At 69.2% G+C, this 55904-nt stretch carries 54 protein-coding genes (1 of these 54 only partly in view); 34 read left to right on the top strand and 20 right to left on the bottom strand.

From position 1 onward, the window contains the following. A protein-coding gene (locus ABD255_RS03875; RefSeq protein WP_344209783.1) for an SMP-30/gluconolactonase/LRE family protein crosses the window boundary here: on the top strand, window positions 1-670 show its 3' portion. Its footprint begins 254 nt before the window's first position; the window shows 670 of its 924 coding nt (coding positions 255-924); the start codon falls outside the window, past its left edge; its stop codon occupies window positions 668-670. Here ABD255_RS03875 and ABD255_RS03870 read toward each other — a convergent pair. The 3 genes from ABD255_RS03870 to ABD255_RS03860 form a co-directional block, all read right to left on the bottom strand. Beyond that, window positions 661-1149: a DUF427 domain-containing protein gene (locus tag ABD255_RS03870; protein ID WP_344209781.1), complete on the bottom strand. Its 489-nt coding sequence runs from the start codon at window positions 1147-1149 to the stop codon at window positions 661-663. The two genes, ABD255_RS03875 and ABD255_RS03870, sit on opposite strands and share 10 nt — an antisense overlap. Next, complete coding sequence (locus tag ABD255_RS03865; RefSeq protein ID WP_344209779.1) at window positions 1146-2594, bottom strand: Nramp family divalent metal transporter; 1449 nt, start codon at window positions 2592-2594, stop codon at window positions 1146-1148. The genes ABD255_RS03870 and ABD255_RS03865 overlap by 4 nt, the downstream gene beginning before the upstream one ends. A 148-nt stretch (window positions 2595-2742) precedes the next feature. After that, the gene (locus ABD255_RS03860; protein WP_344209777.1) at window positions 2743-4926 is read right to left on the bottom strand and encodes an MMPL family transporter; all 2184 of its coding nucleotides are present in this window, start codon (window positions 4924-4926) and stop codon (window positions 2743-2745) included. A gap of 197 nt (window positions 4927-5123) precedes the next feature. Here ABD255_RS03860 and ABD255_RS03855 point away from each other — a divergent pair, with 197 nt between their 5' ends. The 8 genes from ABD255_RS03855 to ABD255_RS43620 are packed head-to-tail and all read left to right on the top strand — an operon-like array spanning window position 5124 to window position 15168. Beyond that, entirely contained in the window at window positions 5124-6506 is a 1383-nt protein-coding gene (locus tag ABD255_RS03855; RefSeq protein ID WP_344209775.1) for an MFS transporter, read from the top strand. Continuing rightward, a complete protein-coding gene (locus ABD255_RS03850) occupies window positions 6503-8623 on the top strand; it encodes a molybdopterin oxidoreductase family protein (RefSeq protein ID WP_344209773.1) in 2121 nt (706 codons plus the stop codon). The genes ABD255_RS03855 and ABD255_RS03850 overlap by 4 nt, the downstream gene beginning before the upstream one ends. Then, window positions 8620-12567 (top strand): nitrite reductase large subunit NirB, encoded by a 3948-nt coding sequence (gene nirB, locus ABD255_RS03845; RefSeq protein ID WP_344209771.1) that lies wholly within the window; start codon window positions 8620-8622, stop codon window positions 12565-12567. The genes ABD255_RS03850 and nirB overlap by 4 nt, the downstream gene beginning before the upstream one ends. After that, complete coding sequence (gene nirD, locus ABD255_RS03840; protein WP_344209769.1) at window positions 12564-12899, top strand: nitrite reductase small subunit NirD; 336 nt, start codon at window positions 12564-12566, stop codon at window positions 12897-12899. Before nirB ends, nirD begins: the two co-directional genes overlap by 4 nt. Continuing rightward, window positions 12892-14016 (top strand): uroporphyrinogen-III synthase, encoded by a 1125-nt coding sequence (locus ABD255_RS03835; protein ID WP_344209767.1) that lies wholly within the window; start codon window positions 12892-12894, stop codon window positions 14014-14016. The genes nirD and ABD255_RS03835 overlap by 8 nt, the downstream gene beginning before the upstream one ends. Continuing rightward, window positions 14013-14822 (top strand): sirohydrochlorin chelatase, encoded by an 810-nt coding sequence (locus tag ABD255_RS03830; RefSeq protein WP_344209765.1) that lies wholly within the window; start codon window positions 14013-14015, stop codon window positions 14820-14822. The genes ABD255_RS03835 and ABD255_RS03830 overlap by 4 nt, the downstream gene beginning before the upstream one ends. 9 nt (window positions 14823-14831) lie before the next feature. Further along, complete coding sequence (locus tag ABD255_RS03825; RefSeq protein WP_344209763.1) at window positions 14832-15035, top strand: hypothetical protein; 204 nt, start codon at window positions 14832-14834, stop codon at window positions 15033-15035. Further along, on the top strand, window positions 14974-15168 hold the full coding sequence (locus ABD255_RS43620; protein WP_425554376.1) for a DUF6891 domain-containing protein: 195 nt from the start codon (window positions 14974-14976) through the stop codon (window positions 15166-15168). The genes ABD255_RS03825 and ABD255_RS43620 overlap by 62 nt, the downstream gene beginning before the upstream one ends. Here the strand turns inward: ABD255_RS43620 and ABD255_RS03820 are convergent. Beyond that, the gene (locus ABD255_RS03820; protein ID WP_344209761.1) at window positions 15165-15716 is read right to left on the bottom strand and encodes a dihydrofolate reductase family protein; all 552 of its coding nucleotides are present in this window, start codon (window positions 15714-15716) and stop codon (window positions 15165-15167) included. The genes ABD255_RS43620 and ABD255_RS03820 overlap by 4 nt on opposite strands. Before the next feature lie 161 nt (window positions 15717-15877). On the opposite strand from ABD255_RS03820, the gene ABD255_RS03815 reads away from it, so the two are divergent. Next, the gene (locus ABD255_RS03815; RefSeq protein ID WP_344209759.1) at window positions 15878-16270 is read left to right on the top strand and encodes a VOC family protein; all 393 of its coding nucleotides are present in this window, start codon (window positions 15878-15880) and stop codon (window positions 16268-16270) included. Window positions 16271-16305: 35 nt separating this feature from the next. On the opposite strand, the gene ABD255_RS03810 is transcribed toward ABD255_RS03815, so the two are convergent. Then, window positions 16306-16698, bottom strand: coding sequence for a MerR family transcriptional regulator (locus tag ABD255_RS03810; protein WP_344209757.1), 393 nt, complete (start codon window positions 16696-16698; stop codon window positions 16306-16308). A 73-nt stretch (window positions 16699-16771) separates the two neighbouring features. Between ABD255_RS03810 and ABD255_RS03805 the strand changes: the two genes are divergently transcribed. Both ABD255_RS03805 and ABD255_RS03800 read left to right on the top strand, forming a co-directional pair. Next, window positions 16772-17938 (top strand): acyl-CoA dehydrogenase family protein, encoded by a 1167-nt coding sequence (locus ABD255_RS03805; protein WP_344209755.1) that lies wholly within the window; start codon window positions 16772-16774, stop codon window positions 17936-17938. Between the two features lie 12 nt (window positions 17939-17950). Continuing rightward, a complete protein-coding gene (locus ABD255_RS03800; protein WP_344209753.1) occupies window positions 17951-19480 on the top strand; it encodes an acyl-CoA carboxylase subunit beta in 1530 nt (509 codons plus the stop codon). Here ABD255_RS03800 and ABD255_RS03795 read toward each other — a convergent pair. Then, window positions 19477-19632 carry a hypothetical protein gene (locus ABD255_RS03795; RefSeq protein WP_344209751.1) on the bottom strand — a complete coding sequence of 52 codons (156 nt, stop codon included), beginning with the start codon at window positions 19630-19632 and terminating at the stop codon, window positions 19477-19479. The genes ABD255_RS03800 and ABD255_RS03795 overlap by 4 nt on opposite strands. Window positions 19633-19686: 54 nt before the next feature. Between ABD255_RS03795 and ABD255_RS03790 the strand changes: the two genes are divergently transcribed. Then, entirely contained in the window at window positions 19687-20397 is a 711-nt protein-coding gene (locus tag ABD255_RS03790; protein WP_344209749.1) for a maleylpyruvate isomerase N-terminal domain-containing protein, read from the top strand. Window positions 20398-20428: 31 nt separating this feature from the next. Next, window positions 20429-21193, top strand: coding sequence for an HpcH/HpaI aldolase family protein (locus ABD255_RS03785; protein WP_344209747.1), 765 nt, complete (start codon window positions 20429-20431; stop codon window positions 21191-21193). Here the strand turns inward: ABD255_RS03785 and ABD255_RS03780 are convergent. Continuing rightward, the gene (locus ABD255_RS03780) at window positions 21190-22263 is read right to left on the bottom strand and encodes a CobW family GTP-binding protein (protein WP_344209745.1); all 1074 of its coding nucleotides are present in this window, start codon (window positions 22261-22263) and stop codon (window positions 21190-21192) included. The two genes, ABD255_RS03785 and ABD255_RS03780, sit on opposite strands and share 4 nt — an antisense overlap. Before the next feature lie 291 nt (window positions 22264-22554). Between ABD255_RS03780 and ABD255_RS03775 the strand changes: the two genes are divergently transcribed. From ABD255_RS03775 to ABD255_RS03750, 6 genes are read left to right on the top strand one after another with little or no spacing between them, the layout of a single operon-like run. Further along, on the top strand, window positions 22555-23766 hold the full coding sequence (locus tag ABD255_RS03775) for a GNAT family N-acetyltransferase (RefSeq protein WP_344209743.1): 1212 nt from the start codon (window positions 22555-22557) through the stop codon (window positions 23764-23766). Between the two features lie 26 nt (window positions 23767-23792). After that, window positions 23793-24503, top strand: coding sequence for a DUF4129 domain-containing protein (locus ABD255_RS03770; protein WP_344209741.1), 711 nt, complete (start codon window positions 23793-23795; stop codon window positions 24501-24503). After that, the gene (locus ABD255_RS03765; protein ID WP_344209739.1) at window positions 24500-25012 is read left to right on the top strand and encodes a hypothetical protein; all 513 of its coding nucleotides are present in this window, start codon (window positions 24500-24502) and stop codon (window positions 25010-25012) included. Before ABD255_RS03770 ends, ABD255_RS03765 begins: the two co-directional genes overlap by 4 nt. Before the next feature lie 6 nt (window positions 25013-25018). Beyond that, a complete protein-coding gene (locus ABD255_RS03760) occupies window positions 25019-26020 on the top strand; it encodes an AAA family ATPase (RefSeq protein ID WP_344209737.1) in 1002 nt (333 codons plus the stop codon). A gap of 38 nt (window positions 26021-26058) precedes the next feature. Further along, window positions 26059-27318, top strand: coding sequence for a DUF58 domain-containing protein (locus tag ABD255_RS03755; protein WP_344209734.1), 1260 nt, complete (start codon window positions 26059-26061; stop codon window positions 27316-27318). Further along, on the top strand, window positions 27315-27863 hold the full coding sequence (locus ABD255_RS03750) for a hypothetical protein (RefSeq protein WP_344209730.1): 549 nt from the start codon (window positions 27315-27317) through the stop codon (window positions 27861-27863). The genes ABD255_RS03755 and ABD255_RS03750 overlap by 4 nt, the downstream gene beginning before the upstream one ends. On the opposite strand, the gene ABD255_RS03745 is transcribed toward ABD255_RS03750, so the two are convergent. After that, the gene (locus ABD255_RS03745; protein WP_344209728.1) at window positions 27860-28396 is read right to left on the bottom strand and encodes a TetR/AcrR family transcriptional regulator; all 537 of its coding nucleotides are present in this window, start codon (window positions 28394-28396) and stop codon (window positions 27860-27862) included. The genes ABD255_RS03750 and ABD255_RS03745 overlap by 4 nt on opposite strands. Before the next feature lie 84 nt (window positions 28397-28480). Between ABD255_RS03745 and ABD255_RS03740 the strand changes: the two genes are divergently transcribed. Both ABD255_RS03740 and ABD255_RS03735 read left to right on the top strand, forming a co-directional pair. After that, window positions 28481-29902, top strand: coding sequence for a DHA2 family efflux MFS transporter permease subunit (locus ABD255_RS03740; protein ID WP_344209726.1), 1422 nt, complete (start codon window positions 28481-28483; stop codon window positions 29900-29902). 51 nt (window positions 29903-29953) lie between these two features. Then, a complete protein-coding gene (locus ABD255_RS03735) occupies window positions 29954-30331 on the top strand; it encodes an MmcQ/YjbR family DNA-binding protein (RefSeq protein ID WP_344209724.1) in 378 nt (125 codons plus the stop codon). On the opposite strand, the gene ABD255_RS03730 is transcribed toward ABD255_RS03735, so the two are convergent. Both ABD255_RS03730 and ABD255_RS03725 read right to left on the bottom strand, forming a co-directional pair. Next, window positions 30306-31508, bottom strand: a complete 1203-nt coding sequence (locus tag ABD255_RS03730) for a Maf family nucleotide pyrophosphatase (RefSeq protein WP_344209721.1) — start codon at window positions 31506-31508, stop codon at window positions 30306-30308. The genes ABD255_RS03735 and ABD255_RS03730 overlap by 26 nt on opposite strands. 8 nt (window positions 31509-31516) lie before the next feature. Beyond that, window positions 31517-33208, bottom strand: a complete 1692-nt coding sequence (locus tag ABD255_RS03725; RefSeq protein WP_344209719.1) for a DUF885 domain-containing protein — start codon at window positions 33206-33208, stop codon at window positions 31517-31519. A 360-nt stretch (window positions 33209-33568) separates the two neighbouring features. Between ABD255_RS03725 and ABD255_RS03720 the strand changes: the two genes are divergently transcribed. Then, window positions 33569-34555: a neutral zinc metallopeptidase gene (locus ABD255_RS03720; protein WP_344209717.1), complete on the top strand. Its 987-nt coding sequence runs from the start codon at window positions 33569-33571 to the stop codon at window positions 34553-34555. Between the two features lie 19 nt (window positions 34556-34574). Next, on the top strand, window positions 34575-36044 hold the full coding sequence (locus ABD255_RS03715; RefSeq protein ID WP_344209715.1) for a peptidase M16 family protein: 1470 nt from the start codon (window positions 34575-34577) through the stop codon (window positions 36042-36044). Here ABD255_RS03715 and ABD255_RS03710 read toward each other — a convergent pair. The 4 genes from ABD255_RS03710 to ABD255_RS03695 all read right to left on the bottom strand — a co-directional run bounded on the left by ABD255_RS03710 (window position 36041) and on the right by ABD255_RS03695 (window position 38768). Then, window positions 36041-36391, bottom strand: coding sequence for a hypothetical protein (locus ABD255_RS03710; protein WP_344209713.1), 351 nt, complete (start codon window positions 36389-36391; stop codon window positions 36041-36043). The two genes, ABD255_RS03715 and ABD255_RS03710, sit on opposite strands and share 4 nt — an antisense overlap. Before the next feature lie 25 nt (window positions 36392-36416). Next, window positions 36417-36626, bottom strand: coding sequence for an acyl-CoA carboxylase subunit epsilon (locus ABD255_RS03705; protein WP_344209711.1), 210 nt, complete (start codon window positions 36624-36626; stop codon window positions 36417-36419). Window positions 36627-36640: 14 nt separating this feature from the next. Beyond that, window positions 36641-38230: an acyl-CoA carboxylase subunit beta gene (locus tag ABD255_RS03700; RefSeq protein ID WP_344209709.1), complete on the bottom strand. Its 1590-nt coding sequence runs from the start codon at window positions 38228-38230 to the stop codon at window positions 36641-36643. A gap of 64 nt (window positions 38231-38294) precedes the next feature. Next, window positions 38295-38768 carry an SCP2 sterol-binding domain-containing protein gene (locus ABD255_RS03695; RefSeq protein ID WP_344209707.1) on the bottom strand — a complete coding sequence of 158 codons (474 nt, stop codon included), beginning with the start codon at window positions 38766-38768 and terminating at the stop codon, window positions 38295-38297. A gap of 67 nt (window positions 38769-38835) precedes the next feature. Here ABD255_RS03695 and ABD255_RS03690 point away from each other — a divergent pair, with 67 nt between their 5' ends. From ABD255_RS03690 to ABD255_RS03680, 3 genes are all read left to right on the top strand, one after another. Continuing rightward, window positions 38836-39474 carry a TetR/AcrR family transcriptional regulator gene (locus tag ABD255_RS03690; RefSeq protein WP_344209705.1) on the top strand — a complete coding sequence of 213 codons (639 nt, stop codon included), beginning with the start codon at window positions 38836-38838 and terminating at the stop codon, window positions 39472-39474. Window positions 39475-39583: 109 nt separating this feature from the next. Continuing rightward, entirely contained in the window at window positions 39584-42223 is a 2640-nt protein-coding gene (locus tag ABD255_RS03685) for a phosphoenolpyruvate carboxylase (protein WP_344209703.1), read from the top strand. Next, complete coding sequence (locus ABD255_RS03680; RefSeq protein WP_344209701.1) at window positions 42223-43032, top strand: biotin--[acetyl-CoA-carboxylase] ligase; 810 nt, start codon at window positions 42223-42225, stop codon at window positions 43030-43032. The genes ABD255_RS03685 and ABD255_RS03680 overlap by 1 nt, the downstream gene beginning before the upstream one ends. Here ABD255_RS03680 and ABD255_RS43615 read toward each other — a convergent pair. After that, window positions 43022-43129 (bottom strand): MFS transporter small subunit, encoded by a 108-nt coding sequence (locus ABD255_RS43615; RefSeq protein WP_425554374.1) that lies wholly within the window; start codon window positions 43127-43129, stop codon window positions 43022-43024. The genes ABD255_RS03680 and ABD255_RS43615 overlap by 11 nt on opposite strands. After that, window positions 43126-44520: an OFA family MFS transporter gene (locus ABD255_RS03675; RefSeq protein WP_344209699.1), complete on the bottom strand. Its 1395-nt coding sequence runs from the start codon at window positions 44518-44520 to the stop codon at window positions 43126-43128. Before ABD255_RS03675 ends, ABD255_RS43615 begins: the two co-directional genes overlap by 4 nt. Before the next feature lie 139 nt (window positions 44521-44659). Between ABD255_RS03675 and ABD255_RS03670 the strand changes: the two genes are divergently transcribed. Continuing rightward, window positions 44660-45271: a PH domain-containing protein gene (locus tag ABD255_RS03670; RefSeq protein WP_344209697.1), complete on the top strand. Its 612-nt coding sequence runs from the start codon at window positions 44660-44662 to the stop codon at window positions 45269-45271. A 3-nt stretch (window positions 45272-45274) separates the two neighbouring features. On the opposite strand, the gene ABD255_RS03665 is transcribed toward ABD255_RS03670, so the two are convergent. Further along, window positions 45275-45841, bottom strand: a complete 567-nt coding sequence (locus tag ABD255_RS03665) for a GtrA family protein (RefSeq protein ID WP_344209695.1) — start codon at window positions 45839-45841, stop codon at window positions 45275-45277. Window positions 45842-45984: 143 nt separating this feature from the next. On the opposite strand from ABD255_RS03665, the gene ABD255_RS03660 reads away from it, so the two are divergent. The 3 genes from ABD255_RS03660 to ABD255_RS03650 all read left to right on the top strand — a co-directional run bounded on the left by ABD255_RS03660 (window position 45985) and on the right by ABD255_RS03650 (window position 48966). Then, on the top strand, window positions 45985-47157 hold the full coding sequence (locus ABD255_RS03660; RefSeq protein ID WP_344209693.1) for a 5-(carboxyamino)imidazole ribonucleotide synthase: 1173 nt from the start codon (window positions 45985-45987) through the stop codon (window positions 47155-47157). Between the two features lie 10 nt (window positions 47158-47167). Then, entirely contained in the window at window positions 47168-47671 is a 504-nt protein-coding gene (gene purE / locus ABD255_RS03655; RefSeq protein WP_344209691.1) for a 5-(carboxyamino)imidazole ribonucleotide mutase, read from the top strand. A 74-nt stretch (window positions 47672-47745) separates the two neighbouring features. Next, entirely contained in the window at window positions 47746-48966 is a 1221-nt protein-coding gene (locus ABD255_RS03650) for an MFS transporter (RefSeq protein WP_344209689.1), read from the top strand. A 7-nt stretch (window positions 48967-48973) separates the two neighbouring features. Here the strand turns inward: ABD255_RS03650 and ABD255_RS03645 are convergent, their stop codons facing one another. Continuing rightward, window positions 48974-50320 carry a UDP-glucose dehydrogenase family protein gene (locus tag ABD255_RS03645; protein ID WP_344209687.1) on the bottom strand — a complete coding sequence of 449 codons (1347 nt, stop codon included), beginning with the start codon at window positions 50318-50320 and terminating at the stop codon, window positions 48974-48976. A gap of 134 nt (window positions 50321-50454) precedes the next feature. Between ABD255_RS03645 and ABD255_RS03640 the strand changes: the two genes are divergently transcribed. Further along, window positions 50455-51618: an acyl-CoA dehydrogenase family protein gene (locus ABD255_RS03640; RefSeq protein WP_344209685.1), complete on the top strand. Its 1164-nt coding sequence runs from the start codon at window positions 50455-50457 to the stop codon at window positions 51616-51618. A 130-nt stretch (window positions 51619-51748) separates the two neighbouring features. On the opposite strand, the gene ABD255_RS03635 is transcribed toward ABD255_RS03640, so the two are convergent. Together ABD255_RS03635 and ABD255_RS03630 are read right to left on the bottom strand one after the other, a co-directional pair. Further along, complete coding sequence (locus ABD255_RS03635; protein WP_344209683.1) at window positions 51749-54115, bottom strand: hypothetical protein; 2367 nt, start codon at window positions 54113-54115, stop codon at window positions 51749-51751. A 178-nt stretch (window positions 54116-54293) separates the two neighbouring features. Continuing rightward, the gene (locus ABD255_RS03630) at window positions 54294-54773 is read right to left on the bottom strand and encodes a DinB family protein (protein WP_344209681.1); all 480 of its coding nucleotides are present in this window, start codon (window positions 54771-54773) and stop codon (window positions 54294-54296) included. Between the two features lie 147 nt (window positions 54774-54920). Here ABD255_RS03630 and ABD255_RS03625 point away from each other — a divergent pair, with 147 nt between their 5' ends. Further along, window positions 54921-55541 carry a helix-turn-helix domain-containing protein gene (locus ABD255_RS03625; RefSeq protein WP_344209679.1) on the top strand — a complete coding sequence of 207 codons (621 nt, stop codon included), beginning with the start codon at window positions 54921-54923 and terminating at the stop codon, window positions 55539-55541. Between the two features lie 65 nt (window positions 55542-55606). Then, complete coding sequence (locus tag ABD255_RS03620; protein ID WP_344209677.1) at window positions 55607-55879, top strand: ANTAR domain-containing protein; 273 nt, start codon at window positions 55607-55609, stop codon at window positions 55877-55879. The last annotated feature ends 25 nt before the right edge of the window (window positions 55880-55904 follow it).

Here is a 55904-nt window from a genome sequence, read left to right as displayed (position 1 = left end):
CCACACGCTGGACCAGCAGGGCCGCCTGGTCAGTTGCGAGCACGGCAACCGCCGGGTCACCCGGACCGAGCACGACGGGTCCGTCACGGTGCTCGCCGACGGCTACGACGGCGGCCGGCTGAACAGCCCGAACGACGTGGTGGTCCGGCCCGACGGCTCGGTCTGGTTCACCGACCCGGCGTACGGGATCGACAGCGACTACGAGGGTCACAAGGGGGAGATCGAGGTCGGCGGTTGCCACGTCTACCGGATCGGCCCGGACGGCGCGCTGAGCATCGTCGCGGACGACTTCAACCGCCCGAACGGCTTGGCCTTCTCGAACGACGGCAGCCTGCTCTACGTCACCGACACCGAAGAGGCCACCATCCGCGTCTTCACCGTCGACGGCGACAAGTTGACCGGCGGTGACCTGTTCGCCGAGTGCGGCAACGGCGCCTTCGACGGCATCCGCCTCGACTCCGAGGGCCGGGTCTGGGGCGCGGCCGCCGACGGCGTCCACATCTACCACCCCGACGGCACCCTGCTCGGCAAGCTGCTCGTCCCGGAGACCGTCTCCAACCTCTGCTTCGGCGGCGCCAAACGCAACCGCCTCTTCTTCACCGCTACCACCTCCGTGTACTCCCTCTTCACCACGGTGAACGGCGGCCGCCAGCCCTACGATCACCAGTAGGCGGTGCCTGGCTCGCCCTTGAAGGGACCGACCACCCGCTTGGTGATCCAGCCGCCGTAGAAGTCGCCAGGCTGCGGCTGGACCTCCTCGCCGTCGATCGTGCAGCGGTCCATCGCGCCCGGATAGAGCGCCACATGATCAGCCAGTACCGCGTACTGCGCCGTCGGGTCCGGGTAGTACCAGGCCTTGCGGGAGGCGATCCGGGTGCCGCCGAGGACGTCGAGGTAGGTGGCGATGCCCTTCCATTCGCAGTACGAGATGCCGCCGGCCTCGCGCAGGGTGTCCGGGGCGAAGCACGACCGGGGCAGGTAGTACGTCGGCGGGTGGCTCGTCTCGAGGACGCGCCACGACGTCCGGGTCTCGGCGACGACCTGCCCACCGAGCAAGACCAGGAGATGCTCGGTGGACAGGTCGACGGCCGGTGGTCTGGGGTAGTCCCAGACCGACTCCTGGCCAGGGCCGGGAGGGACTCGTCTCACAGCTTCTTGACCTGGTCGATCACGGTGAAGACGGCCAGGAAGCCGAAGGCGAGGAAGGCGAACAGCATCACGGCGGTGCGCAGCCGGCTGATCCGGATCGCCCGCGGCAGGGCGCGGGAGTTCATCCACCACAGCAGGCCGGAGTAGACGAACATCATCGTGCCGGCGGTGCAGGCCGAGATGACCAGCAGCACCAGCGGCTGGGTCAGGCCGGCCAGCAGGACGAGGATGCCGAAGAAGACCAGTCCCCAGACCAGCCAGAAGTACAGCTTGGACTCGGTGATCGTCGAGTCGCGCAGGTAGCGGGCCTTGATCATGTCGGAGGTCAGCCGGGAGGTGTAGTCGACGATGCCGGTCGCGGCCGCGAACAGCGAGAACGCGCCGATCGCCCAGAACAGGTAGCCGAACCAGCCGCCCACCAGGGACTGCAGGTTGACGCCCTCGATCTTGAGGAAGCCGATGTTGTTCTTCACCGTCTCGTCGCCGAACAAGGTGGCGTGCGCCAGCATCGAGGTGAACAGGATCGTCGCCACCGTGATCAGCACGAAGGTCAGCGCCTGCTCGATGTTGGCGAACTTCCACCAGCGCCGCCAGCGGGCCAGGTTCTCCTCGTCGGGTGGGAAGGTGTAGCCGTTGGCGCGCGGGTCGGCCTCCTTCTGGCCGGTGATCGGCGAGGTCAGCCGCGGCACGTGCACGCCCATCCCGAAGCCCTTGTCGCGGATCCAGTTGCTCTGGCAGAGGTTCTGCCCGCCACCGGCGCCGGCGTACGCGATCGCGCCCATCATCAGCGCGAAGCCGAGCGTCTCGACCGGGAACTGCGGGTTGGTGACGGCGTCGCCGAGCGCGCTGTAGGTCTTGCCGCGGATCGCGAAGATCAGCGCCAGGATCACCAGCAGGGCGACGGCGGCGATCTTGACGAAGATCAGCCGCTCCAGCATCACGTAGACGACCGGCGCCAGGGTCAGGATCAGGCCGATCGTGACCAGGATGCCGATCGCGATCCAGCGCGGATCACCCGCGCCGAACAGGTAGGTCAGCATCGAGGCCGAACTCGTCGCCCAGCCCGGCCACAGGTTCGCGAAGTACGTCATGATCGCGAAGAACAGGCCCCAGTGCTTGCCGTAGCGGTTGAACCCGGTCAACGCCGTCTCACCGGTGGCCAGCGTGTACCGCTCGATCTCCATGTTCAGGAACCACTGGATCGCGACGCCGACGACGGCGCCCCAGAGGAACACCAGGCCCACCTGCGACGAGATGTAGGGCCAGAGGATGAACTCGCCCGACGCCAGGCCGACACCGGCCCCGACCATGCCGGGTCCGACGATCTTCCAGGTCTGGGTGGGTGGTTCGGGCAGGTCACGGACCTGCGGCGCCGGCAGGTTCTTGGTCGGCAGGTTGAACCGGTTGCCGTCCCCGGTCCGGCCAGTGGATTTGATCTCCGCCATGGGCTCCTCACTCCGTAGCCCCCTGCTTCGGGACCATAACGAAGACCGGCCGCACAGGCGACCCGACACAGGCAACTAATTTGCCGTGCCGGCCGGTACCGCGGCCGTCCGCTCCGCGTCGTCCCGGCTGACCGTCACGACGACGGGGTCACCCGGGCCCTTGCCGAGATCGGTGCGGCTGCTCGGCCCGGGCCAGTTTGCTCGGCCACCAGACCTTGCGGCCGATGTCGTAGGACAGGGCCGGAACCAGCAGCGAGCGGACGACGGTGGTGTCGAGCAGCACGCCGAAGGCAACCATGAAGGCGATCTGCACCAGGAACAGGATCGGCAGCACCGCCAGCGCGGAGAAGGTGGCCGCCAGCACCACGCCGGCCGAGGTGATCACGCCACCGGTCACCGCGAGCCCGACCAGTACGCCCCTGCGGGTGCCCTGCTCGATCGACTCCTCCCGCACCCGGGTCATCAGGAAGATCGAATAGTCGATGCCCAGAGCAACCAGGAAGACGAAGGCGTAGAGCGGGATCGACGGATCGGCGCCGGGGAAGTCGAAGAGGTGGTTGAACGCCAGCGCGCTGACGCCGACGGTGGCGGCGAACGAGAGCACGTTGCAGAGCACCAGCAGGATCGCGGCGGTGACCGAGCGCAACAGCAGCATCAGCACCACGAAGATGACCGCGAGGATGGCCGGGATGATGACCCGGAGGTCCCGGTTGCTCGCGTCCAGTACGTCGAGGTTGATCGCGGTGTTGCCGCCGACCAGGATGTCCGGGCTGACCGTGTCCAGTTCGGTGCGCAGGTGCTCGACCACCTTGGTCGCCTCGGGTGAGTCCGCCTGGACCTCCAGCGTGGCCTGTACGAGGACCTTGCCCTCGACCACCTTCGGCGGCATGCCCGGCGCCACGGAGGCGGTGGCCGTCCCGACCCCGTCGACCTTCATCGCGGTCTGGACCACCTTGTCGGCCTGATCCACCGGCGTGAGGATCTGGACCGGTGTACCGGCGCCCGCGTCGAAGTGCTTCGCCAACTGCTCCTGGCCGGTGACGGACTCGACCTCGTTGAGGAAGAGTTCGTCCTGGGAGATGCCCTCGGCCTGGAAGGTGGGCAGGAACGCGCCGCAGGCCAGCAGCGCGAGCGCGGAGATCGCCCACACCTTGCGCGGGCTGCGGCCGACCAGGCCGGACACCCGGCCCCACAGCTTCCGGCCGCCCACCTGGTCCTTGGCGTGCAGGTGGTCGAGCCGGGGGACGGCCGGCCAGAAGATCCGCCGGCCGAACGCCAGCAGCACCGCGGGCAGGAACGTCATCGAGGACACCAGCGCGCCGGCGATCCCGATCGCGCCGACCGGGCCGAGGCCCTTGGTGCTGCCCAACTGGGACAGCAGCAGGCAGAGCAGGCCGAGGATGACGGTCGCGGCGCTGGCGGCGATCGGCTCGATCGCGGCCCGCCAGGCGATCCGCATCGCCTGGTACTTGCTCTCGTAGTCGTGCAGTTCCTCCTTGTAGCGGGAGACCAGCAAGAGGGAGTAGTCCGTCGCGGCGCCGACGACCAGGATGAACAAGATGCCCTGGCTCTGGCCGTTCAGTTCGATCACGTTGTTCTCGGCCAGCGGATAGATGACCAGCGCGGCCAGGGCCAGGCCGAACACGGCGGTCAGCAGCACGGCGATGGGCAGGACCGGGCTGCGGTAGACGATCAGCAGGATCACGAACACGACCGCCAGCGCGACGCCCAGCAGGATCCCGTCGATGCCGCCGAAGGCGACCACGAAGTCCGCGAACACCCCGCCCGGACCGGTCACGTACACGTTCAGCCCGGTCGGTGTCAGGGACTGCTTGATCTCGTTGCGCATCTGGTCGGCGACGGCGAACAGCACGGTCTCGCCCTCTGTGACCACGTCGTCGGCCCGGTCGCCGTCCAGTTCGACGGTGAGCAGCAGCGCCTTCTTGTCCTCCGACGGGACCACCGTCCTGGCCGGCGACGCCAGGTAGTCCCCGATCGTCTTGCCGTTGCCGAGGTCGAGCTTCGGCACCTGGGCGAGGAAGGCGTTCGCCTTGGTCAGGTCCTCGGGGGTGATGCCGCTGTCACGCTGGATCAGGACGAAGTACGGCAGTGCCTTGGAGTCGATGAACTTGGCCGACTCGTTCGCGACCAGGGTGGACTCGGCCTGTTTGGGCAGGAAGTTGGCGTTGTCGTTCTCCTGCACCTCGCTGAGCCGGCCGACGGTCGGGCCGCCGAGCGAGCCCAGCACCAGCCAGGCGATCAGCACCGCCGCGATACCCGCCCGCCATGCCCAGCGGCGGTTCTGCCGCCTGCCCACCTGCTGCTGCTCCACCAGGACCCCCTCGTCCGATCGGTTGAGTCCGAACAGTACCCACGCCGGGGGACACCTCGTCGGGCTACTTCTCTCACACCCCGGCGCGAGGTGTGCGGGAGCCGTTTCGACGGCGTAACAACGAGATGACCACTCGGAAACACCCCGGTCATAGCGTCCTGGCCTAATCAGTGAGGTCGATTGATCGGAGACGAACGATGACGCTCGAGGCTCGACCGGAGGTCGTTGCTCCGCGCGACCGGACCGGCGCGGTGGGCACTGTCGAGGCGCCCAGGCGCGGGCGGTGGATCGACGTCTGGGACCCCGAGGACACCGGATTCTGGGCCGAGAAGGGCCGCCGGGTGGCCCGGCGGAACCTGTGGCCGTCGATCTTCGCGGAGTTCCTGGGCTTCTCGGTCTGGCAGCTGTGGAGCATCGTGGTGGTCTCGCTGCCGGCCGCGGGCTTCGCCTACACGATGGACCAGATGTTCTGGCTGGTGGCGCTGCCGAGCCTGGTCGGAGCCACCCTGCGGCTGCCGTACACGTTCGCGGTGCCGAAGTTCGGCGGCCGCAACTGGACGATGGTGTCCGCGCTGCTGCTGCTGATCCCGTCGCTCGGACTGGCGTACTTCGTCAGCCGGCCGGACACCCCGTTCTGGCTGATGGCCCTGGTCGCGGCGACCGCCGGCGCCGGTGGCGGCAACTTCGCCAGCAGCATGACCAACATCTCCTTCTTCTTCCCCGAGCGGGACAAGGGCTTCGCGCTCGGCCTGAACGCGGCCGGCGGCAACCTCGGCGTCGCCGTCGTCCAGTTGCTGGTGCCGATCGTGATCGTGGCCGGCGCCGGGCTGACGCTGAACCGGGCCGGGCTGATGTGGGTCCCGCTGATCATCCTGGCGGCGGTGCTGGCCTGGAAGGTGATGGACAACCTGTCCGCGGCCACCTCCTCGTTCCGCGCCTCGATCGCGGCGGCGAAGCGGCCGCACACCTGGGTCATCTCGTTCCTCTACATCGGCACCTTCGGCTCGTTCATCGGCTTCGGGGCGGCCTTCCCGCTGCTGATCAAGACCACCTTCCCCGAGATCACGGTGGCGCACATCGCCTTCCTCGGCGCCCTGGTCGGCTCGGTCTCCCGGCCGTTCGGCGGCAAGCTGGCCGACCTGGTCGGCGGCGCCTGGGTGACGGTCTGCGCGTTCGTGGTGATGGGACTGGGCATCCTGTCGGCGATCGTCGCGCTGAAGGCGGAGAGCTTCACCGGGTTCCTGCTCAGCTTCCTGGTGCTGTTCGTGGCCAGCGGCGCCGGCAACGGGTCGACGTACCGGATGATTCCGGCGGTGTTCCGGCAGACGACGAGGGATCTGGACGGCAGGACCGACCTGGTCCGGGCCCGTCGCGAGGCCGCGGCCTGCATCGGGATCGCCTCCGCGGTCGGCGCGTACGGCGGGTTCCTGGTCCCCCGCGGGTTCGCGATGTCCACCAGCCAGTACGGCTCGCTCGTACCGGCTCTGTACACCTTCTGCGGGTTCTACGTCGTCTGCCTGGCCGTCACCTACTTCTGCTACCTGCGTCGGGGTGGCCCGCTCAGCCAGGAGCGTGTGTGACCGCTGTAGCCACCCACTGCCCGTACTGCGCGTTGCAGTGCGCCACGACCCTGCACCCGGTCGAGAGGCCGGGTGCGGTCGAGGTGCAGCCGCGGGACTTCCCCACGAACCGTGGCGGCCTCTGCCGCAAGGGCTGGACGGCTCCGGAGGTTCTGACGGTGTCTGACCGGCTCACCCAGCCGCTGGTCCGCAACGCCGCCGGGGACCTGGTCGAGACGACCTGGGAGGCCGCACTGGACTTCGTGGCTGACCGGATCCGCTCGCTGCAGGAGGCGCACGGCAACGACGCGGTCGCCGTGTTCGGCGGCGGCGGACTCACCAACGAGAAGGCCTATGCCCTGGGCAAGTTCGCCCGGGTCACCCTGCGAACCTCGAACGTGGACTACAACGGCCGGTTCTGTATGTCGTCCGCGGCAGCGGCGTCGAACCGCGCCTTCGGTATCGATCGGGGACTGCCGTTCCCGCTGGCGGACCTCGGTGGCGCGGGCGCGATCCTGCTGGTCGGCAGCAATATCGCCGAGACGATGCCACCTGCCGTTGCGCACCTGTCCGGCGCACGGGAGGCAGGTGGTCTGCTCGTCGTCGACCCCCGCCGTACTGCGACCGCCGGGCTGACCGAGGAGGGCGCTGGGGTCCACCTGCAGGCGACTCCCGGGACTGATCTGGCGTTGGTGCTCGCGCTGACGCACGTAGTACTGCAGGAGAACCTTGCTGACACCGCCTACTTGGCGGAGCGGACGGATGACCCGGACGGGTTGTTCCGGTCGACTGCCGGTTGGTGGCCGGAGCGGGCCGAACGCGTTACCGGCGTACCGGCTGCGACGATCCGGCGGGCAGCGCGAGTACTTGCCGCGGCTGCGCCTGTGCACGGCGGCGCGGGCGCGTACATCCTGACGGGGCGAGGCGCTGAGCAACACAGCAAGGGCACGGACACCGTTACGGCCTGCATCAACCTCGCGCTCGCTCTTGGGCTGCCCGGGAAGGTGGGGAGCGGCTACGGCTGCATCACCGGCCAGGGCAACGGCCAAGGCGGCCGCGAACACGGTCAGAAGGCCGACCAGCTTCCCGGCTACCGGAGCATCTCCGACCCCACCGCGCGCAGTTATGTCGCCGGAGTCTGGGGAGTCTCGCCGGACGATCTGCCGGGACCTGGGCGGAGCGCGGTCGAACTGATCAACTCCCTCGGTACTGCGGACGGCCCGCGCGCGTTGCTCGTCCACGGCAGCAACCTGCTGGTCTCGGCACCACGCCTCGCGTCGGTTCGTGAGCGACTGGCGGCGCTGGATCTGCTGGTCGTGGCCGACGTGGTGCCGTCCGAGACCGCGTTGCTGGCCGACGTCGTCTTCCCGGTCACCCAGTGGGCCGAGGAGGAAGGCACGATGACATCTCTCGAAGGCCGCGTACTGCGCCGCCGGGTTGCCGTCGAGCCGCCGGGCGAGGTCCGCAGCGATCTGGCTGTGTTCGCCGGCCTGGCCGAGCGGCTGCGGCCGTCCATCCCGTTCTCGATGGATCCTTCGGCCGTCTACGAGGAGCTGCGAGTCGCCAGCGCCGGTGGCATCGCGGACTACTCAGGGATCAGCTGGGATCGGCTGGACGCCGGCGAGGCGCTGTTCTGGCCGTGCCCGTCAGAGGACCACACGGGCACGCCGCGGTTGTTCGCGGACCGCTTCGGTACTCCGGACGGCCGCGCGCGGGTGGTCGCCGTCGACCACCGGCCGGTCGCGGACGACCTCACTGCCGAGGCGCCGCTCTATCTGGTGACAGGCCGGCTGCTGCAGCACTACCAGAGCGGCGCGCAGACCCGCCGGGTGGCGGAACTGGCTGAGGCCGAGCCAGAGGTGTACGCGGAGATCCATCCGCGGGTGGCGGCGCAGTTGGGTGTCGTGGACGGGCGGCCGGTGCGGCTGCGGACCGCGCGCGGCTCGATGGTGCTCCCCGCGCGGGTGACGTCCGACGTACGGCCGGACACGGTGTTCGTGCCGTTCCACTACGGCGGGGAGGGCGCGGTGAACGAGTTGACCAACGACGCGCTCGACCCGATCTCACGGATGCCGGAGTTCAAGGTCTGCGCGGTTGAGCTGACCTCCGCGGTGTCGCTGATGGAGGTGCCGGCATGAGCGAACGCGTGGTGATCATCGGTGCGGGAATGGCCGGGACGCGGTTGGCCTCGGAGCTCGGCGCGGACTTCGACGTGGTGCTGCTCGGTGACGAGGGGTTCTACCACCGGAGCCGGTTGACGGAGTACGTCGCCGGCCGCGCCGCGGCGCCTGTCGTCGACGAGGCGTTGGCGGCGGGGTCTTCGGGTGCGGTGAGGCTTGCTTCTGGGGTGGCGGTGGATCGGGGTGCTCGGGTCGTCCGGGACAGCTTGGGGCGGAACTGGGATTATGACCACGTGGTCTTCGCGACCGGCGCCGAGCCAGTGGTTCCAGCGGGTCTCGAGGGCTTCCAGACGTTGCGCACGGCATCGGACGCAACCGCGATCGTCGAGGTGGCGTCGCGGGTACGCCGCGCGGTGGTCCTCGGCGGCGGCGTGCTCGGCGTCGAAACAGCATGCGCGTTGCGTGAGCGCGGGGTCGCGGTCACACTCGTTCATGACGGGGAAACCCTGCTGGACAAGACGGTCCGGCCCACTGCCGGCCGCTGGATCACCCGCTCGGTCCGCGAACTCGGCATCGAGGTCCTGCTCAACTCCGAGGTCGGCCGCGCCACCGTCAAGGACGGCACCTTCAAGTCCCTGCAACTGACCGGCGGCCGAGCAGTCTTCGGCGAACTGCTGGTGGTCGCCTGCGGAGTAACTGCTCGCACGGATCTGGCCGCCGCCGCTGGGGTGAGAGTCGCCGACGGAATCGTCGTCGACCACACGTTGACCAGCCCCGACGACCCCCGCGTCCACGCGATCGGCGACTGCGCCCAGCTCGACGGCCGGCTCACCGGCACTGTCGAAGCAGCCTGGGACCAGGCCGCAGCGCTCGCCCAGCACCTCACCACGGCGACCCCCTCCTCCACCGACGCCGGCGCGGCGGCGCCTGAAGTTGTTCGGTTGACGGCCGGCGGGCTGGACGTGCTGGTGCTCGGCGACAGGGACGCCGACGGCGAGGTCGTGCGGCTGGACGACGGGAAGCGGTATGTGCGGGCCGTCCTGAACGAAGGCGTCGTGGTCGCCGCGGTGGCGGTGGGGGCGGCTGAGGTGGCGGCTGAGTTGGTGCTGCTGGCGGATCGGCGCACCCCGGTGCTGGGCGATTCGTTGCTGACGGCACCGGAACGGCCGCAGAAGAAGGCGTTGACCGTCTGCCGGTGCAACGGAGTGACCAGGGCTGCGATCGAGGCAGCGTGGCAGGGCGGTGCCGACAGCGTGGCCGGCATCGCGGCGACAACCAGGGCGACCACCGGTTGCGGCAGCTGTATCGGCGCTGTCGGCAACCTTCTCGACCGGCTCCGGAGCGGCGAGACCGAACCCGTCCCCACCAGGAGGGCAACCATGACAGAGATCGAGAAGGCCCGGCACTTGGTGATCGTGGGTGGCGGCATGGTCGCCCACCGGCTGGTGGAGGCACTGCGCTCCCGCGACACCGAGGTCCAGTGGCGCGTCACCGTGCTCGCTGAGGAGCCGCGGATGCCGTACGACCGGGTCGCGCTGACCAGCTACTTCTCTGGCCGCGACCCGCACGACCTCTCGCTGGGCGACCCGGAGCTGTGGGACGACCCCGCAGTGACGCTGCGCAAGGGCGTCGCGGTCGCCTCCCTCGACGTCGAGGCGAAGACGGTCCGGACCACCCGCGACGAGGTGATCGGGTACGACGAACTGGTGCTCGCCACCGGCTCGAGCGCGTTCGTCCCGCCGGTGAAGAACAGCGACGCGGTCGGCTGCTTCGTCTACCGCACCATCGACGACGTCGCCGCCCTGCGGGTCTACGTCGAGCGGCTGCGGTCCGAGGGCAAGGACGTGAACGGTGTCGTGGTCGGCGGTGGCCTCCTCGGCCTGGAAGCCGCCGGTGCGCTCCGGGCACTGGGCGCGGCGACGAAGGTCGTCGAGTTCGCGCCGCGGCTGATGCCGTTGCAGGTCGACGAGGGCGGCGGCAGCGCGCTGGCCCGGCTGATCCGCGACCTCGACGTCGACGTGCTCACCTCCACCCAGACCACCCGGGTGAAGACCAACTCCCAGGGCGCGGCCAAGGCGATGGCAGTTGCCGACGGCCCCGATCTGCCCGCGGACGTGGTGGTCTTCGCCACCGGCGTGCGGCCCCGGGACGAGCTCGGCCGCGCGGCCGGCCTGGCGGTCGGCGAACGCGGCGGTGTCGTCGTCGACGACAGCTGCCGTACTACGGTGCCCGGCGTCTGGGCGATCGGTGAAGTGGCCTGCATCGAGGGCCGGGTCTGGGGTCTGGTTGCCCCCGGCTACGCGATGGCCGAGATCGTTGCCGACCGCCTCCTGGGTGGTGAGGCGACTTTCCCGGGTGCCGACTCCTCGACCAAGCTGAAGCTGCTCGGCGTCGACGTGGCCAGCTTCGGCGATGCTTTCGGTGCCACCGAGGGCGCACTCGACATCGTGTACGCCGACCCGGTGGCCGGGGTCTACAAGAAGCTCGTGCTGTCGGATGACGCCCGCACCCTGCTCGGCGGAATCCTGGTCGGCGACGCGTCGGCGTACTCGGGACTGCGGCCGATGGTGGGACGCCAGCTCGGCGCGGACCCGGCGTCGTACCTGCTGCCGGAGGGATCGCAGCCGGTACAGCTGGACCTGCCGGACGACGCGCCCGTGTGCTCGTGCAACAACGTCGCGGCCGGGACGATTCGCTGCGCGGTACGGGACGAGGGCTGCGGCGACCTGAAGTCGTTGTGTGGCAAGACCAAGGCCGGGACCAGCTGTGGTTCGTGCCTGCCGATCGTGAAGAACCTGCTCAACGCGGAGCTCGCCGCGGCCGGTGTCGAGGTCAGCAAGGCGCTGTGCGAGCACTTCGCGTTGTCCCGCGCGGAGCTGTTCGACGTCGTCCGGGTGACCGAACTGCGGACCTTCAGCGAGATCGTCGATCGGCACGGCAGCGGTCGTGGCTGCGACATCTGCAAGCCGGTGGTGGCGTCGATCCTGTCCAGCCTCGACCCGGCCGGGCACGTGCTCGACGGCGAGCGCGCGACGCTGCAGGACACCAACGACCACGTGATGGCGAACATCCAGAAGGACGGCACGTACTCCGTGGTGCCGCGGATCCCCGGCGGCGAGGTGACGCCCGAGGGCCTGATCGCGATCGGCCAGGTGGCGAAGGACTTCGGCCTCTACACCAAGATCACCGGCGGTCAGCGGGTCGACCTGTTCGGCGCGCGGATCGAGCAGCTGCCGGCGATCTGGAAGCGGCTGGTGGAGGCCGGGTTCGAGTCCGGGCACGCCTACGGCAAGGCGCTGCGGACGGTGAAGTCGTGCGTCGGCTCCACCTGGTGCCGGTACGGCGTACAGGACTCGGTGGGGATGGCGATCGCGCTGGAGCTGCGCTATCGCGGACTGCGGTCGCCGCACAAGATCAAGCTCGGCGTGTCCGGGTGCGCGCGCGAGTGCGCCGAGGCGCGCGGCAAGGACGTCGGCGTGATCGCGACCGAGAACGGCTGGAACCTGTACGTCGGCGGCAACGGCGGGATGACGCCGCGGCACGCGCAGCTGCTCGCCTCCGACCTGACCGACGAGCAGTTGCTGCAGGCAATCGACCGATTCCTGATGTACTACGTGCGCACCGGCGACCGGCTGCAGCGGACCGCCGTCTGGATCAACGAGATCGAGGGCGGCCTGGACCACGTCCGTGAGGTGGTGATGGACGACAGCCTCGGCATCGCGGCCGACCTGGACGCGGCGATGGCCGCGCACGTCGACTCCTACGTCGACGAGTGGCAGGCCACCTTGCAGGACCCGGACAAGCTGGCCCGGTTCGTGTCGTTCGTGAACGCCCCGGACCAGCCCGACGCCGACCTGCGCTACGTGGTCGAACGCAATCAGCCGCGGCCGGCTACCCCGGCCGAACGCGGACAACTGGAGCCGGTCCTGCTCGCCGGTCCCCGATTGGAGGTACGCCGATGACCCTTCAGACGATGACAGCGGTGGTGGTGTGCGGGTACGACGCCCTGCTGCCGGAGCGAGGTGTCGCCGCCCTGGTCGGGGATCGCCAGATCGCGCTGTTCCGGACGTACGACGGGTCGGTGTTCGCGCTCGGCAACCAGGACCCGGTCAGCGGCGCGAACGTGATGTCGCGCGGCATCGTCGGCAGCCGCGGCGACGTACCTACGGTGGCGTCGCCGATGTTCAAGCAGGTGTACGACCTGCGCACCGGGGTCTGCCTGGACGACCCGGAGTTGGTGATCCCGGCGTACCCGGTCAACGTGGTCGACGGTCAGGTGATCGTCGGTGACTAAGCCCGGTCCGCTGAGCGGCTGCACGATCGCGGTCACCGCCCACCGCCGGGCGGAGGACCTGATCGCGTCGTTCGAGCGCCGGGGCGCGAAGGTCGTGCACGCGCCGACCCTGCAGATCGTGCCGGCCGCCGACGACCAGCCGCTGATCGAGGCCACCCGGCGGGTGATCGCGAACCCGCCGGACGACGTGGTGGTCACCACCGCGGTCGGCTTCCGCGGCTGGATCGAGGCCGCCGACACGGTCGGGCTGGCCGCGGATCTGCTCAGCACGCTGGAGCAGTCGCGGCTGCTCGCGCGCGGTCCGAAGGCGCGCGGCGCGATCCGGGCAGCAGGGTTGGTGGAGCACTGGTCGGCGCGGTCGGAGACGACGGCCGAGGTGGTCGACTGGTTGCGGGACCAGGGCGTCTCGGGGCGCAAGATCGTCGTACAGCTGCACGGGTTGTCGGATCCGGCGTTGCAGGACACGCTGCGGTCGGTCGGCGCGTCCGTACGCGGGCTGGAGGTGTACCGCTGGGGACCGGCGCCTGATCCGGCGGCGGTCGAGCGGATGATCGGCCTGATCTGCTCGGGTGGGGTCGATGCTGTTGTGCACACGTCGGCGCCCGGTGCGCAGGCGCTGCTGGACGCGGCGGCACTGAACGGCCAATACGACGCGCTGGTGTCGGCGTTGCGGACCGGCCGGGTGCTGAACGCCTGCGTCGGGCCGATCACGGCCGCACCCTTTGTGACGTTGGGTTTGGAGCCGCTGGTGCCGGATCGCTTCCGGCTGGGGGCGCTGATCCGGATCGTCACGGATCGGTTGACCGATGACAACGCGCGCTCGATCGAGACGGCCTTCGGTCAGCTGGTGATTCGCGGTGGTGCCGCTGTTCTTGATGGCGTGGTGTTGCCGCTCGGTCCTGGTCCCCGAGCGGTCCTGGCCGCGCTGGTCGCGGCTGGTGGAGATGTGGTCTCGCGGCCGGATCTGCTGGCTGTGTTGCCTGGTGCCGAAGACGTCCATGCCGTGGAGGTGACGGTGAACAGACTCCGTACTGCGGTTGGCCGCCCCGAGTTGGTCCGCACGGTCGTGCGGCGGGGGTATCGGTTGGCGATCGAGCCGGTGGGGTTGCCCTCATGACGGTCGATCTGATCGCGGCGGCACATGGGACGGCGGATCCGCGGGGTATTCGCGAGGTGCACACGCTGGTGCGGCTGATGGCCGCTCAGCGACCGGAGGTTCCTATCTCGCTCGGCTTCGTGGATGTCGACGTACCGGCGTTGCCATCGCTTGTCGACCGGGTGGTTGCTGATAGCAATGAGGCGGTGATCGTGCCGCTGTTGTTGAGTAGCGGCTATCACACAGCGGTGGATATTGCCCGCGAAGCGACCCGTCGGCCTACCCGGATTCACGCTGCCCCTGCCCTCGGTCCTGATCCCGCGCTGGCCGACGTCCTGGCCGACCGCCTCCGCGAGTGCCTGCACCCCACGTCAACCGCTCAGTCCGGCACCTGCTCCGGTCCAGGTGATCTCCTCGGCGTGCGGTGCGGCGCTTTCGATGAGGTTGATCGGGTTGTGCTCGCGGCTGCGGGGTCCTCGGATCAACGGGCCTTGCTCGACTGCTCGGCGACCGCCGCGATGCTTGCCGAGGTGATCGACCGGCCGGTCGAGGTCGGCTATGTCTCCGGCGCGGGCGAACGCCTCGGCCCCGTCCTCGCGCGGACGACCGGCCTCGCCGGCCCCGCGCACCGCAGTACGAGCCGGGTCGTGGTTGCCACGTATCTGCTCGCGCCGGGGTTCTTCGCCGACCGGGTGAAGCGCATCGCCGGGGACCTCCCCGTCAGCGCACCCCTCGGCGCCGACAGCCGGATCGCCGAGCTCGCCCTGCGCAGATTCGACCAAGCCCAGGCGCCGGCGATCGGCGAACTGTCGGCGGTCGCTGTCTAAGCTTCGCGGGTGGGATTCTTCGACAAGTTCAAGCGCGGTGCCGTACCCGCAGCCGACGTACAGCCAGTTCCTGGGAAGGCTCCTGGTGCCGAGGCCGTGGCGGAGTTGCGCGATCAGATCGTGCTCTGGGTGCGGCCCGGGTTCAACGACCGTGACGACGTCCTGCAGTACGCGCGCGAGTCCTGCGAGGACGGTGCAGGGCAGGGTCGCTGAGCAGGATGAAGAGATCGGCCGCCGGATCGAGGCCGCCCTCCGCGCCCAGCACCTGCCGGTCGAGTGGAACGGCTCATCCCAGCAACGAATCTCCGTAGGTCCGCTGACCTGGCAACGCCGCCTGCCGGCTTAATTCTTGGCTGGGCGATAGGTGGCGAGGATGACACCGGTCGTCGTAGTGACCGTGTCGATCAGCTCCAGCGCCGTGTGACCGTTGAAGAGCCGGCGCCCGGTGCCCAGTGTCAACGGGTGAATGAGCAGCTTGTACTCGTGGATCTGCTCGTGGATGGAGCCGATCAGCTCACCGCTGCCGAGGATGACCAGGTTCTGGTCCTGCTTGAGCTCTTCTAGATCCGCCGCCTTGACGACGGTGGAGTTGGCCCAGGGGAGCGGGTCGGTGAGCGTGTTCGAGACAACGTACTTCTGCTGGCGGTTGAGCACCTCGGTATACGGATTGTCCGTCTGCTTCGGCCAAAAGTCAGCGAACCCCTCGTAGGTCCGGCGCCCGAGCAGCAATGCTCCTTGCCCGGTATCACCCATCAGCCGACCCATCGCATCCCGGCTGTACGGCACCGCCCACCCGCCGTACTCGAACCCGTCCCGAGTGTCCTCATCCGGACGCCCCGGCGCCTGCATCACACCATCCAGCGTCAGGTTGCAGACGACAGTGATCTTCCCCATGGTGGCTCCTCACCCTCCCAGCCGGTCCGTTCCCGGCCTCTCACCCCCTACACGAACACCACCCTCCCGGCTCGACACTTCACCGGCAGCCCACCCCACGGCTTATCTCGCTGTCGAACACTGCGAATAGCATGTGGCCTTCGTGACTGGGAGGTTCGGAGATGGCCAGTAAGTTCACCGAGCTTGCGATCGACTGTGCCGATCCCGCGGGTCTCGCCCGGTTCTGGTGCGCGGTCCTCGACTACGAGGTGCAAGACGAACACGACGGAGTTGTCACCATCGGCTCGCCTCTGGTGCCTGAAGGCAAGAATCACCCTGGCCCAGTGCCACCGACGCTGACCTTCGCGCGCGTGCCCGAGCGCAAGACCCTCAAGAACAGACTCCACCTCGACCTCAACCCAACCGACAGGGAACAAGACGAAGAGGTCCGCCGCCTACTCGACCTAGGTGCCAGACACGCCGACGTCGGCCAAGGCGACGAGAACAGCTGGGTCGTACTCGCCGACCCAGAAGGCAACGAGTTCTGCGTCCTCGCGAGCCGAGTCCGCGGCTGAACGGAGGCGCGGCGTGGGGGCGCCGTACGCCGTACTTACTTCCCGCGGAGGGACTTGAGGTCGGACTGGCAGCGGTGTTCCACCTCGGCCAGTTCCTTCAGCGTTTCGTCGATGTCCCGGCGGCGTTGTTCCAGTTCGGCTCGGCGGGTGGTGATCTGGTCGAGGAGATAGACGAGTTGGCCCTCCTCGCCGGGTTCGGCGTCGTACATGTCGACGATGGTGGCGATCTCGTCGAGGGAGAAGCCGAGGCGCTTGCCGCGCAGGATCAACCCCAGCCGCACCCGGTCGCGCGCGTGGTAGACGCGGACGGTGCCGCGGCGTTCGGGCGTGAGCAGCCCGCGGTCCTCGTAGAAGCGGATCGTGCGCAGGGTGACGTCGTACTCGGCGGCCAGTTCGGCGATCGTCCAGGTCCGCGCATCGAGAGTCACCGGAACATTGTGCACACACCCCACTGTGCTTTACGTTTACGTAAGCGTCAATCACGAGCTTGGGAGCGCCAGAATGTCGTACGAGCTGTCCGAAGAGCACCGCGAGTTCCGCCACAGCGTGCGCGACTTCGCCCAGGCCGAGATCGCCCCGCACGCCGCGGAGTGGGACCGCAAGCACTATTTCCCGGTCGAGGTGGTCCAGAAGATGGGCGCGCTCGGCCTGTTCGGGCTGACCGCGCCGGAGGAGTTCGGCGGGTCCGGCGGGGACTTCACCAGCCTGTGCGTGGCGATCGAGGAGATCGCCAAGGTCGACCAGTCGATGGGCATCACGCTCGAGGCGGCGGTCGGGCTCGGGATCAACCCGATCCTCACCTTCGGCACCGACGCGCAGAAGCAGCAGTGGCTGCCCGATCTGGTCGCCGGCCGCCGGCTGGCCGGATTCGGTCTGACCGAGCCGGAGTCCGGCTCCGACGCGGGCGCGACCAAGACCAGGGCCGTGCTCGACGACGGCGAATGGGTGATCGACGGCTCGAAGCAGTTCATCACCAACTCCGGCTCGAGCATCACCTCGCTGGTCACCGTGACCGCCCGCACCGGCGAGAAGCCCGACGGCCGGCCGGAGATCTCCACGATCATCGTCCCGACCGGTACGCCGGGCTTCGTGGCGGAGGCGGCGTACGACAAGCTCGGCTGGCACGCCTCCGACACCCACCCGCTGTCGTTCTCCGGCTGCCGGGTTCCGGAGGAGAACCTGCTCGGCGAGCGCGGCAAGGGGTTCGGGCAGTTCCTCGCCACCCTGGACGACGGCCGGGTCGCCATCGGCGCGGTGGCGCTGGGCTGCATCAAGGCGTGCCTGGAGATGTCGGTGCAGTACGCCGGCGAGCGCAAGACCTTCGGCGTACCGATCGGCCAGAAGCAGGGGGTCGCGTTCCAGATCTCCGACCTGAAGGTGATGGCCGACGCGGCCGAACTGCTCGTCTACCGGGCGGCGGCGCTCAAGGACGCCGGTGCTCCGGTCCAGGAGTTCAAGCAGGCCGCGGCTGTCGCCAAGCTGTACGCGACCGAGTCCGCGGTCACCGCGACCCGGATCGCCACCCAGGTCTTCGGCGGCTACGGCTTCATGGAGGAGTACCCCGTGACGCGGTTCTACCGCGACGCCAAGATCCTCGAGATCGGCGAAGGGACCTCCGAGGTCCAGCGGATGCTCATCGCCCGCGGTCTGGGGCTCCCTGTTGAGTGACAGGATGGCCGCATGAGCCGGGATCACTGGACCGAGGTCAAGGTCGCGCGTGAGGCCACGCTGGCACCGCCCGAGAAGGCGGCGGCCAAGCTCGCCTCGCAGAACAAGTTGTACGTCCGGGACCGGATCGCGCTGCTCGTCGACGAGGGCAGTTTCGTCGAGGACGCCCAACTCGCCAACGCGCTGAACCCCGGCCTGCCCGCGGACGGCGTCGTCACCGGGCGCGCCCTGGTCGACGGCCGTCCGGCGCTGCTGGTCGCGAACGACCCGACGGTCAAGGCCGGGTCGTGGGGTGCCCGGACGGTCGAGAAGATCGTCCGGATCACCGAGGTGGCGCTGCGCGACGAACTGCCGATCTTCTGGCTGATCGACTCGGCCGGCGCCCGGATCACCGACCAGGTCGACCTCTTCCCGGGCCGGCGCGGCGCCGGCCGGATCTTCCACAACCAGGTCGCCCTGTCCGGCAAGGTGCCGCAGATCTGCTGCCTGTTCGGCCCCTCGGCCGCGGGCGGCGCGTACATCCCGGCCTTCTGCGACCTGGTGATCATGGTCGATGGCAACGCCTCGATGTACCTGGGCTCGCCCCGGATGGCCGAGATGGTGGTCGGCGAGAAGGTGACGCTGGAGGAGATGGGCGGCGCCCGGATGCACACCACCGTGTCCGGCTGTGGCGACCTGCTCGCTTCCGACGACGCCGAGGCGATCGACCTGGCCAAGCAGTACTTCTCGTACCTGCCCGGCTCGTGGCAGGCGCAGCCCCCGTCGTACGACGCCTCGCCCGCGGGCCGGGACTTCACCCGGGACCTGGTTCCGGTCGAGGAGAGCGTCGGGTTCGACATCCACGACGTGATCGACGCGCTGCTGGACGCGGACACGTTCTTCGAGGTCAAGCCGACGTACGCGCCGGAACTCGTCACCGGGTTCGGACTGCTGGCCGGCCAGGTGGTCGGCATCGTGGCGAACCAGCCGGCCGTGAAGGGCGGCGTGCTGTTCGTCGACTCGGCGGACAAGGCGGCCAGGTTCATCTGGCTCTGCGACGCGTTCAACGTGCCGCTGGTGTATCTGTGCGACGTACCGGGCTTCATGATCGGCTCGGAGGTCGAGCGGGCCGGGATCATCCGGCACGGCGCGAAGATGATCACCGCGGTGTCGGAGGCGACCGTGCCGACGGTGTCGGTGATCGTCCGGAAGGCCTACGGGGCCGGGCTCTACGCGATGTGCGGGCCGGGGTTCTCGCCGGACGCGTGCGTCGCGTTGCCGACGGCGAAGATCGCGGTGATGGGTCCGGAGGCGGCGATCAACGCCGTCTACTACAACAAGATCCAGGAGATCGCGGACGCCACCGAGCGGGTCGAGTACGTCTCCAAGCTGCGCGAGGAGTACGAGACCGACATCGACATCCTCCGGCTGGCCGCGGACCTCGTCATCGACGCGATCGTCGAGCCGGAGAACCTCCGCGACGACCTGATCTCCCGGCTGGCCGCCGCCCAGACGAAGAACCGCCACTTCAGCACCCGCCGGCACGGAGTACCGCCGGTCTAGGGCCTCCAGGGCTTGAACGTGGCGTACTCGAGCGGGTCGTCGTCCTCGTCCAGCGTCTGGATATCGAGCGGCCCGTACTCCGACGCCAGGTGCTTGTAGTCGGCGGGGAGCGGCAACCCGAGCCACGCCTCGGCGGCATCCTGGTCACTCACCCGCCGCATTCTGCCTTGCTTGAGGTTGTTCTGCGGCGGGTTTAGGTTCGTACCATGAGGGCTCCCGAGCGAGGTGCGCTGCCGTTGGGGTTGGCGGCGACGCTTGGGCGGACGTACGGGCGGTTGACCGAGGTCGTGCAGGGGCTGTCCGATGCCGACTACGACCGGCCGACTCGCTGCGAAGGACTGGCGGTCGGCCCGCTGCTCGTGCACCTCCTGTACGACGCCGAGCGGGCGCTGATGGGGTTCGCCACGCCTTCGGGGGCCGAGGCAGATCGCGATTTCGTCACCTACTGGCAGGACTTTCCGCCCAGGCCGGACGGCGAACCCGTGCCGGATACGAGGTTCCTGCGGACGGTCGCGTCGGCGTATGCCGAGCCGTCGAAGAAGCTGGCTGGGCATTGGCGAGAGCTGTCCGAGGCCGCGGCCAGGGCGGCGGTGGTCGCGCTGGCAGAGAAAGGCCACAAGGTCGAGACCCAGGGCCACGTACTGCGGGCGTCGGACTTCGTCGCGACGCTGGTCGTGGAGGCGACCGTGCATCACCTCGACCTGACCCTGGAGTTGCCGGCCGCCCCCGAACCGGATCCGGAGGCGCTGCAGGTGACTGCCCGCACTCTGGACGGTTTGTTCGGCCCGGAAGCCTGGGATGTGATCGGGTGGGACACGACCACCTACGTGCTGAAGGCGACCGGACGGCTGCCGCTCACCGAAGAGGACCTGGACATGCTGGGCCCCTCGGCGATCAGGCTGCCCCTGCTCGGCTGACTCCTTCGGCTGACTCCCTGAAAGGGAACCGATGACCTCCAAGGACTTCGCCGACCGGCTCCGTGCGCGGCAACCCACCGTCGGGTACTGGGTGACGCTGGACGCGCCGCCGGCGACCGAGCGGATCGCGCTGGCCGGCTACGACTATGTCGTACTGGACGGTCAGCACGGGCTGCTCGACGCCCGCGGCATTCTCGACGGGCTGCTCGCGATCGATGCCGCGGGCAACGGCACGGTCGGCCTGGTGCGGGTCGAGGCGAACAACGCGACGCCGATCGGCCGCGCGCTCGACGCGGGAGCCGCCGGGGTGATCGTGCCGCTGGTGGACACCGCTGAGGACGCACTACGGGCGGTCGAGGCGGCGCGGTACCCACCGGCCGGGATCCGGTCGTACGGGCCGACCCGGGCGGGGCTGCGGATCGGACCGGTTCCGGCCGAGGCTGACGCCGCGACCGTCGTGCTCGCGATGATCGAGACCCGGCAGGGCCTGGAGAACGTCGCGGCGATCTGCGCGGCGCCCGGACTGACCGGCATCTACGTGGGCCCGTCGGATCTCCGGCTCGCGGTCGGCGGCAAGTATCCGAGCGACCCCGACGTGGATGAGACGTTCGACGGGGCGATCGAGCTCATCGCCCGTACGGCGGCCGCGGCCGGCGTCGCCGCCGGGATCCACACCCGCAGCGGCGAGGAGGCGCGCCGGCGACTGAGCGAGGGCTACACCTTCGCCACGGTCTCCTCAGACCTGGACCACCTGCAGGCCGTCGCTGCCTCGCACCTGGCCGTCGTCCGCGGTTAAAGAACCCCGGCGAAGGGATCGTCCAAGGACTGCCAGTCGAGGGTGGCCAGCTCGGACTCGGTGAGCAGGCAGGCGTCGAGCACAGCCTGCAGGCGCGCCGGGTCCAGGCCGACGCCGGTCGCGACCACCGTGCACTCGGCGAGATGCTCCGTGTCGGCCCACTCGCCCAACGTGCCCAGGGATGCGCTGAAGCCGGCTGACTCCCACCGCAGCCGCTGGGTCGGGCGGTTGGCCAGCCACACCACGCCGCGGCTGCGAACGACGCCGTCGACGATGTCCTCGAGCGCGTCGTTCAGCCTTGCCGGGTGCAACGGCCGCGTCGACCGCCACAGCACGGTCGTGACACCGTCGCCGCTGGGCTGCAGCCGATCCTCAGCCGCCAGATCCCCGGCCCACGCCTCCGCCGCCGCGTAGTCGAACAGCCCGAGCTTGGCGACCGGCGCACCCGGTACTCCGCCGGCGTCGGCCGCGACCACGGTAGTGCGCGGGTTCAGATGCAGCAGCAGGTTGTGCAGGCGCTCCGGGGCCATGCTGCGGTGAGCGTTCGCGAGGACGCAGACATCGGCGTACTCGATCTGCCGCGCGGTCAACTCCGCGACGTTCCGCCGGTCAGGCGGCCCGAGCGCCAGCCCACGCTCGTCCAGCAGTTCATCACCGGACAGCTGCTCGACCAGGAGGACCGCGTCGACGACGCACGTCACCGTGTCGACCTCTATCTCGGGCATGGTCGCCACCAGCGTGCTCGCAAGCGGCCGAGCCTCCATCGCGGGCGGCGCAGCCAGTACTACGTGCTGCCAGTGCTCGCGCGCGATCAATGTCTCGAGCAACGGCAGCAACGACTCGATCAGCTGGCAGGCACCGCAGTCGTCGCCGACGCTGAACTCACCGGCATCGATCGGCCCGGACGCGTCGAACACCCGCCAGGTCAGCACACCCCGGCCGGGCAGTTCGTCCTGGTCCACCACGACGGCCACGGTGGTGGCGTCGACCATGGCGTCCAGCACCGGCTCCCGAAGCGTCGTCGAGAGTCCGGTCAGCAGGGTCAACGGGGTCTTCCGAGGGGCGGCCATGGTCCGAGTATATGAAAACGGTTTTCATCAGTCCAGAGGTGGGGGTGCACGAATTTGCTCAGCAGGGCAGCGGATTTCCGCGCGAAACCGGGAAAAACACCGGGTACTTCCATGGTGCCCCCAGGCGGCCGCCACCGCTCGCTGTGGGCGCGCCGCGTCAGCGGTAGGCGAGCTACTCCTTCAAGTTCCAGGTAAAAGATGCCGCAGGCAACAAGTCGACGGCGAGCGGCAGGGCGTTCACCAACGGCACGGACTACCCGATCCGGGACCGCGGTCTGGTAGGGAAGGGGTATGACGATCGGGATCGGGCGGTTCGAGGGTGAGTGGCAGGAGCTTCTGGGGCTGGTGAATCTGGCCTTTGCGGCGCCGTGGAACGAGGCGCAGTTGGAGGCTGAGCGGAAGGTCTGGGAGCCGGAGCGGAGCATCGTCGCCACCGAGGGGAAGGAGTTGGCGGGCCACACGGCTGCCTTCTCGTTCAAGATGGGGGTGCCGGGGAGCCAGGTGCCGGTGGCTGGAGTCACCCTGGTCGGAGTCAGCCCGACCCATCGCCGGCGCGGGATCCTGCGCGAGTTGATGCGCAAACAGCTCACCGAACTGTACGAAGGCGGCGTCGAGCCGGCCGCGGTACTGACGGCCAGTGAGCCGGTGATCTACGGGCGGTTCGGCTACGGCCTGGGCTCCGACAGTCAGCGCGTCACGATCAAGCGGACGTCCCGCGAGCTCCGCAAGGTCGCCGGGGTCGAGGACGTGCGGATCAGGTTCGCCGATCCGGCCGAGTCGCTGGCCCAGTGCACGGCGCTCCACAACGCCGAGGCGCGCACGCGGCCGGGGATGATCGACCTGGACGAGCGCTTCCAGCAGTACGCGATCAGCGACACCGTGGTCACCGACACCACCGGCGCCTCACCGCTGCGTTGTGTCCTGGCCGAGCGGGACGGCGAACTCGTCGGCTACTCGTACTACCGGACCCGGCGCACCGACAGGGGTTTCCTCGACGTCTCCCGGGTTCATTCGCGAGACCTCGCGGCCCATGTGGCGCTCTGGCAGTTCCTGCTCGATCCGGACCTGCTCAGCGAGACGACGTACGAGCATCTGCCGTCGGACGATCCGCTGCTGTCGCTGCTGGTCGACCCGAGAGCTGCCCAGGCGACCACGATTGACGGTGTGTGGGTGCGGCTGGCCGATGTCGGCCGTGCGCTGGCCGCCCGGACCTACGCGACCGACGTCGACGTCGTCCTGGGGATCGAGGACGACTTCCTCGGGTGGAACGCCGGGAACTGGCACCTGACTGGTGGACCCGAGGGAGCCGCCTGCGAGAAGACAGATCGCCAGCCGGACCTCGTGCTCGGAGTACGGGAGTTGGGCGCGGTGTACCTCGGCAAACCGTCCCTCGGTCTGCTTGGAGCCGCCGGCCTCGTCGAGGAGCGTACTCAGGGTGCATTGGCGGCAACCTCCGCCGCTTTCCTCGCAGATCGCCTGCCCTGGCTGGACACGGGTTTCTGAGCTAGTAGCCGGTATACGCTTCCCGAATGCAGCCGAGCCGTCGTAGTGCGCTGGTGGTTGCTGTTGTCGTGATGCTCGGAGTCGCCGCGGTCGCGCTGGTGGTGCTGGCGTCCGCGGGCGGCTCGGTGCGGCCGGTCAGCGAGACCACCCGGACGGCGACGCCGCGCGAGCCACCGATCGTCACCTCGAACGAGTCGGCGACCGCGACGCCGCCGCAGGCTACGCCGTCGCCCAGGGAGCAGAAGCCGATCGAGTTCCCCGAGTGGCTGAAGGTGCTCGGGCAGGCCGTGGTCTACACGCTCACGGCGCTCCTTGCGATCCTCCTGGTCAGAGTCCTCTACCGCATGCTCCGCAAAGTCGAGCTGCCTGAGGCCGAGCCCGATGACACCGACTGGGAGCGGGTAAAGGTCAACCGGCTGGCCGAGGCGGTCGAGTCGGGCATCGCCGCAGTCGACTCCGGTACTGCGTCCGACGGCGTGATCGCCTGCTGGGTGGCTCTCGAAGACGCGGCCGCCTCGGCAGGCGTACCGCGGGAACTGTCGGAGACGCCCGCCGAGTTCACCGTCCGGGTGCTCGGCGTCGGCGGCATCTCCGAACCGGAGCTGCTTCGTCTCGCCCAGCTGTACCGCGAAGCCAGGTACTCGACGCACGGCTCGAGCGAGCAGGCCCGGGCCGAGGCGCGGGCCGCCCTGGTCCGCCTCCGGGATGAGCTGGCCGCGGCGGTGGCAGCCCGATGAACAAGCTCCTCCTGCAGCACCTGGCCGTCGCCGTGGTCGGCAGCCTGTTGCTCACTGTGGGCTTCGGGCTGGCCGGGACCCAGCCGAGGCCGCTGTGGTTCGTGGCCATGGGCCTTGCGCTCGGCTTCGGTTCGCTCGCGGTACGGCGGATCGTCCCGCAGGTGCTCGAGACGTCCTGGCCCAGTCGGCAGGACGAGAAGTTCGCCGCGCGGCGGATGCGCAGCAGCGACAACCGGACCCAGTTCCTGGCCACCTGGGTGCAGGAGGCCGGCCGGGAGCGCCGGGCCGGCGAAGGCTCGATCACGTTCCTGCGGCGGGTCCGCCCGCTGCTGCTGCAGCTGACCCGGGACCGGCTGGTGCACCGGCACGGCATCGACCCGGACCTCGAGCCGGATCGGGCCCGGGAGCTGACCGGTGACCAGCTGTGGAAGCTGCTCACCGACGACGAGACCCAGACGGCGTCGTTCGCGGAGATCGAATCGGCCGTCCAGACCATCGAGAAGTTGTGAGGAACCGTGACTGAACGGGAACTGGGGCCCACGGGCACCGAGCTGAGCCTGGCCGAGGTGTCGGCGCTCAGCCGCAAGGTGCTGGACCGGGTGGGGGAGGCGGTGGTCGGCAAGGGTGAGGCGCTCGAGCTCGTCCTGGCGGGCATCCTCGCTGGTGGCCACGTCCTGCTCGAGGACTATCCAGGGCTGGCCAAGACCCTGGCGGCCCGGTCTTTCGCGCAGGCCCTCGGGCTGGAGTTCCGCCGGGTGCAGTTCACCCCGGACCTGCTGCCCTCCGACGTGACCGGAGCGTTCGTCTACGACCAGCGCGACTCGGAGTTCGTCTTCCGGCCCGGGCCGATCTTCACCGGCCTGCTGCTCGCCGACGAGATCAACCGGACGCCCCCGAAGACCCAGGCCGCGCTGCTGGAGTCGATGCAGGAGCACCAGGTCACGGTCGAGGGCCAGACCTTCCCGCTGCCCGTGCCGTTCCACGTCCTGGCCACGGCGAACCCGGTGGAGTACGAGGGCACCTACCCGCTCCCCGAGGCCCAGCTCGACCGGTTCATGCTGCGGATCGGCTTCGGCTATCCGACGGCCGCCGAGGAGTGGGAGGTCCTGCAGCGCCGGATGGGTCGCCGCACTGAGGACCAAACCGTCGAAGCCGTCACGGATGCAACCGGCCTCCTGGCGGCCCAGCAGGCCATCGAGACCGTCACGGTCGACGACACAGTCGGCCGGTACTGCGTTGAGCTGGCCGCTGCGACCAGGCGCGACTCCCAAGTGCTGGTCGGCGCCTCGCCTCGTGGTTCGCTGGCGCTGCTCCTCACAGCCCGCTCGTACGCGGTGATCCAGGGCCGGGACTACGTAGTACCGGAGGACGTCAAAGCGGTGGCCATTCCGGCCCTGGCGCACCGGATCACCGTGCGGCCCGAGCTGTGGTTGCACGAGATCACCGGCGCGACAGTGGTTCGTACTGTGCTTGGTTCCGTGCCGGCGCCGCCTACCGTCGTGGGCGCCCGGCAGTGACTTGGCAGCCGACCCACGCGCAGGTCAGAGCAGTCTGTGTGGCTGCCGTTCTGCTGCTGGTCGCTGTGCTCTCTCGTCGACCGGACGCAGCCGTTCTCGGCCTGCCACTGGCCTTCGTCGCCGCCTGGGGACGCTACTTCCGGCCTCGCGAGCGGCCTGAGCTGCACTCCGAGCTCGACGCGGACGTGCTGTTCGAGGGCCAGGCGACGACGTACCGGCTGAGGGTGGCCGAGTCGCTGGACCCTGACATCGACCTGGTGGTCATGGCCCTGCCGCGGGCGCCCTGGTTCCGCTACGACCCGCCGCAAGCCGCGATAGCCGAGCCTGCGAGCGAGGGCGACGTGTCGATGGAGGTGGGACTGCGCTCCGAGCGCTGGGGTCTCCGCTCGCTGGAACACCCGCAGGTGATCGCCACTTCAGTACTGGGCACGTACCGCGTGCCTGTGCCGTCCCCAGGAGCTCTGGCGGTTAGCACCTTGCCTCTGCGCGCCGGCTTCGAAGCAGTGGATTCCGTACCGCGTCCCGCGGGGCTGGTGGGGCTCCACCGGTCCAGGCGGCCGGGGGAGGGCACGGAGCTCGCCGGAGTCAGGCCGTTCCGCACCGGCGACCGGTTGCGCCGGATCAACTGGGCGGTGTCGGCGCGGACCCGCGAGCTGCACGTCACCTCGACCTGGTCCGATCGGGACACCGAGGTCGTCATCCTGCTCGACACCGGTGGCGAGGTCGGCATCAGCGAAGGCATCGACGGCCGGTCGAGCAGCCTCGACACCGCCGTCCGGGCAGCTGCCTCGATCGCCGAGCACTACCTGCGGCACGGAGACAGAGTCCGTCTGATCGACACCGGGACGGTAGTAGGCGGCGTCCGGGCAGGGAGTGGGCGCGCACACCTGCGGAGAATCCTCGACGTGCTGGTGCACGCGGATCGCAAGAGTCGCCAGCAGGACGGGCAACAGTTGGCTCGGCGCCACCGGATCCGCGCGGACAGCCTGGTCCTCGTCCTCAGTCCCTTGCTGCGCGAGGGAATCCTCGGCTACATCGTCACGCTGGTGCACTCGGGGTGCACCGTGATCGCGGTCGACACCCTGCCGACGGATGTGGCCGACGTGATCGACACCGAGTTGCACGACGCCAAGGCCTGGCCGCTGGCCTGGCGGATCCGCTTGCTCGAGCGCCGCGCGGAACTCGACCGGCTCGGCGACCTCGGAGTACCGACTGTTCGGTGGCGTGGCGCGGGGACGCTGGACGAAGTACTGCGGGACGCGGCCCGGCTGTCGTCGGCACCGAGGATCCGCTCATGAGCGGGGCGGAGAAGATCACCCTGTGGCTGGCCCAGCTCCGGGCGTCCGGTACGGCGACGTTCGTCGCTCGAGGGGCTCTGGCCGCGGCGGGCGCGGTGGCGCTGGTCGTGCCGGGGCTTCAGTCTTGGGATCAGATGGACCTGGTGCCGATTCTCGGCGCTTTCCTGCTGGTGATCAGCGTGCTGCTGCCCGACTCGGCGGCACCGCTCTGCTTCCTCGTCGTGGTCACCGCAGGGTGGTTGTTCCGGGCTACCGGCGACCTGACCCTGGGGCTCGTCATCACCGGGATCGCTGTACTGGTGGCGCATCTGGCCGCCGCGTTCGCCGGCCAGATCCCGTCGTACGCGCGGGTGAGCCGGTCGGCGCTGCGGAGATGGTTGCTGCCGGCCACGATCGCGTTGCTGCTCGGTCCGATCGTCGCGATCGCCGCGGCCGGAGTGCGCGGCGCCGCCGTACCGGGGTCGCTGCTGGTCACGGTCGCCGCGCTGGCCGCCGCCACCGCGGCGATCTGGTTCGCCGCCGGGCAGTCGCTGGGTGACCGCTAGCCCATGGAGTTCAGCAGTTCCGTCGCCCACTCGCAGGAGACCGGGTTCGGGCCGGTGACCTGCATCGCGGCCATCACCGTGAGCAGCATGCCGGTCGCCATGAACTTGGTGACCTCCTCAGGTGAGGCACCGGTCAGGTCGCCGACCAGTCGGTGGATCCCGCCGAACCGCGACCGAACGGTCTCGCCGATCGCCGGATCCGCGCTCGCGGCGAAGCCGTGGAGCAAGACGACCAGCAGTTCACGCTCGGGCAGCAGTTCGTTGTAGGCGTCGCCCAGGCTGTCCAGCGTCGGCTCGCGCTCCCCGGCGCGACGGAAGGCCTCCTCGACCCGGTCGCAGACCCGATGGGTGGTGGCCAGGAACAACTGCTGCTTCGTCCCGAACAGCCTGATCACGTAGGGCTGCGAGACCCCGGCCAGGCGGGCGATCTCGTCGGTCTTGGTGCCCGCGTAGCCGGAGGCGCCGAACGCCACGACCGCCGCCTGCAGCACTTCCTCGCTGCGCTCGGCCGCGGTCAGCCTGGTCCTCGTCATGGTTGTCCTCTCGTCGTCGGTTGACATGTTATCAGTCAATGCATACCTTCTAGTTATCAGTCGATAACAACAAGGAGACTCGCGATGGCCACGACCGCCCTCGAGCCCGACCAGCCGGCCGCACCGGTCCCGGCCGAACCCACCGTCCGCCGCTCGTTGGGCACCGTGCTGGCCGTCGTTGGCATCCCGGTGTTCATGGTCACGCTGGACAACCTGGTGGTGACGAACGCGCTGCCCGTGATCAAGGCCGAGATCGGCGCCTCCCTGACCGACCTGCAGTGGTTCATCAACGCGTACACACTGTCCTTCGCGGCGCTGCTGCTGACCGCCGCCGCGATCGGCGACCGGCTCGGCCGGCGCCGGATCTTCCTGCTCGGCATCACCCTGTTCACGCTCGCCTCGGCGGCCTGCGCGCTGGCCACCGAGCCATGGATGCTGATCGGCGCCCGTGCGATCCAGGGAGTCGGCGCGGCCGCGGTGATGCCGTTGTCGCTCACCCTGCTGGCGAGCGCAGTACCGGCTCGTCAGCGCAACGCCGCGATCGGCATCTGGGGTGGTATCTCCGGCCTCGGAGTCGCGGTCGGGCCGGTCGTCGGTGGAGCCGTCGTCGACGGCATCAACTGGCAGTGGATCTTCTGGCTGAACGTGCCGATCGGCCTGCTCGCGCTGCCGTTCGCCGCCCGCGTACTGACCGAGTCGCGGGGTGGCAGCAAGCGGCTCGACCCGGTGGGGCTGGTGCTCTCCTCCGCGAGCGTTCTCGCCATCGTCTGGGGCGTCGTGCATGGCGCCGATGACGGCTGGGCCTCCGGCCGGATCCTGACCGCGCTGATCGGCGGCGGCCTGCTGCTCGCCGCCTTCCTTGGCTGGGAGTACCGCTCGCCGGCGCCGATGCTGCCGCTGCGGCTGTTCTCGAACCGCGCCTTCAGTGTTGCCAACGTGGTCGCCTTCACCTTCTCGCTCGGCGTCTTCGGCTCGGTCTTCCTGCTGGCCCAGTTCTTCCAGGTGGTGCAGGGCTACACGCCGCTGCAGTCCGGCATCCGCACGCTGCCGTGGACGATGGCGCCGATGGTGGTCGCCCCGCTGGCCGGCCTGGTCGTCGACCGGATCGGCGCCCGGACGCTGATCGCGACCGGCCAGACCCTGCTCGCCGCCGGGCTCGGCTGGATCGCGCTGATCACCACAGTGGACGTCGCCTACGGCTCGTACGTCGCGCCGTTCGTCCTGGCCGGGATCGGCATGGGTCTCACCTTCGCGCCGTTGGCGAGCATCGTGATGGCGAGCTTCTCTGACGCCGACCGCGGTGTCGCCTCCGGCACGAACAACACGATCCGCGAGGTCGGGGTGGCGATGGGCGTCGCAGTACTGGCGTCGGTCTTCGCCTCGGCCGGCTCCTACGCCACCCCCGACCAGTACGTCGACGGCCTGGTCCCCGCGGTCTGGGTCGGAGCCGCGACCGTGGCAGTCGGTGCGGCTCTCTCCCTGCTTCTCCCGGGCCGCCGCAACTGACGGACCCAGGTCACTTGCCGGTCGAACGGATCGGGGAGCATAGGCGGCATCATGTCTCGAAAGGCTGCAACCGTGCTCGACGCCGACGATGTCCGCCGCATCGCCCTGTCCTTCCCGCAGACCGTGGAGAAGGAGCGCTGGCGGCACCCGACCTTCGACGTCGCGGGCCGGATGTTCCTCACCGTGCCCGACGACCAGACCTCGTTCGCCGTCCGCTGCCCGCAACTGGAACGCGCCGAACTGATCGCCGCCGAGCCCGAGAAGTTCTGGGTCCCACCCCACGAGGCCGGCTCAGCCTGGGTCCGCGCCCGCCTCGCCGCCCTCGAAGACCGCGATGAGCTCTACGACATCCTCCTCGACTCCTGGCGACAGGCCGCCCCGCCGGACCTCGCCGAGGGGTTCGTCAGGAGCCAGAGCGGCGGAATCTGACCAAGGGGTAGAGCGGGGAGGTGCCGGTGGAGGGCATCGGGGGGCCGTAGAAGGTGGTGGCGCCGTCGAGGATCAGACCGTGGGCAGCGGCGCGGGCTATCAGGTGGGCGAGGGCGTCCTGGGGGCGCTCGTCGGGTTGGGTGCGGCCGCCCGCGTAGCGGGACGAGTCGGACTTCTGCGTGGTGGTGATGAAGACGCCGTCTGGGCGCAGTACGCGGGCGACCTCGGCCAGGATCTGGTCGCTGTCGGGGACCAGGTGGAGCAGCCAGACGGCAACGACCGCGTCGCAGCGGCGGTCGGCGATGGGCAGGTGGGTGGCGTCCGCGGCGGTCACGTGGCCGGGGAGGCGGATGCGGGCGTGGTGGAGCATCGCGGGGGACAGGTCGACGCCGTGCACCAGATTGCCTAGGGCAACCAGTTCGGCGGCGACGATGCCGGTGCCGACCGCGAGCTCGAGCACCCGGCCGCCCTTGGGGAGCAGCTCGTGGACCGCCTCCGCGGCGGCCTGGGCTCGCTCGGTCCCACCCCGCGTCTCGTCGTACCGCGCCGCCTCGGTTTCGTCGTACTCGATGACGCGCGGCAGGTCCCACAGCGACGGCCAGGCGATGCCCACGTCGGCGAGCATCCTTCGCAGCAGCGGCAGCGAGACGCCGACGACGTTGTGGTAGTCGCCGTCGATGCCGGTGACGAAGGGGCCGCCGATGCCGTCGACGGTGAACGAGCCCGCGACCACGAGTGGTTCGCCGGTCGCGACATACGCGTCGATCTCGTCGTCGGTGAGCTCGGCGAAGTGGACCGTCGTCGAGGCGAGCTCACGGATCTCCTGCCGGGTGGTCGTGTCGAACAGGCAGTGGCCGGTGTGCAGGATGCCGGACCGGCCGCTCATCAGCCGGAGCCGCTCGCGCGCGATCTCCGGCGTACCGGGCTTGCCGTAGGCCTCGCCATCGATCTCCAGCACCGAGTCGCAGCCGAGCACGGTCGCGTGGTCGGTCAGCGTGGCCACGACGGCGCGGGCCTTCAGCGTGGCGAGGGTGCGCGCGAGCTCGCCGGGGTTCTCGGCGGTGACGTGGTCCTCGTCGACGCCGGAGACGATCACCTCCGGTTCGACCCCGGCACTCCGCAGAGTCTTCAACCGCGCAGGAGAGGCCGACGCGAGGACAAAACGAGGTGCGTTCATCGCCGGGCTCACAGGCGGGCGAGGGCGCGGCGGAGCGGGTCCAGGCCGATCGAGCCCAGGTTGAGGGCGTCGCGGTGGAACGCCTGCAGGTCGAACGCTGAGCCCTGGCGCTGCTTGGCGTCGTCGCGTGCCTGCAGCCAAATCCGTTCGCCGACCTTGTACGACGGCGCCTGCCCGGGCCAGCCGAGATACCGGTTCAGCTCGGCCCGGAGGAACTCGGTCTCCATCCGCGAGTGCGCCCGGAGGAACTCGAAGCCGAGCTCGGCGTTCCACCGCTCACCCGGGTGGAATCCGAACGGGTTGTCCTTCGGGATCTCCAGCTCCAGGTGCATGCCGATGTCGACGATCACCCGGGCCGACCGGAAGCCCTGCGAGTCGAGCATGCCGAGGCGGGCGCCGGGCTCCTCGAGGTAGCCGAGCTCCTCCATCAGGCGTTCGGCGTACAGGGCCCAGCCTTCGCCGTACCCCGAGACCCAGCAGGCGATCCGCTGCCAGCGGTTCAGCAGGTCGGTCCGCAGCATCGTCTGGGCGACCTGGAGGTGATGCCCGGGCACACCCTCGTGGTACACGGTGGTGACCTCACGCCAGGTGGCGAAGTCCTCCAGCCCGGCCGGCACCGACCACCACATCCGGCCGGGCCGGGTGGTCAGGTCCTCGCTCGGCCCGGTGTAGTAGATCGACCCGTCCGAGGTCGGCGCGATCATGCACTCGATCCGCTTGATCGCGTCCGGGATCTCGAAGTGGGTGCCGGCCAGCTCCTCGACGGCGGCGTCCGCGAGCTGCTGCATCCAGTCCCGGAACGCCTCCTTGCCGTGGATCTTGCGGGCCGGGTCGTTGTCCAGCAGCTCCGCGACCGCCTCGATGCCGCGGTCGCCGTCGTTCAGCGCCGCGGCGATGGTCTGCATCTCGCCCTCGATCCGGGCGAGCTCCTCCCAGCCCCAGGCGTAGGTCTCCTCCAGGTCGACGGTCGCGCCGAGGAAGTTGCGGGAGGCGAGCTCGTAGACCTCACGGCCGACGGCGTCCCGGGTCGGCGCCTGCGGGAGCAGGTCGGTGGCCAGCCACTGGCCGAACTGGTCGTACGCCTTGCGCGCGGACGCCGCGGCAGCCTCGACCGATGCCTTCACCGCGGAGTCGGGCGCCCGGCCGGCGAGCCCGGCGAAGAAGTCGTCGCCTTCCGCCCCGGTCCAGCTCGCGATCCGGGTGGCCAGGTCCTCGACCTGCCGGACGGCCGACACCCGGCCGGCGGCGGCCTGCTCGATGACCGACTCGCGGAAGCCGTCCAGCGTCGTACCGACCTGGTTGAGCCGGATCGCGATCGTCTCCCAGTCGTCGTCGGTGCCGGTCGGCATCAGGTCGAACACCTGCCGGAGCTCGGCGGGCACCGAGGTCAGCGCGTTCAGCTGGTACTGCGGTACGGACGCCTCGTACGTCTCCAGCTCCAGGCCGAGCCGCTCCAGCAGCGCGTCCTTGGCGACCTCCTCGCGCGGCGAGCCCGGCTGGACCGCGTTCGCCTCGGCGATCGTGCGGCGGTTCAGCTCGATCAGCGCCTCGAACCCGGCCGGCGAGAAGTCGGGCAGCCGGTGGTCGTGGCCCTCGATGCCCATGAAGGTCGCCGAGGTCGGCGAGAGCTCGACGAACTCCTCGAGGAATCGCTCCGAGATCCGGTCGATCGGGCTGGTCGGTGTGGTCGCGTCCGTCACCTGGTCGACACTACCGCGCGCCTGAGCCGGAAGGCCGGTACTGTGTCGCTCTCTCGTCAGTGGAACGACGCTGACGTCGGTGAAAGGGACACGGGGTTGACGCAGCCGCCATACGGTCAGCAACCTGGCGGACCGTACCCGCCGCAGTACCAGCCACCCAGCCAGCCGCCGTACCAGTACGGCGCGCCCTCCGTGGCGCCGCAGCAGGGGCAGAGCTTCGGCTGGGGGCCGCAGTTCGCACCGCCGCCTCCGCCTCAGGGCTACCCGGGACAGAACTTCCAAGGTCCGAACTTCCAGGGGCCTGGCTTCCAAGGACAGGGTTTCCAGGGGCCCGGGTTCCAGCCGGGATGGCAGCCGCAGATGCCCCGGAAGAAGCGGTCCAAGGGGCCGCTGTTCGCGATCCTGGGCGTTTGCCTGCTCGCGGCAGCCGGCCTGTGGACGTTCGGCGTGATCAAGAAGAACGCGGACGACACCTACACCCAGCCGACGATCACGGAGCCGAGCTACCGGGCCACCTCACCGGCGCCGAGTCCGACCGGCACCGAGCCGACGCAGACCGCGTCCACCGAGCCGACGCAGGCTCCGACGACCACCACCGCGCCGACGCCGCCGGAGGCATCCGCCCTGGACATCGTCGCCAAGAACAGCCTGTACCGGACCGGCCCACAGCGCACGGTCAACTGCAAGGAACCCAACATCCGGCCGAACACCAACGCGAACGCCGCGAGGTACTGGGTTGCGCTCAAGCCCTGCCTCGATCGTGCGTGGGCACGGCAGATCGCCCTTGCGCGGCAGGAGTTCCGAGCACCCGGGATGCTGTACTGGTCCGGCACCAACGTCACCTCGCCCTGCAGTGGCGGCGTGCCCACCGTGCCGTTCTACTGCAGCACGAACCACATGATGTACATGAAGGTCGACAACTTCTCGAAGTCGTACAACCAGTACTCCGACGCGGAGTCCAAGGCGTACGCGCGAATGTGGTACACCCGGTCGATCGCCCACGAGTACGGCCATGCCGTCCAGAGCATCACGGGCATCCTCGAGGCCGCCCACAAGCTGCGCTACGAGGCCGCGAACTACGACGACCGGACGCTGATGACGCGCCGGACGGAGCTGCAGGCGAACTGCCTGGCAGGCGTGTTCCTGGCCTCGAACAAGCGCAGCTACCCGATCGACGGGCTGCTGCTCCGGGTGTGGAACAAGTGGGTCGTCACGGCCGGTGACCCGCCCGGTAAGGGGACCCACGGCAGCGCCGCCAGCCAGGCGCGCTTCATGGGGAAGTCGTTCGTGACCGGGAACCCGGCCACCTGCAACACCTTCACAGCCTCGCGTGGGAACGTGAACTGACTCGGCGTACAGTTCGCCGGTGATCGAGAGCGAGTACATCGACGGCGTCCGGCTGCTGCGGCACCGGGCCGCGCAGGAGCACACGGACGTCACGCTGACGTTCGCGGTCGGCGCGCAGGACGAGACCCTGCGCACCATCGGTGTCGCGCACACGGTCGAGCACCTGGTGATGAGCACGGTCCGCCAGTTGCCGATCCAGGTCGAGGCCGAGGTCGACCTGATGACGACGGCCTTCGCCGCCTCGGGATCACCCGCGCGGGTCGGGGAGTTCCTGAACCGGCTCTGCGCGGCGCTGGCCGAGCCGCCGGTGGATCGGCTCGCGGTCGAGGCCGGAGTACTGGCTGCTGAGGACGGTTGGGCCGCGCACCCGATGGCCGCGTTCCTGCTGTTCGTCCGGTACGGCGCCTCAGGCCCGGGGCTGGGCTGGCTGGAAGGCGCCGGGTACGACGGGCTGACCGCGGAGCACGTGACTGCCTTCGCGCGGAAGTGGTTCGTGCCGGGCAACGCAGTACTGCAGGTGAGTGGGCCGCTGCCGGAGGGCCTGGAGCTGAAGCTGCCGCAGGGACCGGCGCCGGTCCGGGCCCTTCCTACAGGACGGTTGCTGGATGGGCCGTCAGCGGTCGGCTATGGCATCCCGGGCGCGGCAGTGCTGCTCACCATGCCCACAGGTGATGCAGCGCGAGTTCCTGGCCTTGCGATGAGGGTGCTGGAGAGCAGGATCGAGGAGCAGTGCCGTCACGTCGCCGGGCACAGCTACGTCGTCGACAGCCAGGTAGTAGGCATGGATTGGGTCATCTACGCCGAGGCCCGGGAAGGTACCGAGGAAGCAGTAGCGCGTGCGGTCGGTGAGGCCCTGACGGATCTCGCTGCGAACGGCCCTAGCGAGGATGAGTTGGCTCTGGTGGTGGCCCGCCTCGAGGAAGAGGTCGCCACCACCGACAAGGAGTTGGCTGAGGTCTTCGCCGGCACGATGCGCCGGCTGATGGGTGAACCTGAAGTGCCGCCGATCGACGTGGCACTAGCCAACCAGGTGCGCCCAGCCGACATCGCCGCCGTACTGCGGGACGCCCTGCCTTCGGCGATCGGGTACGCCGAGGAGGAGGCGCTGGACGTCTGGAAGGCGTACGGGTTCCGCCCCGAGGCGCACTGCCCAGTGATCCCCGAACTGCCGGCCGGGAAGATCTACAAGCCGCCGCTGGCGGCCCGGACCTTCATCAAGGACGCCCGCTCGCTAGTACTGGTGGAGACCGGGCACGGACTCGCACTCCGCGACGACGACGGCATCCACGAGATCAAGTGGGACGAAGTGGCCGGGGTGATGCGCACGGACGGCCCGACGGTGGTTCTGGGCGTCAACGGTTGCGCCATCCCGGTCGACCCGCAGGTGTTCCGCGGCAGCGGGGCTGCCCTGGACGAACTGGCTCGGCGTACCGATTCAGGGTTGTGGTTCGACGAGTCGGCCTTCAGCCGCGACGAGGACGACCACTAGCCGCTCTTGGCGTCCAGTAGCTGCAGGAGTTCGTGCGCGGCCAGTTCGACGTCCTTGTGCCGCCACTCGGAGGCCCGGTAGACGCAGGCGATCAACCCGGTCCGGTGCAGCCGCCGGAGGTCGCCGTACACGAAGGCGTACCGCGCCTTGGTCTCGTCGTTGGCACCCACGGTCAGGCCGAGGTGCCAGTGGCTGTACTCCTCCCAGGGATGCTTCTCCAGGAAGGCGTTCTGCGCCTCGGCGCCAGGCTGAACCTCGCCCCACTCGCTGTCCAGTACGTACTGCCTGCTGTCGATCAACCGCTTCGCATGCTCGACAGCCGCCTTGTTGACCTCATATTTGGCCATACGACTGCTGTTCCCACAAACGGGCTCAGGGATGCGCGCTGGCCCGCCAGCGACCCGGGCCCGGGTGCAGCGGACGGCGGACGTTGCGCCAGTACGCCGACCAGTCGCCGGCCTGGGACTGACTCGGCTCCGGGGCAGGCACAGCGGCCGCGCGGGCGGAGACGACGGCGACCAGGGCGGCCAGTTCCTCGGGGGTCGGGTCGCCCTTGACGACACGCAGTACGGGTTCGGTCATGGGAGCTCCTGCGGTCACAAGGGGATGTTGCCGTGTTTCTTGGGTGGGAGGGTGTCGCGTTTGGTGCGGAGGAGGCGCAGCGCGCGGATGATCTCCGAGCGGGTCTCACTCGGCTTGATGACGGCGTCGATGTAGCCGCGCTCGGCCGCGATGTACGGGTTCGCCAGGTGGTCTTCGTATTCGGTGATCAGTTGCTGGCGGCGGTTCTCGGTGTCTTCGCCGGCGTCGGTGGCTGCTGTCAGTTCGCGGCGGTGGAGGATGTTGACGGCGCCTTGGGCGCCCATGACGGCGATTTGGGCGGTGGGCCAGGCGATGTTGATGTCGGCGCCGAGGTGTTTGGAGCCCATCACGTCGTAGGCGCCGCCGTAGGCTTTGCGGGTGATGGTGGTGATCATGGGGACGGTGGCTTCGGCGTAGGCGTAGATGAGTTTGGCGCCGCGGCGGATGATGCCGTTCCATTCCTGGTCGGTGCCGGGCAGGAAGCCGGGGACGTCGACGAAGGTGAGGATGGGGAGGTTGAACGCGTCGCAGGTGCGGACGAACCGGGCGGCTTTTTCGGAGGCGTTGATGTCGAGGGTGCCGGCGTAGTGCAGTGGCTGGTTGGCGACGATGCCGACGGGGTGGCCTTCGACGCGGCCGAAGCCGACGATCAGGTTGGGGGCGTAGAGGGTCTGGATTTCGAGGAAGTCGCCGTCGTCGGTGACGGTTTCGATGACGGTGTGCATGTCGTAGGGCTGGTTGGGTGAGTCGGGGATCAGGGTGTCCAGCGCGGCGTCGGTGTCGGTGATGTCGAGGTCCACGGTGGTGGGGTAGGTGGGTGGGTCTTCGAGGTTGTTTTGGGGCAGGTGGGCGACGAGGGCTTTGACCCAGTCGATGGCGTCTTCTTCGTCGGTGCCCAGGTAGTGGGCGTTGCCGGACAGGGTGTTGTGGGTGCGGGCGCCGCCGAGTTGTTCTTGGGTGACGTCTTCGCCGGTGACGGTTTTGATGACGTCGGGGCCGGTGATGAACATGTAGGACGATTCGTCGACCATGACGGTGAAGTCGGTGACGGCGGGGGAGTAGACCGCACCGCCGGCGCAGGGGCCCATGATCAGCGAGATTTGGGGGATGACGCCGGAGGCGCGGACGTTGCGGCGGAAGATCTGGCCGTAGAGGCCGAGGGAGACGACGCCTTCTTGGATGCGGGCGCCGCCGGAGTCGTTGATGCCGATCAGGGGGCAGCCGATCTTCATGGCCAGGTCCATCACCTTGACGATTTTTTCGCCGAAGACCTCGCCCAGGGATCCGCCGAAGACGGTGAAGTCCTGCGCGAAGACGCACACCTGGCGGCCGTCGATGGTGCCGAACCCGGTCACCACGCCGTCGCCGTACGGGCGGGTGGCGTCCATCCCGAAGGAGGTCGACCGGTGCCGGGCGAACTCGTCCAACTCGGAGAACGAGCCCTCATCGAGCAGCAGCGCGATCCGCTCACGGGCGGTCTTCTTGCCCCGGGCGTGCTGTTTTTCCACCGCGCGCTCGGACCCGGCGTGCACGGCCTCGTCCAGCCGGTGCTCCAGATCCGCGAGCTTCCCGGCCGTCGTGTGGATGTTCACGGTCTCTCCCATAAGCGGGCACTCTAACTTCCCGTGAGCACCCGTGGAGCGTACGCGCGGATGACGATGGCCACACCTACCTGCCGGGGCCGACCGCGAAAAGCTTGGTGAGGCGGGCGGCGAGAGCCAGGTCACCGCGGACCGAGAGCCGTTGCTTGAGGACGGCGGTGACCGGGTCCTCGTTGCCGGTGACGATCTTCAGCAGGGTCGCGGGGTCGGTCCGGACCGAGATCGCCGGCGGTTCGCGGTGGCCGGACAGGACGTCGCAGCGGCCGTCGTGGACGTGGATCCGGTACTCGTCGACGCCGCCGCCCCCGGCTCCCGTGATCTGCCAGGCGACGACCGCGTCGAAGCCCTCGGCCCGGGCGGGGCGAAGGTACTCCGGCATCCGGCGAAAGATCTCGCGCAACGCGACCTCTCGCACACCCCCGATGAGCCGATGCCGGAGTTCTCGCTCCGAGGTCCGGTCGACCAGACGGGCCAGTTCACCCAACTCCAGGGCGGTGAAGTCGTCGGACTCCAGCCAGCGCGCACTGCCACGTTCGGCCATCCACAGACCTCCCCGGCAGGTTCCTACCAGACCGTAGGAATTTCCTACGGCCTGATAGGTTTGTCAAGTGGTCAGCCCCGAAGACCCGGTTGCGGAACCTCGCCGCCGCGCCGCCCACCTCGGTCCGGAACGCCGGCGCCCGCTGATCCTGGACGCTGCCCTGGAGGTTTTCTCCGAGCGCGGCTACGCCGGGACGACGATGCAGTCGGTCGCCGACGCCGCCGGCGTCACCAAACCGGTCGTCTACGACTCCTTCGCCAACCGCGACGAGTTGCTGCTCGCGCTGCTGGCCCGCGAGGAGCAGCACCTGGTCATCTCGATCGTGTCCGCGCTGCCGGCCGACCCGAGCGTCGGTACGCCGGAGGAGCACGTGATCGAGGGGCTCACCGCCTTCCTGGAGACGGCGGCCAAGTCGCCGCATTCCTGGCGGATCGTCTTCGGCGCCCAGTACGGCGCCGCCCCGGTGGTGGCCGACCGCGTCCGGGCGGCTCGCGCGTTCCTGGTCGAGGGTTTGCGGCTGACCCTTGTGCAATCGTTGCCGGATGTCACCGACCCGGACGCGAACCTGCCGGTGCTGGCCGAGATGCTCGCCTCGATGACCGAGAGTTGCGCCCGGATGCTCGTTGTCGACGGCACCGACCGCACCCCCGCCGAACTGGCCAAGGTGGTCTCCCAGGTGGTCGGCGGAGGCTTCGGCAACGTCTAGTCGGTTACTGTCGCGTCACTTCCACCGGCGGTCACCAAACGTCACGATCCGCGCTCACTGGTCGGGACTGAGAGGCGGGAGTGCGTGGCCACAGATATCGTGGGCGAACGTGACCGAGACCGGCAGTCAGGCGAACGCCCGCACCCGCACCCGCGCACGTTTCGAAGTCCCCGAGGAACTGCGTGCCGACGTGCGCCTGCTCGGCGAACTGCTCGGCCGCGTCCTGGTCGAGTACGCCGGCCAGCCACTGCTGGACGACGTGGAGAAGCTGCGCGAGCTCACCATCGCCGGCGACGGTGAGGGAGCCGAGGCGCTGGTCGCCTCCTGGCCGCACGAGCGGGCCGAGGATGTCGCCCGGGCCTTCACCTGCTACTTCCACCTGACGAACCTGAGCGAGGAACTGCACCGCGCCCGGGTCCTGCGCGAGCGTGACCGCTCCAGCGACGCCCCGGCGGTCTCGGAGCTCGCCCAGGCGGTCGAGAAGATCGCCGCCGAGAGCGGCGAGCAGCAGGCCCGCGCGCTGCTCAACGGGCTGGAGTTCCGCCCGGTGCTGACCGCTCACCCGACCGAGGCGCGGCGGCGCGCAGTACTGGCGACGATCCGGCGGATCTCGACGCTGCTGGAGGAGCGGAGCGATCCGCGGGCCGGCGACAGCGAGCTCGCCGAGAACCAGCGCCGCCTGGTCGAGCAGGTCGACATCCTTTGGCGTACCTCGCAGCTGCGGACCAGCCGGCCGACCCCGCTGGACGAGGTCCGCTCGGCGATGGCGGTGTTCGAGGAGACCCTGTTCGATGTCGTCGGCAACGTCTACCGGCGGCTGGACGACGCGCTGGCGGGCGACTCGGCCGGAACCAGGCAGCCGATGGTGGCGCCCTTCGTCCGGCTCGGTTCGTGGATCGGCGGCGACCGGGACGGCAACCCGAACGTCACCGCCGCGATCACCCGCGAGGCGATGCAGATCCAGGCCGACCACGTACTGCGTGCGCTGGAGCTGGCCACGGACCGGCTCGGCCGGTCGATGACCCTGGACGCCGCGACGACCCCACCGTCGGCACCCGTCCGGCGGATCCTCGAGGATGCCCGGGCGGTCAACCCCGAGCTGATCGCGGACATCGAGACCCGCTCGCCTTCCGAGCCGCACCGCCAGCTCCTGCTGCTTGCCGCGCGTCGACTGGCTGCGACCCGGGCCCGCGACGCCGACTTCGGGTACCCGCGCGCCGGAGACTTCCTGCACGAGCTGAAGGTCCTGCAGGACTCCCTGGTGTCCGCAGGCGCGCCCCGGCAGGCGTACGGCGAACTGCAGCAGCTGATCTGGCAGGTGAGCTCCTTCGGGTTCCACCTGGCCGAGCTGGAGGTCCGGCAGCACTCGTCGGTCCACACGAAGGCGCTGGAGGAGGTGCTCAGCGGCGGGGAGCTCTCCGACCAGACCGAAGAGGTGTTGGCGACCCTGCGGGTGATCGGGCAGATCCAGCAGCGCTTCGGCCCCGAGGCCTGCCGCCGGTACGTCGTGTCCTTCACCCGGAACGCCGGAGACCTGGCCGCCGTCTACGAGCTGGCCGACGCCGCGATGGACGGCCGGCCGATCGAGCTGGACGTAGTACCGCTGTTCGAGACCGGTGAGGACCTCAACAACTCCGTGGAGGTGCTGGACAACGCGATCCAGCTCACCCGGGTCCGGCACCGCCTCACCGCCAACGACCGGCGCTTCGAGGTCATGCTGGGGTACTCCGACTCCGCCAAGGACGTCGGCCCGGTCTCGGCCACCCTGGCGCTCTACGACGCGCAGGCGCGGATCACTGCCTGGGCGCAGCGCAACGCGATCCGGCTGACCTTGTTCCACGGCCGCGGTGGCGCCCTGGGCCGTGGCGGTGGTCCCGCGAACCGTGCGGTGCTCGCCCAGGCCCCGGGCTCGGTCGCAGGTCGCTTCAAGCTCACCGAGCAGGGCGAGGCCATCCCCGCCCGGTACGGCAACGCCGCAATCGCCCAGCGCCACATCGAGCAGGTCACGGCCGCCACCCTGCTGGCCTCCACTCCGGCGATCGAGGACCGCGCTGCCGCTGCGGCAGACCGCTTCGCCGTGGTGGAGAAGACCATGGACGAGGCCTCCCGTACTGCGTACCACCGGCTCGTGAAGGCGGACGGGTTCGCGGAGTGGTTCGGGCGGGTCACCCCGCTGGAGGAGCTCGGGCAGTTGCCACTGGGCTCCCGGCCGGCCCGTCGCGGCGTCGCCGTGTCGTCGCTGGAAGACCTCCGGGCGATCCCCTGGGTGTTCGCGTGGTCGCAGGCCCGGGTGAACGCGCCGGGCTGGTACGGGCTGGGCTCGGCGCTCGCTGCCGTCGGAGACGTCGCGGCGCTGCAGGACGCGAACAAGAACTGGCCGCTGTTCCAGGTGATGCTGGAGAACGCTGAGATGTCGCTGGCCAAGACGGACCGGCGCATCCTCGGCCGCTACCTCGAACTGGGCGACCGGCCGGACCTCACCCAGCAGATGCTGGACGAGCACGAGCTGACCACCGAGTGGGTGCTGAAGGTGCTCGGCGGCGACCGGCTGCTCAGTGGGCGTCGGGTGCTCGGCCGAGCCGTCGAGCTGCGGAACCCCTACGTGGACGCGCTGAGCTACCTGCAGTTGCGGGCTCTGCGGACGCTGCGCACGGACGACTCGCTGGACGAGGCCCAGATCGTGCGGACCAGGCGGTTGCTGCTGCTGACTGTCTCGGGCGTTGCCGCTGGTCTGCAGAACACCGGCTGATGTTCGGGAACCTGGACAGGCCGCCGCTGGACGAGCGGTTCCTCCGGGGCCGGTTGATCCGCCCCGGCGCTCTGTGGAGCCAGATCGACGTACTGGCCGAGACGGAGTCGACCAACGCTGTCGTGGCGGCCGCAGCGCGCGCTGGAGCACCTGAGGGGCTGCTGGTGGCGGCGGAGTACCAGTCGTCGGGTCGTGGACGGCTGGGACGTACATGGACCACTCCGGCGCGCTCTGCCTTGCTGATGTCGGCTCTGCTGCGCCCCACTGGCGTATCGGCCGCGCGGTGGCCGTGGTTGGGGCTACTGGTGCCGCTGGCGGTGGCGGCCGCAGTACGGCGGGTTGGGGAGATCCCGGCCCAGGTGAAGTGGCCCAACGACGTACTGGTTGAGGACCGGAAGCTGGCGGGGATTCTGCTGGAGCGGGTGGACGGCCCGGCCGCGATCGTCGGCATCGGCCTGAACGTGACCCTCAGAGCGGATGAGCGGCCGACCGACGTGGCGACGTCACTGGCTCTGGAAGGCAGCGCGACCACCGACCGAGTCACCGTACTGGCCGCCGTCGCGCGGGAACTCGCCACGCGGTACCAACTGTGGGTGGATGCCGAGGGAGACCCGTCAGTCATCCTGCCCGAGTACCGGGAGCTCTCGGCGACGCTGGGCCGATCTGTCCGGGTGGAACTGCCGGACGGGAAGTTCTTGGAGGGGACCGCCTCGGAGTTGGACCACGATGGCCGGCTGGTGGTCCTCACCGCCGACGGCCCTCGTGCCTTGGCCGCCGGCGATGTGACGCATCTGCGGGCTACTGAGTGAAGAGCTTGGCTGCGGTGATGAGCGTCTGGATGACGCCATAGCCGAGAAGCACGGCCACTAGCGCCCAGGAGACGACCAAGCGAGGGGTCTGGTTCATTTCGCTGCCTCCGCTGCCGATGTGGTCTTTTCGTGGAACCGTTCCGCCACCGGGCGGATCAGCAGGTTCGCGATGAAGCCGACAGCCAGCACGCCGACCATGGTGAACAGGGCGGGGCGGTAGGCCGCTGCGGTCAGCGTTCCCGGTTTGCCCTCCCGGTCGAGGAAGCCGTTGATGATGAGCGGACCTGCCACCCCGGCGACCGACCACGCGGTCAGCAGCCGGCCGTGGATCGCGCCGACCTGGTACGTGCCGAACAGGTCCCGCAGATACGCCGGGACGGTGGCGAAACCGCCGCCGTAGAAGGACAGGATGACCGCGGCGAACAGGACGAAGAGTACCGTGCTGTTGTGGCCGACGGTGGCCAGCAGGAAGTAGAAGACGATGCCGACGCCCAGGTACATCGCGTAGATCGGCTTGCGGCCGATCACGTCGGACGTGCTCGACCAGGCGAACCGGCCGGCCATGTTGAAGATCGACAGCAGCCCGACGAAGCCGGCGGCCGCCGCGACCGCGACCGAGGACTTGCCGTCGGCGCCGCGGAAGAAGTCCTGGATCATCGGGCTGGCCTGCTCCAGGATGCCGATGCCCGCGGTGACGTTGCAGAGCAGGACGACCCACAGGAACCAGAACTGCGGGGTCCGGATCGCGTTCGCCGCCGACACGTTCGCGGTGGTGATGAGGGCTTTCGCCTTCACCTGCGCGGGATCGAACCCGTCCGGCTTCCAGCCGTCGGCCGGGACCCGGATGTTGAACACCCCGAACATCATGATCACGAAGTAGCCGAGGCCGAGGGTGAGGAACAACGCGACCAGCGCGCTGCCGCCGGCCACGGAGGCGGAGTTGTTGGGGTCGTAGCCGTCGTCGTACAGGCTGAGCAGTTGGCGCGACAGCGGGCTGGCCACCAGGGCGCCGCCGCCGAAGCCCATGATCGCCAGGCCGGTGGCCAGGCCCGGGCGGTCCGGGAACCACTTGATCAGCGTGGAGACCGGGGAGATGTAGCCGATCCCGAGCCCGATGCCGCCGATGAAGCCGTAGCCCAGATAGACCAGCCAGAGCTGGCCGGTACCGATGCCGAGGGCACCTACCAGGAAGCCGGTGGCCCAGAAGCAGGCGGAGACGAACATCGACTTGCGCGGGCCGTTGCGCTCCACCCAGGTGCCGCCGATCGCGGCGGACAGGCCGAGCATCACGATCGCGATGCTGAAGATGACCCCGATCTGGGTCTGGCTGGCGTCGAAGTGCCTGACCATCGAGGTCTTGTAGACGCTGGTCGCGTACGCCTGACCGATGCACAGGTGGACGGCCAGCGCGGCCGGCGGAATCAGCCAGCGGCTGTATCCCGGCGGGGCGATGGTGTGCTCCCGATCGAGTACCGACAAGATGCCCATCACGGCTCCTAAATCGTCGAGCCCCCCGGTAGGTACGCAATCCCCTCGCGCATCTTTGCGGACTGTATGCGATTTGTGAAGTCTTCAACCATCGTGTCGTCCGGCGACAAGCGGACCCGGAAGCTGTGAGACTGGGGGCATGGCGATCTCGGCGAAGTTGTTGGGCGACGACGAGTACATCGTCGTCAGCACCCGGACGCACTGGAAGGCACTGATCTTCCCGGTCTTCCTGCTGCTCGTGGTGGCGGCGGGCGGCGGGTTCCTGGCGGCGGTCGTGCCCGAGGGCAGTCTGCAGACTCCGGCGCGGATCGCGATCGCGGTGGTCGGGCTGCTGGTGCTGCTCGTGTTCGCCGGGAAGCGGTTCCTGAACTGGTTCTTCTCGACCTACACGCTGACGAACCGGCGGCTGATCACCCGGCACGGCATCCTGACCCGGACCGGGCGTGACATCCCGCTGATGCGGATCAACGACGTGTCCTACGAGCACCACCTGATGGACCGCCTGCTCGGCTGCGGCACCCTGCACATCGAGTCCGCCGGCGAACGCGGCCAGGTGATCCTGCCGGACGTGCCGCACGTCGAGCACATGCACCTGCAGATGTCCGACCTGCTCTTCGGTGGCCCCGAGGGCAGACCCGGCGACGGCATCCTCGACGACGAGGCCCCGCCGGAGCACCAGCGCCGGCGCCCGGCCACCCAGCCGGAGCCGGACAGCGAAACCCTCTTCAGCTCAGACGACGACCGCCGCTGAGAGTCAGCGGACGGCGGGGAGGTCGCCGGTGGTGTCGGCGTCCAGGGCGGCCGGGGAGTCCGGGGCCTGCGGGTGGTCGTGCTCGGCTTCCTCGAGGGCGATCTCTTCGCGGAAGACGAACTTGCGGTAGGACCAGAACCGGAACAGGGTGCCGAGGCCGAGGCCGACGAAGTTGGCGGCGATGTTGTCGGCCAGCCAGCTGTGCTGGTCCAGAACGTAGCGGGAGAAGCCCAGGCAGCCGGCCGCGATCAGCAGGCCGATGCCGTTCAGGACGAAGAAGAGCACGTACTCGCGGTGCAGCCCGGTGCGCTCACGGTGCCGCCAGGTCCAGTGCCGGTTGCCCAGGTACGTCGCGACGGTGGCGACCGTCACCGAGATGAACTTCGCCGTGACCGGCTTGTCGTGCAGCAGACCCTCGCCGGACGCGCCGAACACCAGTGGGTTGTCGAAGACCAGCCAGTTGTAGATCGGGAGGTCGACGACCATTCCGAGCAGTCCGACCAGACCGAACTTGGCCACTTCGTGCACCAGGTGCTCCACCTGGCGGTACAGCGTTGTGACGATCTTCAACGGTCCAGGAAACTCTCTGTGAACACGGACTACTGGTGAGGGCAGCTTCCCACGGTACCCGGCCACGGGTCAGACCCCGAAATCCCCGCGCGCCGGACCGGGCCCCGCGGAAGCGGCCGTTGTCAGCACATTAGGCTCCCCCCGTGAAGTTCGAGCGCAAGGATCTACCCGTCGGGACGCCAGTGGTGGGCATGGTCGGAGGCGGTCAGTTGGCGCGGATGACCCAGGAGGCGGCGATCGCGCTGGGCATCCAGTTGCGCGTACTCGCCGAAGGACCCACGGTCTCCGCGGCCCAGGCGGTCGCGGACGCGCCGGTCGGCGACTACCGCGACCCCGAGACCGTACGGCGCTTCGTCGCCGAGGCGGACGTGGTCACCTTCGACCACGAGCACGTGCCGACCGACCTGCTCCGGGCGCTGGAGTCCGAGGGGGTCAAGGTGCGGCCGGGTCCGGACGCGCTGGTGCACGCCCAGGACAAGGCGGTGATGCGGCAGCGGCTGGACACCATCGACGCGCCGGCCCCCGCTCACCAGGTGGTGGCGTCGAGGGCGGACGTCGACGACTTCGCCCAGCGGATCGGCGGGTTCCCGATCATCCTCAAGACCACCCGCGGCGGCTACGACGGCAAGGGGGTCTGGGTCGCCAAGAGCGTTGACGACCCGGCCGTCGACGAGGCGTTCGCGGCCGACGTGCCGATCCTGGCCGAGGAGAAGGTCGACTTCGTCCGCGAACTGTCCGCGATCGTCGCGCGCTCCCCGCACGGCCAGGCCGTCGCCTACCCGATCGTCGAGTCGGTCCAGGTCGACGGGATCTGCGTCGAGGTGACCGCACCCGCGCCCGGTCTCAGCCCGGACCGGGCCGCTCAGGCCCAGCAGACCGCGCTGAAGATCGCCGGCGAGCTCGGCGTGGTCGGGATTCTCGCGGTCGAGATGTTCGAGGCGCGCGACGGCCGGCTGCTGGTGAACGAACTCGCGATGCGCCCGCACAACACGGGCCACTGGTCGATCGAAGGCGCGGTCACCAGCCAGTTCGAGAACCACCTGCGCGCAGTACTGGATCTGCCGCTGGGGTCGCCGGCCGCGCGAGCGCCGTACACGGTGATGGTGAACGTGCTCGGCGGGGACGTCGAGGACATGCATCTGGGGCTGCTGCACTGCATGGCCCGCGACCCGGGGCTGAAGGTCCACTTCTACGGCAAGGCCGTGAAGCCGGGCCGCAAGATCGGGCACGTGACGGCGTACGGCGACGACCTGGACGAGGTCCGCGAGCGCGCCCGGCACGCGGCGGCGTACCTGACCGGCACCATCGACGAGTAGGGACAGCGGCATGAGCGTGGGAATCGTGATGGGGTCCGACTCGGACTGGCCGACGATGAAGGCCGCCGCCGAGGTGTGCGTGGAGTTCGGCGTCCCCTTCGAGGCGGACGTGATCTCGGCGCACCGGATGCCGGTCGAGATGATCGACTACGGCAAGGCGGCGCACGGCCGAGGGCTGAAGGTGCTGATCGCCGGTGCCGGTGGCGCCGCCCACCTGCCGGGCATGCTCGCCGCGGTGACCCCACTGCCGGTGATCGGGGTGCCGGTGCCGTTGAAGTACCTGGACGGGATGGACTCGCTGCTGTCGATCGTGCAGATGCCGGCCGGGGTGCCGGTGGCCACCGTGTCGATCGGCAACGCGCGCAACGCGGGGCTGCTCGCCGTACGGATGCTGGCGGCGCACGACGAGAAGTTGCTGGACCGGATGATCGCTTTCCAGGAAGGTCTGGCCGAGATGGCCCGGGCGAAGGGCAGTACTGTGCGTGACGGCGCGGCAGAGTTGCGTGAATCCTGAACCATTCAGGGTTCCCACGGTTCTGGGGCGGGTAGTCGTGTGATCCCATCCATTGTCGTCTAAGGTCGTCGATCGTGACTCCGCCCGCAGAACCGGATACGCAGCGCATCCCGGTCCGCTACTGGATCTGGTTGTTCGGCGCTGCCGTCTCCCTCCTCGGCGACCTGACGATGACGTTCGCCATCGGCTGGTCCGCCAGCCAGCACGGCGGCCGCGTAGCCGGCCTCGTCCTGCTGCTCGCCGCGGCCCCCCGAGCCGCACTCCTCCTGATCGGCGGCGCCATCGGCGACCGGTACGGCCCGCCGCGGGTGCTGCTGGCCAGTTGCGTCGCGATGTTCGCGCTGACGATCGCCCTGGTGCCGACGACGATGGCGCTCGGTGAGCCGATCGGCCTGCTGCTGGTGACCGCGCTGGTGGTCGGCGTGATCGACGCCTTCTTCCTGCCGTCGTCCCGGGCGATGCCGCGGCTGCTGGTCCCGCGGGAGCAGATTCCGCGCGCGCTGGCGAGCTTTCAGGTCACCGGCGTCGTCTTCGCCGTCACCGGTACCGCGGTCGGTGGCGTGCTGGTGAGCTGGGCGGGTCTGACGGCGGCGGCCGGGTTCGACGCCCTGACGTTCGGGGTGATGATCGTGGTGCTGATCGTGCTGCGCAGCACCAGCACGCCGCAGGGACAGTTACGCACCGGCATGTTCCGCTCGATCGCGGACGGGGTGAAGGTGGCGTTCGGGCTGCCGCTGACCCGGGCCCTGCTGATCACGATGACGGTCGCGGCCGGCCTGCTGATGCCGATGGACGCGTTGCTGCTGCCCTTGCTGGCCAGGGATCACGAGTGGGACGCCAAGACCGCGGGCCTGCTGATCGCCTGTCGCAGCCTGGGCGTGGGCGTGATCGCGTTGCGGATCCTCGCCCGCGGTGCCTTTCAGCGCCCGGGCATCGTCGCGGTCGCCGGACTGCTGGTGGCCGGTGTGGGCATCGTCGGCCTGTCGGCCCTCGACGCGTTGCCGTTGACGATCGCCGCCGCCTTCGTCAGCGGGGTCGGCGTCGGCACCTTCACCGGGCACATCCTGCCGCTGCTGATGAACTCGGTCGAGCAGGACTACCAGTCGCGGCTGCAGTCCGTCGTGGTGCTGTGCCAGAGCCTCGCGCTGGTGGTGATGAATCCCGTGCTCGGCACGTTCGCGGACCTGGACGGGGTGGGCATCACCGGTGTCTGCCTCGGCATCGGTGTCGCGTCGGCCCTGATCGGCCTGGTCGCGCTCACCCGCCCCGTCATCAGGAACGCCACGGTCAGCTAGGACCGCCTCACGGCTTGCCGGGGGCGCGGTAGATCCAGCCGGCGTCGCGCCACTTCTGGGCGTCGAAGGACAGGCGGGCGTCGACGACGACCGGGGCTTCGACGACGCCTCGGAGTGCGGCCGGGTCGAGCTCGCGGAACTCGGGCCACTCGGTCAGGTGGAGGATCAGATGCGCGCCCTCGCAGGCCTCGGCCGCCGTCGCGGCGTACCGCAGGGTCGGGCGGACGCGGCGTGCGTTCTCCATCGCCTCGGGGTCGTAGACGGTGACAGTGGCGCCGTGCAGTTGGATGCGGCCGGCGATGTCGAGGGCGGGTGAGTCGCGGACGTCGTCGGTGCCGGCCTTGAACGCGGCGCCGAGCACCGTGACGTTCTTGCCGACCCAGTCGGCGCCGAGCAGTTCGTGGGTGACGTCGACGATCCGGGCCCGCCGGTGCTGGTTGATGTCGTCGACCTCGCGCAGCAGCGTGATGACCTCTTCGACGCCGAGCTCGCCGGCCCGGGCCATGAACGAGCGCAGGTCCTTGGGCAGGCAGCCGCCGCCGTAGCCGGGCCCGGCGTTCAGCATGCCGCGACCGATCCGCTTGTCGTGGCCGAGCGCGTCGGCGAGCTGGGTGACGTCCGCGCCGGTCGCGTCGGCCAGTTCCGCGAGCGCGTTGATGAAGGAGATCTTCGTGGCCAGGAAGGCGTTCGCGCCGCCCTTGACCAGTTCCGCGGTCGGCAGGTTGCAGACCACCACCGGGGAACCGTCGGCGATCGGCCGGGCGAACACCTGGCGCAGCTTGGCCTCCGCCGCGGCGGACTGGACGCCGAAGACGAGGCGGTCGGGGTTCAAGGTGTCCTCGACGCCGTGGGCCTCGCGGAGGAACTCCGGCTGCCAGGCGATCTCGACGTTCTCGCCGGCCGGGGCCTCGGCGTGGAACCGCTTCTCCACCAGCTTCGACGTACCGACCGGGACGGTGGAGCGGCCGACCACCAAGCAGGGCTGGGTAAGCAGCGGCGCGAGCAGGTCGACGACCGAGTTCACCTGCGCCAGGTCGGCGGAGTCGCTGCCCTCGAGCTGCGGCGTTCCCACGCAGATGAAGTGCACGTCGGCCCAGTCGGCGATCTCGGTGTAGTCCTTGGTGAAACGCAGTCGCCCGCCGTCGACGTGCTTCTTCAGCAGCGGATCCAGCCCCGGCTCGTACAGCGGGGCCTTGCCGTCGTTGAGCAGCTTCAGCCGGTGCTCGTCGATCTCGACGCCGATCACGTCGAAGCCGAACTCGGCCATTCCCGCGGCGGTGTTGGCGCCGAGGTAGTTGGTGCCGATCACCGAAATCCGCAGCGGTCGCTCGCTGGGGGGCGTGCCTTCAGTCATGCCCGCGACTCTACCGATGACGTTGAGCAGCCGATGACGGGCTCATGGCCACCGGGTGCCGCGGGGTGCGCTGTTCGTCACGTTCCGGGTACGCCGGGTCCCGCTGACGGGGGTTTCGTCGTACATTCGAACTCGTGAGTAACTCATTCGACCTGTACGCGCTGTCCGAGGAGCACCAGGCGATCCGGGAGGCCGTCCGCGACGTCTGCGACGCCAAGGTGGCCCCGCACGCGGGTGACGTGGACGAACTGGCCGAGTTCCCGAAGGCGTCGTACGACGCGCTGAAGGCGTCGGACTTCCACGCCCCGCACATCCCCGAGCAGTACGGCGGCGCCGGGGCGGACGCGCTGGCCACCGTGATCGTGATCGAGGAGGTGGCCCGCGCCTGCGCGTCCACCTCGCTGATCCCCGCGGTGAACAAACTCGGCTCGCTGCCGCTGCTGTTGTCCGGGTCGGATGAGGTCAAGGACCGCTACCTGCCACCGGTGGCGGCCGGCGACTCGATGTTCTCGTACTGCCTGTCGGAGCCGGAGGCCGGTTCGGACGCCGTCTCGATGAAGACGCGCGCGGTGGCCGACGGGGACGGGTACGTGCTGAACGGCGTGAAGCGCTGGATCACCAACGCCGGCGTGAGCGACTTCTACACGGTCTTCGCGGTGACGGATCCGGACGCCCGGTCGAAGGGCATCAGCGCCTTCGTGGTGGAGAAGTCCGACGACGGCGTCTCCTTCGGCGCGCCGGAGAAGAAGCTCGGCATCAAGGGCTCGCCGACCCGCGAGGTCTACTTCGACAACGTCCGGATTCCCGCCGCCCGGATGATCGGCGAGCCCGGCACCGGCTTCGGCACCGCGATGGCGACGCTGGACCACACCCGGGTGACGATCGCGGCCCAGGCCCTCGGCATCGCCCAGGGCGCGCTCGACTACGCGCTCGGCTACGTCAAGGAACGCAAGCAGTTCGGCAAGGCGATCGCGGAGTTCCAGGGCCTGCAGTTCATGCTCGCCGACATGGGCATGAAGATCGAGGCCGCCCGCCAACTCACCTACGCCGCCGCGGCCCGCTCCGAACGAGGCGACACCGACCTCACGTACTTCGGCGCCGCCGCCAAGTGCTTCGCCTCAGACGTCGCGATGGCCGTCACCACCGACGCAGTACAACTCCTCGGCGGCTACGGCTACACCCACGACTACCCGGTCGAACGCATGATGCGCGACGCCAAGATCACCCAGATCTACGAAGGCACCAACCAGGTGCAGCGCATCGTGATGGCCCGCCAGTTGCTGAAGGGCCTCAGCTGAGCTCGTTTCCGCAGGTCAGAGCGGCGACGGCACTGTTTCGATCCAGTTTCCGGACGGCTCGGCCTCGCAGCCAGACTCCGGGCGGGAGGCGCTCGGAGTCTGGCTGAGGGCGGTCAGGTCGGCGATGGTGTCAGCGCGGGGTTTGGCCTGGATTCGTGCCAGGGCCGCCGGGCAGTTGGAGGGCACAGGTCGCCGCCGATTCGACCGCCTTGCGGATCTGTCTGATGGCGGGGGAGTCGATCTCGGTCCTCGCCAGGTGCCGCTGCAGGGCACGGATCGCAGCAACTTTCTGACCGTGATTTCCTGCTTCGGTGGCCTGCTCGAGAGCAGCGCGGAGCTCGTCCTCGAGCGCGGGGGGCAGTGTTTTCCCCGCCTCGCTGTCGATGACCTGCCAGGCGCTCTCCAGCTCCCCGAGGAGCGGATCGGTCGTAGTAGTGGTGTACGGGCGATTCGTGAGGCAGGTCTGTGCAGGACTGTTCAGGAAGCGGGTCAGGAACGTGTGCGCCGCGATCTGCGCTGTGCGCTCCTCCCGCAATCTGTAGTTGCTCTCGGTGGTGTTGAGGTAGGTGTGGCCGTCGGCAAAGCGACTCTGCAGATCGATGGCAGCCTGAAGATGTCGCACGGCCCACTCGCTCGGCGGTGTGCTGAGGTTGCTGCCGATGCCGTAGCTGTCCGCGATCACATCGGCCTGCGCGAAGTAGAGCGGGAACGTGGTGCCCCAGTCGTTGCCGTCCGGGTAGTAGATCGACGACTCTCCGGGGACGTAGATCGTGCCGCCCGGCGAGAGCCACGGTGGGGAAGGAAATTCCAGGTCCACCAGCGCCTCGTAGGTCAGGTCGACGTTCCGAAGGAACGCCGCCGCCGGCAGCTGACCCGTCATCTGCTGTCCGAGGGCGTTGTTGACGTTCTGGTCGAACGCGAGCATGTAGATCGGGTGCATCAGGTTGTGGTTCTCGACCGTGCCGTCCGCCTCGACGTTCGAGCCGTCGAGGAGCCGGTCGAGCTGACGGCCGTTCACGACCTCCGGCGCCGTCACGTCCTTCGGCGTCGCCCAGGCCGCGAGAGCCAGTGCGAGGGCATCGTCACGCCACTGCGTGCTGTTGGCGGTGCCGGGCATCATGATGGCGGCCAGTCCGGACAGCGAACTGCGCCACGCGTTCTCTTCGGCCTGGGTGTTCCCGGGTCGGATGATCGTGCCGTCGGCGTTGCGGTAGTAGGCGAGATCGGGCATCGCGTCCGCCTCCGTCGCCACCATGTTCGTCACGCACGCCTGCTGCGCCGGGCTGAGGTCGTCCCACAGCAACCAGGCGGCGAAGCCGTTGTAGTACGCCCACAGGGACGCTTGCCACAACCGTGACTCCGTCCCCCAGCCGCCTGGGTCGTTCGCGCGGTGCTCGGCCGCCGCAGAGCTCACGAGTCGTACGACGCGGGTCCGCGCCTCAGCCTCGCTGACCCCGGTGTCGGCCGGGTCGTAGGCACCGGTCGCGAGCATGATCGCCATGTTCACAGCCGCCATCGCAGGGCCGCGGAGAGCATACTCGGTGTTGCCGATGCGCTGCGCGAGGTTGATCCGCTCGTCCTCCTCGCCGGCGAAGAGCCCGTTCCAGTAGGTGCTGGTGATGTAGCGGTTGGCGTTGCGCGCCGCTTCCAGCGCGAGCCGGCTGATCTCGTCGGTCGGGATCGGACGTTCCAGGATCGCCGGGTCGGGCCGAGTGACAGCCGGCGACGTCGTCGCGTTCTCCTCACACAGCGACCAGGCGTTGGCGCGTGGTGTGGCGGAGAGGGTCACGGCGCCGAGTGAGCCGTTGTAGAAGAACTCCGTACCGCGGTCTCCGCCGTTGCCGAGCCGGATCGGGTTGCTGCCGTCGTTGATGACCGGCATCGCCATGTCGAAGGTCAGCTCTTTCGAGGCTCCGCCGCTGATCCGGACAGCCACCGTGCCGGGTTCCCACGTGACAGCCACGTCGTAGCTCGTCCCCGGTTGCGCGATCACGCCGGTGGCGAACTGGGACCAGGAGCTTTGTCCCACCACGCGGGACCAGAACCGGAACTCGCCGGTCGGCATGATGTACAGCGCCCAACCCTGGTTGGTGACCGACCTGCTCGTAGCGATCGCTTGGTGCGAACGCGTCAGGGGTCCCGGTACGACGTCCGACAGCTCCAACCGCCAGCGTCCTTCGCCGGGCTCCAGGCGACGGTCGTACGGAAGCTGGATCTCCGAGTCGTCACGCCGCGAGAACTGCGCGCTGCCACCGGAGAACGAGACGCCCGGGAGCGCCTCGCCATGGCGGTCGCCGACCGAGTCACGGGCATCGCTGTCGAGAGCCCAGGTCGATGTCGCCTCAGCGGGGCCGCCCGCCTCCGCCGTCGGTGCACTGGTCAAGAGACCGAGAACCAGCACCGCCCCGAGACCCGCGGCGATCGCGCGACTGACCTTCGGACCACCGAGGAGCGCTCGCTGCGGTCCCCTCGCTCGCGGTTGAACAGATAGTGACATGTGTGCCCCTCGCTCGGTCCAGGGCCGCCCTCACCGGCGGGTGCGACATGTTTATCAGTGATCAAACCTGTTAGGCAAGGACTATTCGTAAATGTCGCTATGAAACATGAAGGCACCAACCAGGTGCAGCGGATCGTGATGGCTCGGCAGTTGCTGAAGGGGCTTGGCTGAGAAGTCTTCAGCGGCCGGTTGAGCCGTCGAGTTGTTCGCGGAGGATGTCGGCGTGGCCGGCGTGGCGGGCGGTTTCTTCGATCATGTGGACGAGGGCCCAGCGCATCGACGGGGCCTGTCCGCGGTGGGCGGGAAGTGTCAGGTCCGGGCAGACTTCGATGACGTGGTTCGCTTGTTGGATGGCTTCTTGGTAGTCGGCTAGGAGATCCTCGACGGTTTCATCGAGGGACGGGCGCATGGTCTGGTTCCAGTTGCGGACGCGTTCGCCGAGGAAGTAGAAGCGTTCGACGTAGGTCAGGTGCTTGACCAGGCCTAGGAGATTGGTTCCGGAGGGCACGCCGGCGATGCGGACCTGTGGTTCGGGGACGTTCGCGGCCTTCTCCGCGATGGCGCTTCGCAGGTAGTTGAGGAAGCCCAGCAGGGTGGCCTTCTCGTCGGCGTCGGTTTGTGGGGGACCGGTGTCTTTCGCTCGCCGTCGGGCGCTCACTTGGTGGCTCGCTGGATGAACAGCTTGGCCTCGCTGCCTCGAGCAGTGTCCATAGGTCGTAGCCCTCCAGTTGGTGTGGTCGCAGCCAGCATCCGTTGGGAGGTTTCGTGATTGCAAGAAAAGTTGCGGATCCGCATGATGGAGCTCATGAGCAGCACCCAAGAGGACGTTCTGGCAGGAGTCGGTCCACGCTTGCGCGCACTGCGCCGAGCGCGGAACACCACCTTGGCGGACCTGGCAACCGAGACCGACCTCACCGCGAGCACCCTCTCGCGCCTCGAGAACGGAAAGCTCCGCCCAACCCTGGAACAACTGCTGCCACTGGCCCGCGCACACGGCGTACCGCTCGATGATCTGGTCGCGGCTCCACCGACCGGCGACCCGCGCATCCACCTGAAGCCTGTACGGCGATTCGGCCTGACCGTGGTGCCCCTGACCAGACGAGCCGGCGGCGTCCAGGCGTACAAGGTCATCTATCCACCCGCCCGCCGAGCACCCACGATGAAACTGCACACCCACGAGGGCTACGAATGGTTCTACGTCCTCAACGGACACGTGCGCTTCGTGCTCGGCGACCAGGAGTTCCACCTCGGCCCCGGCGAGGCCGCGGAGTTCGACACCCGCGTACCCCACTGGCTCGGCAGTGCCGACACCCATCCCGCCGAACTACTCACCCTCTTCGGTCCCCAGGGAGAACGCGCCCACCTCTCCCGTCCAAACAACCAACCGCTTGAGGTGGGGAATGATGGGCGGCTGGCGGGGTACTAGGAGGTGCTGGTGGCTGCGGTTGCGCATCGAGCCGGATGGGGCTGCCAGCGCTGTGGTGAGGAACGATGATGATCGAGATGAACGCCCCGACCTGCTCGGCGTCGGTGGAGCAGGCCAAAGGATTGTTGATGGAGTTGTTCGGGGTGAGCGGGGAGCAGGCCGACGAGTTGCTCGACGCGTGGGCCCGCCGGTGCAAGCGGTCGCCGGAGCTTGTTGCCGAAGTGTTCGTCTGTCAGGTCTGGCAGGGAGACGACAGCCGCACCGACCGGAACGTTGCCAGAGCGCTGGAACATGCCCTGCGCAACCTTCCCCATGCCGTTGCCTCAAGCATGGAGTAGCCCGGCGCACGGGAAACGGAAACGG

The sequence above is a fragment of the Kribbella sancticallisti genome (assembly GCF_039530625.1).
In the GTDB taxonomy this organism is placed as follows: Bacteria; Actinomycetota; Actinomycetes; order Propionibacteriales; family Kribbellaceae; genus Kribbella; species Kribbella sancticallisti.
This window is presented reverse-complemented; position numbering and strand designations above follow the sequence as displayed.

Excerpts from the sequence above, each read along its gene's own strand:
- ABD255_RS03800 (WP_344209753.1), top strand. The coding sequence starts at position 17,951 with ATGAGCCGGGATCACTGGACCGAGGTCAAGGTCGCGCGTGAGGCCACG.
- nirD (WP_344209769.1), top strand. The coding sequence starts at position 12,564 with ATGACCCTTCAGACGATGACAGCGGTGGTGGTGTGCGGGTACGACGCC.
- ABD255_RS03625 (WP_344209679.1), top strand. The coding sequence starts at position 54,921 with ATGAGCAGCACCCAAGAGGACGTTCTGGCAGGAGTCGGTCCACGCTTG.
- ABD255_RS03735 (WP_344209724.1), top strand. The coding sequence starts at position 29,954 with ATGTCTCGAAAGGCTGCAACCGTGCTCGACGCCGACGATGTCCGCCGC.
- ABD255_RS03730 (WP_344209721.1), bottom strand. The coding sequence starts at position 31,508 with ATGAACGCACCTCGTTTTGTCCTCGCGTCGGCCTCTCCTGCGCGGTTG.
- ABD255_RS03820 (WP_344209761.1), bottom strand. The coding sequence starts at position 15,716 with ATGGGGAAGATCACTGTCGTCTGCAACCTGACGCTGGATGGTGTGATG.
- ABD255_RS03855 (WP_344209775.1), top strand. The coding sequence starts at position 5,124 with ATGACGCTCGAGGCTCGACCGGAGGTCGTTGCTCCGCGCGACCGGACC.
- nirB (WP_344209771.1), top strand. The coding sequence starts at position 8,620 with ATGAGCGAACGCGTGGTGATCATCGGTGCGGGAATGGCCGGGACGCGG.
- ABD255_RS03785 (WP_344209747.1), top strand. The coding sequence starts at position 20,429 with ATGACCTCCAAGGACTTCGCCGACCGGCTCCGTGCGCGGCAACCCACC.
- ABD255_RS03815 (WP_344209759.1), top strand. The coding sequence starts at position 15,878 with ATGGCCAGTAAGTTCACCGAGCTTGCGATCGACTGTGCCGATCCCGCG.
- ABD255_RS03750 (WP_344209730.1), top strand. The coding sequence starts at position 27,315 with ATGAGCGGGGCGGAGAAGATCACCCTGTGGCTGGCCCAGCTCCGGGCG.
- ABD255_RS03830 (WP_344209765.1), top strand. The coding sequence starts at position 14,013 with ATGACGGTCGATCTGATCGCGGCGGCACATGGGACGGCGGATCCGCGG.
- ABD255_RS03780 (WP_344209745.1), bottom strand. The coding sequence starts at position 22,263 with ATGGCCGCCCCTCGGAAGACCCCGTTGACCCTGCTGACCGGACTCTCG.
- ABD255_RS03670 (WP_344209697.1), top strand. The coding sequence starts at position 44,660 with ATGGCGATCTCGGCGAAGTTGTTGGGCGACGACGAGTACATCGTCGTC.
- ABD255_RS03740 (WP_344209726.1), top strand. The coding sequence starts at position 28,481 with ATGGCCACGACCGCCCTCGAGCCCGACCAGCCGGCCGCACCGGTCCCG.
- ABD255_RS03645 (WP_344209687.1), bottom strand. The coding sequence starts at position 50,320 with ATGACTGAAGGCACGCCCCCCAGCGAGCGACCGCTGCGGATTTCGGTG.
- ABD255_RS03745 (WP_344209728.1), bottom strand. The coding sequence starts at position 28,396 with ATGACGAGGACCAGGCTGACCGCGGCCGAGCGCAGCGAGGAAGTGCTG.
- ABD255_RS03790 (WP_344209749.1), top strand. The coding sequence starts at position 19,687 with ATGAGGGCTCCCGAGCGAGGTGCGCTGCCGTTGGGGTTGGCGGCGACG.
- ABD255_RS03865 (WP_344209779.1), bottom strand. The coding sequence starts at position 2,594 with ATGGCGGAGATCAAATCCACTGGCCGGACCGGGGACGGCAACCGGTTC.
- ABD255_RS03680 (WP_344209701.1), top strand. The coding sequence starts at position 42,223 with ATGTTCGGGAACCTGGACAGGCCGCCGCTGGACGAGCGGTTCCTCCGG.
- ABD255_RS03710 (WP_344209713.1), bottom strand. The coding sequence starts at position 36,391 with ATGGCCAAATATGAGGTCAACAAGGCGGCTGTCGAGCATGCGAAGCGG.
- ABD255_RS03635 (WP_344209683.1), bottom strand. The coding sequence starts at position 54,115 with ATGTCACTATCTGTTCAACCGCGAGCGAGGGGACCGCAGCGAGCGCTC.
- ABD255_RS03620 (WP_344209677.1), top strand. The coding sequence starts at position 55,607 with ATGATGATCGAGATGAACGCCCCGACCTGCTCGGCGTCGGTGGAGCAG.
- ABD255_RS43615 (WP_425554374.1), bottom strand. The coding sequence starts at position 43,129 with ATGAACCAGACCCCTCGCTTGGTCGTCTCCTGGGCGCTAGTGGCCGTG.
- ABD255_RS03695 (WP_344209707.1), bottom strand. The coding sequence starts at position 38,768 with ATGGCCGAACGTGGCAGTGCGCGCTGGCTGGAGTCCGACGACTTCACC.
- ABD255_RS03775 (WP_344209743.1), top strand. The coding sequence starts at position 22,555 with ATGACGATCGGGATCGGGCGGTTCGAGGGTGAGTGGCAGGAGCTTCTG.
- ABD255_RS03675 (WP_344209699.1), bottom strand. The coding sequence starts at position 44,520 with ATGGGCATCTTGTCGGTACTCGATCGGGAGCACACCATCGCCCCGCCG.
- ABD255_RS03765 (WP_344209739.1), top strand. The coding sequence starts at position 24,500 with ATGAACAAGCTCCTCCTGCAGCACCTGGCCGTCGCCGTGGTCGGCAGC.
- purE (WP_344209691.1), top strand. The coding sequence starts at position 47,168 with ATGAGCGTGGGAATCGTGATGGGGTCCGACTCGGACTGGCCGACGATG.
- ABD255_RS03705 (WP_344209711.1), bottom strand. The coding sequence starts at position 36,626 with ATGACCGAACCCGTACTGCGTGTCGTCAAGGGCGACCCGACCCCCGAG.
- ABD255_RS03770 (WP_344209741.1), top strand. The coding sequence starts at position 23,793 with ATGCAGCCGAGCCGTCGTAGTGCGCTGGTGGTTGCTGTTGTCGTGATG.
- ABD255_RS03720 (WP_344209717.1), top strand. The coding sequence starts at position 33,569 with ATGCCCCGGAAGAAGCGGTCCAAGGGGCCGCTGTTCGCGATCCTGGGC.
- ABD255_RS03700 (WP_344209709.1), bottom strand. The coding sequence starts at position 38,230 with ATGGGAGAGACCGTGAACATCCACACGACGGCCGGGAAGCTCGCGGAT.
- ABD255_RS03805 (WP_344209755.1), top strand. The coding sequence starts at position 16,772 with ATGTCGTACGAGCTGTCCGAAGAGCACCGCGAGTTCCGCCACAGCGTG.